Below are 43,277 nucleotides of genomic sequence, written 5' to 3'. Positions count from 1 at the left end.
CATCAAACTGAAACTGAAAGGGCTGGCCCCTGTGCAATACAGGAACCAGCCCTTAAACCTACCAACTCAATGAACCGTCCAACTTTATGGGGTCAGTTCATTTGGCGGGGTTTTTTGTGTTGCAAACGGTGGCGACCTGGCCGAATACGGCCATTGTCCGAGAGATAACCAGCCGGAATCATCCTATGAAGCGTCTCGAACTCGCCATCGAATCGATCATCCTCGCGTCGCGCTGGCTGCTCGTCGTTTTCTATATAGGCCTGGCCCTTGCATTGGCCGTCTATGCGCTGTCCTTCGGCAAGAAGCTTTATGAGTTCATTACCCTGGCGTTCACGCTCGGTGACACCGACACTATCCTCAAGATGCTCGGCCTGATCGATGCCGCGCTGGTTGCCTCGCTGGTGGTGATGGTCATCATCTCGGGCTACGAGAACTTCGTCAGCCGCTTCGACGACCAGGAGGGTGGCGTGCACTGGCTGGGCACCATCGATGTCGGTTCGCTGAAGGTCAAGGTTGCCTCGACCATCGTCGCCATCTCGTCCATCCACCTTTTGCAGGTGTTTTTGAACTCGTCGACCTACACGACCGACCAGTTGATGTGGCTGACCATCATCCACCTCGCCTTCGTCGTCTCGGCCCTCATGCTCGCCTATATCGACCGGCTGATGGGCCTGAGCAAAGGCAAGAAGGATGAGGCGTGACCTGCGCCGGCCGGAAGTTGAATCAGTCCGGCAGGAACGATGCCCTACCGCCTTGTTCGAGCAAGGCTTTGCCATGACTCTGCGGGTGGCGAAGGGCTTGGCTCAACGCCCGCGTCGCGTCAAAACAAAGAGTTCTAGTAAATATTCCTGATCTTGCTGTCCGTGCGGGCGAACACCTCGTCGGGGACAAAAAAATCGCCGGCCAGCAGCCCGGTCGCATCAGGCGCATACACCGAAAAATCGCTGATGCCTTCGGCGCGCAGCACCTCCTCGTCGATGTAGAAATTGCCTGTTGTCTCGCGCGCTGGCCGCATGAAGATGGCATGCGCCGCATCGGCCATGATGTCCGGCGAACGGCTCATCGCCGCAACCGTCGCGCCGCCCAGCAGATTGCGCACCGCCGCCGTGTCTATGGTCGAGATCGGCCACAGCGAATTGACCGAGATACCGTCCTTGGCGAACTCGGCGCTCATGCCCAGCGTGCACATCGACATGCCGAACTTGGCCATCGTGTAGGCGACGTGGTTCCTGAACCACTTGGCCTTCATGTCGAGCGGCGGCGCCAGATTCAGGATGTGAGCATTTTGCGCCAACTTCAGGTGAGGAATGCACATTTTCGAGACCAGGAAGGTACCGCGCGTGTTGATCTGATGCATCAGATCATAGCGCTTCATGTCGGTCTCGAGCGTGCCGGTGAGTTGGATGGCGCTGGCATTGTTGACGCAGATGTCGATACCGCCGAATTTCTCCACGGTCCTGGCGACCGCCTCGGCCACCTGTGCCTCCTCACGGATGTCGCACAGCACAGGCAGCGCATTGCCGCCGGCCTGTTCGATCTCTTCAGCCGCCGTATAGATCGTGCCCGGCAGCTTCGGATGCGGTTCGGCGGTCTTGGCCGCGATCGTCACATTGGCGCCGTCACGCGCGGCGCGCAGCGCGATCGCCAGCCCGATGCCGCGCGACCCGCCGGAGATGAACAGCGTCTTTCCCTTGAGCGACATTTTCCCTCCGCCTGCATTGTCTCGCTGCGCGATCCTTGCCTGTGACGGCCTCGGACATCAAGAGCTTGCTGCGGGAGGCCACGGTGACGTTGCGGAGGCTGTCGTTGGCCAGCACTACAAACCTACTGGATTTATCGACCGCCTAGGTATATATTCTATATGGATAGGTATGATATAGAATGGCGCTATCGATCAAGAATCTGGAAGTCGAGCAACTGGCGCGCGAACTTGCCCGCCGCCGGCGCGTCTCGGTGACGGAGGCCATCCGCCAAAGTCTCGAGCGCGAGGTTGCACGCGAGCGGCTGGTGCCGCGCGACGAAGCCAGCGACCTGTTTCAGCGGTTGATGGCGATCTCCGACAGCGCCGGAAAAATCCCCAAACGCGAAAATGCGATGACCGACGACGAAATCCTTGGATACGACGAGTTCGGAATCCCGACGAAATGATCATCGATTCCTCGGCCCTGGTCGCCATTCTGCGCGCCGAGCCAGGTCACGAACGTTTCGTGCTGGCGATCACGCAGGCCAAGAGACGCCTGCTGGCCGCGCCAACTTTTCTTGAAACGACGATGGTTCTTGCCGGCGGCAAGCAAGATGAAATCCTGGATCGCCTCGACAGCTTCCTACACACCGCCTCGATCGAGACCGTCGCCTTCACCGCCGATCATGCAGCTGTCGCCCGCCAAGCCTTCCTGCGCTACGGCAAGGGTCGGCACCCGGCGGCGCTGAACTTCGGTGACTGCATCGCCTACGCCACGGCGCGGCTCGAGGCCATGCCGCTCCTGTTCAAGGGTGATGATTTCCACCTCACCGATATCGAGGCGGCGGTGTGATCGGGATCAGACCAGCACCAGCCCTTGGCGCATCGCAATGGCAATCGCATCGGTGCGGTTGGCGGCACCGAGCTTGATCAGGATTGCGGCGACATGAAACTTCGCGGTGTGCACCGAAATGTTGAGCCGCCGCGCGATCACCTTGTTTGGAGCGCCCTCGGCCAGCAGCGCCAACACTTCCGCCTCACGCGGCGACAGCGAAGGCCGGGCGGCATGCTCGTCGGAGGCTTCCTCCTCGAACGGCTCGCCATCGCCGGCACGGAAATCCTCATGGCGTCCGCTTCCGCGCTCGCCCGAGACGCGATAGCCGGCCGCGGCCAGCCGCGCCGCCGCGGCGATCAACAAATCGTCCGCGCCAGCGGACATCACGGCCAGCACCTCACCGGCGGGCCACTCGCCGCCAGCGCGTCCGGTCAGCAGCACCCGTGGAATGAGGGCCGGCACGCCATCACCAATGCTGTCGTCAACGATGGCGACGTCGGCTCTTCCACCGCCAGCCACGACCGGCAGCAGGTCATCGCTCGCGGCCAGCGATGCCGCCAGGCGCTCGGCGCGTGACGCATCGCCAAGCGCAATCAGCACCACCAGCCGCCGCGAGACGGCACCGTCATGCATGATCCGGTCGCCGGTGAGCGTGTCCATGGATCCTCTCAGCTCAGCGGCTTTTCGCCGATTGTCAGCGCGACATCGCGCTGTTCGCCGCCGCGCACGACACCGAGCGTCACCGAAGCGCCGGCACTGTCGGGTCCGAGCCTGCGGATCAGGTCCCGCGGGCCGTGCACCGCCTCACCGTTCCACGCCACGATGATATCGCCAAGAGAGAGACCGGCGGCCTTCGCGGGACCATCGTCATCGAGACTCATCACCATCGCGCCGTGCGCGTCGCGGTCGCGTACCGGATGCAGGCCGGCGCCGAGATAGCCGCGCGCGACATGGCCCTTTTCGCGCAAGGTCGCGACCGCCCGCTCGATCGTCTCGTAAGGCATGACCAGCGCCCGGTGGCGCGGTCCGAACAACAGCATGCCGATCAGCGCACCCTTGGCGTCGAGAACCGGGCCGCCCTCGAAACGGCCGCCGGCGCCGACGGCAAGATTGATGCGCCGGTCGATGGTGCCGCCGCGCATCGAGCGCCAGGCCGCGCCGACTTCGCCCACCGAGCCTGAAACAGCCAAAGCGGAACCGTCACTGCTGCCGATGGCAATGGCGATGTTGCCCGGCCGCACCGCATCGGCCTTGGCCAACGGCGCGGCGCTGACGGCCTCCGCCGGCTTCAGCAGGGCAACACCGGTAGAAGGGTCGCGGCCAACCAGCTCGGCCTTCACCGTTTCCCCCGAGGCCAACACCAGTTCGATCTCCTCGCCGGCCTCGACAGCCTCTTCAGCGGTGACGAAATAACCGTCACGCCAGTGGAAGGCGCTTGCCGTGCGGTGATGATGCGTGGCGAAGCCAGCCGTTGCCGGCGCGGCCTTGGCGGCGAGATCGGCGACGGCTTGCGAAAACGCGCTCAGATTGAAATCGCTCATAATGGTCTCCTGGGTTCATCCATGCCCCAGATATCGCTCGACAGCGCGTCCGCGGGTACTCGCCTGACGGCTAGTTGCCGGTTTGACTGGCCATCTGGTCAGGTCGCTGCGGTTCCAGCCGCTCCGCACATATAGTCACGATCAAGCCTGAACACACGGAGCCCTCCCATGGCCCTCGCCGTCGCCAAATTCCAAACCGATGATACGCTGCTCGACGCCTATTCGACGACGGTTGCCGACGCCGTCGACCGCATCGGTCCGGCCGTCTGCCGCATTGAGCGCGTTGGCGGTCAGGGCGGCCATGGCTCCGGCTTCGTCATTGCACCGGACGGGCTGGTCGTCACCAATTTCCACGTCGTCGGCGACGCCAGGACGGTGCGCGTGTCGATGCCGGACGGTGCCTCCCGCGAAGGCCGCGTGCTTGGCCGCGATCCCGACACCGACATCGCGCTGGTGCGCGCCGACGGCAGCTTTGCCGACATCGCACCGCTGGGCGATTCCAAGCGGCTGCGGCGCGGCCAGATCGCCATTGCAATCGGCAACCCGCTCGGTTTCGAATGGACCGTCACCTCCGGCGTCGTCTCCGCGCTCGGCCGCTCGATGCGCGCCTCGACCGGCCGGCTGATCGACGACGTCATCCAGACCGACGCAGCGCTCAATCCCGGCAATTCCGGCGGACCGCTGGTGTCGTCGGCCGGCGAGGTCATCGGCGTCAACACCGCCATGATCCATGGCGCGCAAGGCATCGCCTTCGCGGTTGCCTCCAACACCGCCAATTTCGTCATTTCGGAGATCATCCGCTTCGGCCGCGTGCGCCGCGCCTTCATCGGCGTCTCGGCCGACACCGTCAATCTGCCGCGACGCGCTGCCCTGTTGTCGCAAGTCTCGACCAGCACGGCGGTTCGCCTGCGCAGCGTCGAGAAGGACGGCCCGGCAGCCAAGGCCGGCTTGAAGGAGGGCGACATCATCGCCGCAATAGACGGCCGCCCGGTCACCGGCGTCGACGACCTGGTGCGCGTGCTCGACGCCGAGCGCATCGGCCGCGAGACACAATGCACCGTGGTGCGCCGCACCGGCGTCAGCCAGGTGACGGTGACGCCGGTGGCAAGGGCGGGCTGAGGACGGTCACCGTTCCGCAGCCCCCTCCGCGTACTGCGCCAGAAACGCCTCGCTCGGCGGAATCTGCTTGATGACGTCGATCAGCACGCCATTGGGGTCTTTGGTGATGAAATGGCGCTGGCCGAAGGGCTCGTCGCGCAAGGATTGGAGGATCGGCAGGCCGGCGGCAAGGATCCGCTCATAGACCGCGTCCGGGTCGCGAACCTCGAAATTGATCAGCAGGCCCGATGTGCGGCCCCGCCCCTCCTTCGGGATGGTCTCGTGGTCGCCCTGGACGATGCCGAGATTGACGCGTTTGTTGTCCACCGATTGCAGATGCACATACCAGTCGCTTTCAAACAGCGGCTGGAAGCCAAAATGCTCGACATAGAACGCCGTCGTGCCGGCGACGTCGCCGGTCATCAGCACCGGGTAATAGCTCGTCGTCTTCATCTTTCCTTCTCCGGTCAATTAACATACAGTCTGCATGTAAATTGAATTAACATACAGGCTGCATGTATGCAACGCGATTCCGCGCGCCGTTCCAACCGTGACCGTACCGAGGCGACGCGCGCCGACCTGATTGCCGCGGCGCGAAAGCTGTTTACGGAAAAATCCTATGCCGAGACCGGCACGCCGGAGATCGTCGCCGCCGCCGGCGTGACGCGCGGCGCGCTCTATCATCACTTCGCCGACAAGCAGGCGCTGTTTGCCGCCGTGGTCGACCAGGAGGCGGCAGCGGTCGCCGAGGAGATCGAGCGCGCCTCGGCGCCATCACTCAACGCCCGCGACGCACTGATTGCCGGTTCCGACGCCTATCTCGCCGCCATGCGCGCGCCAGGCCGCACGCGCCTGCTGCTGCTCGACGGCCCGGCCGTGCTTGGCCGCGCCGCCATGGACGCGATCGACAACCGCCATGGCAACCGCTCGCTGCGCGAAGGGCTGGTCGCGGCGATGCGGGCGCAAACGATGACGAGATTGCCGGCCGACGCGCTGACCGCCCTGCTCGGCTCCGCCTTCGACCGTGCCGCCCTGGCCATCGAGGCCGGTGCGTCAGCTCAGGACTACCGCGCCGTGCTCATGGCGCTGATCGATGGCCTGTCTCTTCCTCAGGCACCTCGCCCGGTTCGAACTCGTTGAAGCAGCCGAGCTGGCGCTTGAACTGGTCGATCAGCCAGGCGGCCGCTGGCTTCGGGCTGCGATCGTTGCGGTGCATGGCAAACAGCGGCGAACTCACCTCCCTGAAGGATTCGAGGTCGATTTCGACCAGCCGGCCACTCGCCAGGTCGTCTGCTATCAGCCAGCGCGGCAGCCCGCCCCAGCCCAGCCCCTCGCGCATCAGCATATGCTTGGTGCGCACATCCGTCAGCCGCCAGGTACGGTAGGCGAAGACGCCGAAGTCGCGCCCCTTGGTACGCTCCGACTGGTCGGTGACGACAAGCTGCGTGTGTTCGCGCGCATCCTCGATCGCCACCGGCTTCGGCAGCAGGGCCAGCGGATGGCTGGGCGCGGCGGCCAGCACGATCGACATGAAGCCGATGCGCGCGAGATGCACATCGACATCGCCCAGCAGGCCGCCAATGCCAAGGTCGGCCTGCCCGCTGACGACATGATCGGGGATCAGGCCGAGCGTGCCGATATGCAGGCGCAGCATCACGGTCGGAAACTGCACCTCGAATGCCTTCAGCACCCGCACCAGCACCGGCGACGGCAGCGCCGCATCGACCGACAGCGCGACTTCGGCCTCGAGCCCCTGATGGTGGCCGTCGACGCGCGAGCGGATGCGCTGCAGCACGCCGATCATGCGCCGCGCATCCTCCAGCATCGCCCGGCCGATCTCGGTCAATTGCGGCTCGCGCGTGCCCTCGCGCTCGAACAGTTTCAGTCCCAGTTGCGCCTCGAGATTGGCGATGCCGTAGCTGATCACGGACTGTGCCCGGTTGAGCTTGCGGCCGGCGGCCGAGAAGCTGCCGGCTTCGGCGACTGTCACAAAGATCTGAAGTTGATCGAGCGTCGGGTTGGGCTGCATCGCTATATCGAACTTATAGATGGATCGTATAGAAAATATACCAGTTTATTGAATGGATCGAAAGCCCCATATCTGGTGGGACAAATCATTCCAACCGCTGGAGAGCCCAAAATGTCCATTCTTCTTGTCACCTCAAGCCCGCGGGGCGCCGCCTCGCATTCGACCCGCATCGCTACCGAATTCGCTGAAAAGCTCGTCGCCGCCGATCCGTCGAACACGCTCGTCGTGCGCGACCTCGTCGCCAATCCGCTCCCCCATATCGACGCCGACTACGCCAGCGGCATCTACGTGCCGGCGGAAGCCCGCACTGCGCGCCAGGCTGAAGTCGTCGGCGTCTCCGATGTGGTGCTCGACGAGCTGTTTGCCGCCGACACAGTGATCCTGGCCACAGGCTTCATCAACTTCAACATCTCCTCGACACTGAAGTCCTGGGTCGATCACATCTCTCGTTCCGGCAAGAGCTTTGCCTATGGCGAGAACGGCCCCAAGGGTCTCGTCACCGGCAAGAAGGTCTATATCGTGCTGGCTTCGGGCGGCATCTACTCCGAAGGTGCGGCCGTGCAGTTCGATCACGCCATTCCCTACCTGCGCGGCGTGCTCGGCTTCCTCGGCATGACCGATGTCGATGTCATCCGCATCGAAGGCGTCGGCATGGGTCCTGACGCGGTGACCGCAGCGCTCGCCAAGGCGACCGCCAAGGTCGATGCCGTGGTGGCCGCCAGCCAAGGTGTCGCGGCTGCCGCGTAAAGAGCCGAAATTTGTCCGCATCGAAAGGCAGGCGTGCGCGCCTGCCTTTTTCGTTTCTAGCCAATGAGGTATCTTAGCAGACTAGCGGCGCTGATTCCGATCAGCACAGTCGGCAGCATGGAAAGCCGCGTGGCGGCTACCAGAGTAACAGCCAGCGCCAGAATATCCGCCGGGGACTTCGACACGAAGGCCGGTGCGATGACAGAGATCAGCACGCAACCGGGCGCAGCTTCCATCACAGCCGTGGCACGGGCGCCGAGCATGCGGTTGCGCAGCACGACATAGCCGCCGATGCGCGTCAGATAAGTGACGCCGGCCATCAGCACGATGGTGAAAAAGGTCGTTGCGTCGATCATGCATCACCCGCCATCAGCCAGGCCGCGACCAGCCCCGACATGGCGCCCGCGGCGACATACCAGGCACCGGGAACGAAGAGATAGACCAGTGCTGCCACGACCAGGCTGACCAGCCAGGGCCGCGCCGCCGCGATCCCCGTCCACATGCCGCGCATCAGCACCAGGAAGACAGCCGGGAACGCCATGTCGAAACCATAGGCCCCGACGTCGCCGAGCATCGGACCGAGCAAAGCGCCCAGCGTGGTGAAGGCCACCCAGGCGAGATACATCGCCAGCGCCGCGCCCATATAGTAACGCGGGCTGAAGGCCGGCGTGATGCCGGCAGCGGTGCGCTGTTTGGCATCGGCCAGGCCCAGCGCCCAGCTTTCATCGCACATAAAGAAAAGCGCCGGAAACACCTTGCGGCGTGGCAGGTGGCGCAGGAACGGCGCCAGTGCCGCACCCATCAGCAGGTGACGGCTGTTGACCAGGAAGGTGATGGCGACGATGAGCACGACGTGCGGCGGCGACGTCCACAACTGGATCGCCGCGAATTCCGAGCCGCCGGCGAAGTTCAGCCCTGTCATGGCAGACAGTTCGACCGTGCTTAAGCCTTTCTGCGTGGCCTGGGCGCCAAGCACCAGCGCATAGGGGATGGTGCCGAACAGCACCGGCGCGCAGGACGCCACGCCACGGCGGAATTCGGATCCCGAACCATTGCCCGCCGCCTCGACTGCCTGTGAAATGCTCATGGGTCTCCACTGGCGCGCCTCGCGGCTGCCGCTTCCGGGTTGCGTCTGGACTCTGGTGATGTCGGCCGCAAACATAGCGGCACCGGCTCACAATTTGGTTGCGAAGATTGTTGTGTTTCATCAGAATTTGGCATTTGGCGCTACAAAGCCATAAATAGATGGAATCCAAAGCCATGAAACTTGATGAGATTGACAAGCGGATCCTGCGGGCGCTGCAGCGCGACGGCCGCATGGCCAACAACGATCTGGCCAAAGAGGTCGGGCTGTCGCCATCGCCTTGCCTGCGTCGCGTGAAGCTGCTGGAGGAGGCCGGTGTCATCGACCGCTACGTCGCCGTGCTCAACCCCGCCAGCATCGGCAAGGGCCTGACCTTCTTCACCCGCATCTGGTTGAAAACGCAGGACGAGGACACGATCGAGCATTTCGCCACCGAAGTCGCCAAGCTGCCGCAGGTGATGGAGTGCTACCTGATGCTCGGCGATTGCGACGCCATGGTGCGTGTGGTGGCGGCCGGCATCGACGATTACCGCCGCTTCCAGTCGGAGCATCTGAGCCGCATCAAGGGCGTGCAGAACGTCAAGACCGACGTCCCCAGCCAGACGATCAAATACACGTCGGAACTGCCGATCTGAGCTACTGAAAACGGCGTCACGTCAAACTGGATAAAAAATGCAACCGGATTGTAGGATCGAACCCGGTGCCGGCGTCCTTCGGGTGCAAGCAGCGCGCAGCGCTGCCCTTAGGCATGGGAGATTTGAATGAGCCTTTCCTATCGTTGGGTCATCGTCGCCGCTGGCGCGCTGATGTCCTGCGTCGCCATCGGGACGATGTTTTCGCTGGCGATCTTTCTCGAGCCGATGGCGATCGACACCAACTGGTCGCGCGCCGGCATTTCGAGCGCCATGACGCTCAACTTCCTGGTGATGGGCCTTGGTGGCTTCGCCTGGGGCGCGATATCGGACCGTTTTGGCGCCCGCATCGTCGTGATGATCGGCGCGGTGCTGCTCGGGCTGGCGCTGGTGCTGGCCAGCCGCGCCGGTTCGCTGCTGAGCTTCCAGGTCACCTATGGCGTGCTGGTCGGTCTCGCGGCAAGCGCCTTTTTCGCGCCGATGATCGCGCTGACCACAGGCTGGTTCGACACCAACCGCAGCCTTGCCGTCTCACTTGTCTCGGCCGGCATGGGCGTGGCGCCGATGACGATCTCGCCCCTCGCCCGCTGGCTGATCTCCGCCTATGATTGGCGCACCGCCATGTTCGACATCGGCATTACCGCCTGGCTGCTGCTGTTGCCGGCGGTGCTGCTGGTGCGCCAGCCGCCGAAGCCCGTCTTAGTCGACCCCGGCTCCGCGCCGGTTGCCGAAGGTGCCGGCCTGACGGTCGGCCAGGCGCTGCGCTCGCCGCAATTCATCGTGCTGGGGCTGACCTTCTTTGCCTGCTGCGCGGCGCATTCCGGGCCGATCTTCCACATGGTCAGCTATGCCATGCTGTGCGGCGTCGCCCCCATGGCAGCGGTCTCGATCTACAGTGTCGAAGGCCTGGCAGGCCTCGGCGGCCGGCTCTTCTACGGCGTGCTGGCCGACAGGCTGGGCGTCAAGCCGGTGCTGATCGCGGGCCTGGCGATCCAGGCGATCGTCATTGCCGCCTATCTCTCGATCAGCCGGCTTGAGCAGTTCTACATGCTGGCCGTTATCTTCGGTGCCACCTATGGCGGCGTCATGCCGCTCTATGCGGTGCTGGCGCGCGAATATTTCGGCCAGCGCATCCTCGGCACCGTGTTCGGGGCCGCCACCATGCTGTCCAGCCTCGGCATGGCGCTGGGACCGCTTGCCGGCGGCATGGTGTTCGACGCCTACGCCAACTATTCCTGGCTGTTCATCGGCTCGGCTCTTATCGGGCTCGGCGCGGTCGGCATCGCCATCGCGTTCCCGCCACTGCCGCGCAGGGAGTTGCAGCCGGCTTAGCCCGGGTCGATTTCCCAAACCTTGCTGGCCAGGCGCGCAATCAGCCTGGCCCGTTCGGTTCGCCACGGATCCTGTCCCCTGTTTCATCCGTTCCCCCCCCTTGCGCGGGGCAGTCCACGGACAACATTTGCACCGTGGGATCTCGACTGAGCTCGCGCATCCAGTCCACGCCAGAGAGGACACCCTGATGGCGGAACATCCGAGTGGAAGCGAAAGCAACAGAATTGCCGCAAGCGCTGTTGCCGACGACGATCCGCGTCTTGCATTCATTTATCAGGAGGCGGTGAGAGGTCTCACGCAACAGCAGACCCTTGTGGAGAACATGAGCACCCGCGCCGGCAGCCTTGTCTTTGCCATCGCAAACTCATTGCTCGGCGGTGCGGCCCTTTCCAATGGGCTTGGGCTCTGGGACTGGACCGCGGTGGCCCTGCTGTTCGGCATCGGCGGGTTGATCGTCTTCATGCTTTGGCCCTACCACCAATATACATTCCGCTTCGATCCGGAAGAGCTGCTTGATCAATATGTCGACGGCGACAGGCCGACGACGATGTCGGCCATGCGCCGCGCGCTTGCCCTTCGCATCAAGGCGGACATGGCCGGCAACTGGCGAATTATCCAGCGGCTGCGGGTGGCGCTGCAGATTGCGCTGCTGTTTCTGCTGCTCGACAACCTGGCCTGGCTTTTGGCGATCGCAGGCATTTGAGCCGAAGGCGCGTGGCTCCGCCACGGCCAGGCTTGAATGGCAGGCAACGGTCGATGGATCGAAAAGCTCTCTTGAGCATTTAAGCTTTGGCTAATAGTAGCCCCAGGAGAGAACCAATGAAAAAGACGCTGCTCATTTTGAGCCTGCTCATTCCGCTCTCGGCGTGCTCCCGTACCGAACAAGGCGCCGCCGTCGGCGGCTTGGGTGGCGCGGCCGTAGGCGCCGCGGTGGCCGGAGACCCTGTGGAAGGGGCGGTTGTTGGCGGTGCGGTTGGTGCGATAGCAGGGGCCGTCATCGGCCACGCCAGCGAAGCCGGCCAGTGCAGATATCGCGATCGGTACGGCCGGGTTTACGTCGCGCGGTGCCCGAACGGCTACTGATCTCAACGCGTGATCTCCTTCGATCACGCGTTTGCTGGGGGTTAATCGAATGGCCTATCGGATCAAAAAGCTGCTGGGTTTCTTGTGTGCCGTTATCGGCGTTGCCGCGGTGAATGCCGGGGCTTCGGCCGCGCCGGTTGAAGCAAAGACGATTGCCGATCACTTCTCATCGGTGAAATCCATGTCAGGGGATTTCGTGCAATCAGGCCCGAAAGCGGAAAGAAAACACGGCAGGTTTTTTCTCCAACGCCCAGGCAAGATCCGGTTCAACTATGCAGGCCAATCTGGGGTCAGCGTGATCGCGGATGGCAAATCCCTGGTGGTTTATAACAGGAGACTGAAGACATCGCGGCTTTATGCTCTCTCGAAGACGCCGCTTAAGCTGCTGCTCGACAACAAGGTCGACTTCTCCGGCAGTCGCGTCAAAAGCATCAGAGAAGACGGCGCTCAAGTAACCGTCAAGCTGGCCGACAGATCGGCTTTCGGCAATTCGAACATCTCCATGGTGTTCGACAGAAAATCGCTCGATCTGCGCAGATGGAGCCTCACCGACGAGAAGGGACTTACCACGACGGTGACCATCTCAAATGTGAGGCAAGGCGTTCGCGCTCCCGAGGGCACCTTCGTTATCGATTATGCGGCAAACCGTGAATTCAACACCACAACGAAATAGCCGAAACCGCAGCCATAATCACAGCGCCGGAACCAATAGGATCAGCGGCGGTTTAGTCCATGAAGGGACCGGAACCGCAAAGGACGCGGCACAATGATTGAAATTCACAGCATCGAAGCGGCCAACGCCAGACTGCGCATAAGGAGAGCCGAGCGCTCTCTGAAGCGCGCGAATGACTTGCTGGACGAGGAAGGCGGCGTCGCTCTTAACTTGGCATTGTGCGGCCGGATAAGGGCCGCGAGAAGGCATCTGATCGAGGCCAGGACCCGCCTGATGACGATTGATCCCACCAGGACGAGTTGATCGCCGGCGGTCGTACGTCAACCCGGACCGAGAGGTCCATCGTGGCGCAAAGGCCCGCATGGTTAGGCAGTGACCTGCTGGCGGTGATCTACCCAAAAATCCGGTCGCCCTGCTCGTCGACCAGTTGGATGCCCTTCTTGATCGAGATGTCGACGGCGTCGTCGAGCCCGGCGAAGCGGTCGGCGCGGATGAATTTGTGTTCCTTCACCACGCCGTCGATCTCCTTGGAGACGACGCCGCACGTCTGGTACTGGCCATCCGCCTTGTAGGGCGTGGCGCTGATCAGGAACCCCTTGTGCTCGACCTGCTTGGCCGGCGCTGCGCTCGTTGGCCCAGCCGTTTCGGCTCCGCTGGCGCCACCGCCGAAAAGACGCTTCAGAAAAGACATCGGGCTTCCTCCAACAGCATTCATCCCGCACCATGTAGAGTGACGCGGGATGAATTTCACTATCGGTCCTTGGCCCAGCGGGCAAGGGCTGCGTCCGGTCGGCTGGACGAGCTTACTTGTGCGACAGCGCTTCCAGGGCCTCGGCGGCGGCTTCGAGGATGGCGATCGCCTCGGCCTGCTTGTCGGCCGGGGCGTCGACGAAGTCACCCAGAGCCGCGCGCAGCCGGTGGCGGACTGCGCGGAATTCGTCGCGCGCTTCCGAACGATCCCCGCGGCCACCCCGGCCGCCACGACGCCCGCCCTCTTCGCTCTCGTCGTTCCAGCCGAACCAGTCGCGCGCCTTGGCCATTTTACGGCCGAAGCGCTCGAGATGGTCGAGCACGCCATCGATCATCTCGCGGTTGTCGGCGAGATGCGCCTGGCCAGCTTCGGTGATCGAAAACACCTTCTTGTTGCCGTCGGCGGCGGAGGCGGCATAGCTGGCCTCTTCCAGGAAGGTCAGCGTCGGGTAGACCACGCCGGGGCTCGGGCTGTAGATGCCGCTGGTGCGTTCCTCCAACGCCTTGATGATGTCGTAGCCGTGGCGCGGGGCCTCGGCCAGCAGCGACAGCGTGATCAGCTTGAGGTCGCCGTCGGCCAACATGCGCCCGGCGCGGAACATGTCGCCCGGGCCGCCCCGCCCGCCACCGCGACCGCCGTGCCCGAACGGGCCAAAACCGCCGCCCCCTCTGCTACCAAATTTGCCGCCGAATTTGCCGGCCATGTGCATGAACATGCGCTCGCCGAAATGATTGTTCCCAAAATGTTTGTGCATTGATTGCTCCTTGAGTTGTATCTTACGATATATCTCAATTATGCGAGCCAATCGAGAGAGTCAAGATATATCTTACGATGTATCTGAATGCGGCGCCAGAGGCTTGCTTTCACCGGAACGTACCGCTAGAAGTCCCGCGAGCGCCTCGGCTGCTCCGTAAGCGTCTGACGTCAAGCAACGCATCCAACCCCGGTCTTTCCGGGCAATTTTGCCGGTCACCGGCGAATGGATGCCAAAAGCGACGGACCGGATACTTCAGGGAACTCTCAAAATGACTGCAAGACATCAGCGCAGGAAGCTGCCTGCGCGCTATGCCGCTGTTCTTAGCCCGCTGGTGCTGTCGCTGTTGATGACCTTTATCGTCTCGTTCATCTCGACGTTGAAAAGCCTTGGCTTCCACCCCGAGCTGCCGTCCATCTGGCTGACCGCCTGGGGGCTGTCCTGGCTGGTGGCGTTTCCGACGCTGCTGCTGGTGCTGCCGGTGGTACGCCGCATCGTCGGCGCGCTCTGCGAGCCGGCCAGCCGATAACTCGCACGAAAAAAGGTCCGGAGATGTCCTCCGGACCTTTGCGCTTCTGGTCATTAATCACGAAGCGCTACCAGCGACCCTTGCGCCGGTTCCAGGCATAGAGAAGGTCGGCGAAACGATCATAGGCAAAGCGTGTCAGCGGCAAGACAACCGGATTGCCGAACACCATCGCCAGCCAGCCCTCGCCCGGCGTGACCTTCCACACGGCGATGGCAACGTCGGCGCCGACCAGCAGCCTGCCCGCCACGTCGGTGGCGTGCAGCCGGCGGCGGATATCCTCAAGCGACGCGCCATGCCCGGCAAGCGCTGCCGGTTCAAAATTGATGTCTCGGAACTCGATCCGCCCGGCCTTGACCGCTTCGATCAGCCGCCGCTTCTGCCTGCTTATGCCGGCATCGCAGACCGGGCAGCGCGTGTTGTACCAGACGGTCAGCATTTATCCGTGGCCATGCCTGTGGTGCAGGTCGGGATAATGCGGATGCCGGTGTCGCATTGGGGCATGCCGGTGCCAATGAGAATGCGGCTCGCTTACCGGCCCGTCATGATGGTGCTGGTGGTGCTCGTCATGCACATGGCTGTGCTCGTGCTCCAGTTCCTCATGGTCGTGCTCATGCTCATGGCGCTCCGACAGATGCAGCCACAGGCCAACACCCATCAGAAGTCCGGCGGCCGCAAGCTTGAGCGTCACGGCGTCACCCAGGATGGCGATTGCCAGCAACGCGCCGATAAAGGGAGCGAGCGAGTAATAGGCCCCTGTCCGCGCGGTGCCCAGATGACGCAGCGCCACGATGAACATCACCAGGCTGACCCCGATGCCGAAGAAACCGACTGCCGCGGTCGCTGCAATGACCGACCCCGGGGGAAACAAGGCACCGCCGGCAAGCGCCAACCCGACATTGACGACACCCGCCACCAGCCCCTTGAGCATGGCGATCACCACCGGGTCGGTGGCGGAGATCCTGCGCGTGAAATTGTTGTCGATACCCCAGGCCAGACAAGCCCCCGCCACCAGCAGGGCGCCACGGTTGAAGGCGACGCCCTCACCTTGCCACGACAGAAGAACGGCGCCCGCCAGAATGGCGAACGCGCCGAAAAGCAGGCGCCGGTCGACATTCTCGCGATAGACGAGCCAGGCGATCGCCATCGTTGCCGGCCCTTCCAGGTTGAGCAGCAGCGCCGAACTGGACGCCGTGTTGAGGGTCAAGCCGAACATCAGCAGCACCGGCGCGATGATGCCGCCCATGCCGATCGCCAGCGCCAGCCAGGGAATATCCCCAGCGGTCAGTTGCGCCTCCCAGGCCGCGGCCTGCCTGCCCCGAAGCGGGCGGTACAGAGCCAGCCCGAGACCGGCACCGAGATAGAGCAGCCCGGCCAGCATGAAGGGATTGACGCCATTGAGCAGCAGTTTGCTGAGCGGCGGCGTCGCCCCGAACAGGGCGGCCGAGCCAAGCGCGAGTGGCACGCCGGGCCACAGATGCGAATGGGAATGCGGTTCGGACATGATCTCACCCTATGATGGCAGGTATGTCACTTGCGGCGCATGGCCGCCTTCGGCCCGACGCACTTGTTGTCGCGAAACAGCGCCCACTCCTCGCAAAGGCGCCCATTGGGCAAGCCGCAGAATCCATATTCATTACCGGCCTTATCCTTCCTGATCACCAGGCGCCCGCCGATCTCGCCACAATGGACGGACGCCGGATTGGCCATGCCGACCGGTTTTTGCGCGCCGGCGCCGGCGGAAAACGGCAGCGACGACAAAGCGGCAAAGCTGGCGACCAATATCGAAACCTTCTTCATCGCGATCTCCCCGGCCACATTCTATCACGGCGAAGCACCCCGTCTTGCGGCAAAGCGCCACCAGGCCGGCACCAACCAGCGACTTCGAGAAACCCTGCCGATTCCTTCACCCGAGCGAGGTGATGATCTCGCGGTAGGCTAATTCGGGAAAGGCCTTCAGCGTCCGCGTCCTGACATTGCCCGCTGCCGCCAGCATCAGCGAGAAGCGCGCCAGCACCGCGTCGTCGGGGGCTTCGACCACAGCCACCATATCGTATTCGCCCATGGTCAGGTAGAACCCCTTGAACGATCCGCCCATGTCTCCCAGTTGCCTCCTGGCGGCGTCGAGCCGCTTCGGTGACTCGCGTACGTTCCTGGCACCTTGCTCCGTCCAGTTCATCAGCACGATGTAGCTTGTCATGGCACACCTCCCTCCGGGGCCACGGAGCACGGCGGCTTCGCCGGGGCGGGCATCCGGGTTGTCGCCCAGAAAATGCATCCGACACCGAAATTATCCGCCCGAAGGGCCTCGCCCGCAAGAGTGCGTCCCACAACAAAAAAGGGCGCCATCGGCGCCCTTGAACTCTTTGCATCGGTAAGTCTCAGCTATCCAGGAAGCTGCGCAGCTTGCGCGACCTGCTCGGGTGCTTGAGCTTGCGCAGCGCCTTGGCTTCGATCTGACGAATGCGCTCGCGGGTAACAGAGAACTGCTGGCCGACTTCTTCCAGCGTGTGGTCGGTGTTCATGCCGATACCGAAGCGCATTCTGAGCACACGCTCCTCGCGCGGCGTTAGCGAGGCCAGCACGCGCGTGGTGGTCTCGCGCAGATTGGCCTGGATCGCCGCGTCGATCGGCAGGATCGCCATCTTGTCCTCGATGAAATCGCCCAGATGCGAATCCTCCTCGTCGCCGACCGGCGTTTCGAGCGAGATCGGCTCCTTGGCGATCTTCAAGACCTTGCGCACCTTTTCGAGCGGCATGGCAAGCTTTTCGGCCAGTTCCTCCGGCGTCGGCTCGCGGCCGATCTCGTGCAGCATCTGGCGCGAGGTGCGCACGATCTTGTTGATCGTCTCGATCATATGCACCGGAATGCGGATGGTACGCGCCTGATCGGCGATCGAACGCGTGATCGCCTGCCGGATCCACCATGTCGCGTAGGTCGAGAACTTGTAGCCGCGGCGGTATTCGAACTTATCGACCGCCTTCATCAGGCCGATATTGCCTTCCTGGATCAGGTCGAGGAACTGCAGGCCGCGATTGGTGTACTTCTTGGCGATGGAGATGACGAGGCGCAGGTTGGCCTCGACCATTTCCTTCTTGGCGATCGCCGCTTCGCGCTCGCCCTTCTGCACCTGGTTGACGATCTTGCGGAATTCCAGGATCGAGATCGCCGTTTCGGTGGCGAGGTTCTGGATCTCGGCGCGCAGGTCCTTGATCGCATCCTTCTCGTTCTTGGTGAATTCCTTCCAGCCGCGCGATGTCAGATTGCCGATCGAGCGCGTCCAGTTCGGGTCGAGCTCGGAACCCTGATATTCCTTCAGGAACTCTTCGCGGCGCACGCCGTAGCTTTCGGCCAGCCTGAGCAGCTTGCCTTCGTTCTGCACCAGGCGCTTGTTGATGTCGTAGAGCTGCTCGACCAGCGCCTCGATGCGCGCCGTGTTGAGCGACAGCGACTTCACCGCCTTGATCAACTGGTCCTTGAGCTCCTTCAGCCGGCGGTCCTGGCTGGGCGACAGTGTGCCCGCGGCGGCGAGCCTGTTCTCGACCTGCTGGTCCTGCAGCTTGCGCAGCTTTTTGTAGGTGTCGGCGATAACGTCGAGCGTCTCCATCACCTGCGGGCGGAGTTCCGCTTCCATCGCGGCCAGCGACAGGCTGGCTTCGTCCTCGTCTTCGTCGTCGTCGTCCGTCAGCCCACGCGTATCGGCGCCGACATTGGTGATGTCGTCTTCGTCGTCGCGCGAACGGCGCGGCTTGTCCTCGACCTTGGCTTCCTCGACGCGCTCGACCACCGGCGCCTGCTTGGCCTCGGGGCCGGCATAGGTGGCTTCGAGATCGATGATCTCGCGCAGCAGGATCTTGGATTCGTTGAGTTCGTCGCGCCAGATGATGATGGCCTGGAAAGTCAGCGGGCTTTCGCACAGGCCGGCGATCATCGTCTCGCGGCCGGCCTCGATGCGCTTGGCGATGGCAATTTCGCCCTCGCGCGACAACAGCTCCACCGAGCCCATCTCGCGCAGATACATGCGCACCGGATCGTCGGTGCGATCGGTCGGTTCTTTCTTGGTGGTGGTGGCGGCGACCGCGGTGCCGGTCTGCTCGGCCAGCTCGTTGGCGTCTTCCTCGGCATCGGCCGCGGTGTCGGTGGCCTCGGGCTCCTCGCCCTGCTCGTCGTCCTCGACCACGTTGATGCCCATGTCGGACAGCATCGCCATCGTGTCCTCGATCTGCTCGGAGGTCACTTCCTCCGAGGGCAGCACCGAATTCAGCTCGTCCATGGTGACATAGCCGCGCTTCTTGGCGGCCTTGATCATCTTCTTGACAGCATCATCGGAAAGGTCGAGCAGAGGGCCATCGGTGGCGCCTTCGCGTTCGGTTTCGACCTCTTCCTTTTCCTTTGTCGCCATAGTCTTTATCTTCTCCTAGCGGCCGAACTTCAAAGCCGCGTAAGCTGTCGGACCAGTCAAATCGGATGCGCTCGCTTATGAAACGCGCTTCACCGGGCCAGTAACTGCATCAACTCGTTTCGTTTGGTGTATGTCGTTGCCCAAATCGGGTTTCCCCTTTTGGGCGACATGCATTAAGTCCAGATTAACCCTGATATCTGTGGCAGGCGGGCTGCCTGTCCAGTGACCAGTACCTCACATCGCTTATTTCCCGTCGACGCGGGTTCGGGTTAACGTTTCGAATCGTCCTGATTCCGCCAATCTGCCAGAAGGTCAAGCGCCTCTCGCATGATTCGCATGAAAAAAGCGAATCAATTACCCGACTTAGCCCGTTACGCGCCATTTGGACGCGCAACGACGCTTTCTCAATTCACTCGCTTCCAACTAAGCTCGCCCCGCCCTGCCCGAGGAGACGCCAAACCCTTCGATTAGCGCTTCCGTGGCCTGCACATCCTGGAATTGCGCCTGAATTTCGATCAGATGCCGATAGTTTTCGTCTGTGGGATCGGTGGCGAGCGCCGCTTCCGCCTGTTTCAGCTCCTTATGTAAGGTGCGCGCGCTGCGCTGCAAGTGCAGCGCCTGGCTGAAAGCATCGCGGGCATCTTCAAGGGCGGCGGTCTCCAGCGCCGGCCATTGCCGCATCCGCCGGATCAGCCCGACGGCCCGCTCCCAGATCTCGGCGCAGCCGGCGCGTTCGATCGTCGCAATCACCGCCTGCCGGTCATGGGCCATGTCGTGCGCCATCGCGTCGAGAATCGCTCCATGCAGCCGCCTCAGATCGGAGTTGGCGAGATCGAGGAACTCGATATGAGCGAAATTCTCGTCGATCAGCGCCGGATGGTTGACCAATGCGACGATGATCGTCGCCTCGCGCACCGACATCCCTTCGCCGCCGCGTTTGACCAAAGCCGACTGGCCGAGGCTTTCGGTGATCGCCATGCGGCCGCTGCCGGCCTTGGCGAACTGCCCGCCGGGCGCGGCCGTCTTGCCTTGGCCCTGTTTCCAGTCTTGCCGACTTTGCCTGGTGCCGCGCTGCGAGCCGAAGAAGCTCAGCACACGCTCGCGCATCTCCTGCTGGTAGTGGTAGCGCAGGCTTTCGTCGCGGATGCGGCTGGTCAGTTCGCGCAGCGTCTTCTCGAGCTCGGCCCGCCGCTCCGGCGTATCGAAGACGCCGCCCGCCGTCTCACGCATCCATAAAAGGTCGACCAGCGGCCGCGCCTCGGCCAGAACGCGACGAAACGCATCCGGTCCTTCGGCCTTGACCAGATCATCGGGATCCTTGCCTTCCGGCAGCAGCGCGAAGCGCGCCGAGCGCCCGGCCTGCACAGACGGCAGCGCCATATCGGCGGCCCGCCACGCTGCCTTCAGCCCGGCCTTGTCGCCGTCGAAGCACAGCATCGGCTCCGGCGCCATGCGCCAGAGCAGTTCGAGCTGGTTCTCGGTAAGCGCGGTGCCGAGCGGCGCCACGACGTTCTCGAAGCCGGCCTGCGCCAGTGCGATGACGTCCATATAGCCTTCGACGGCGATGACCGTGCCGCCCTTGGCCAAGGCCTTGCGGGCGCGGGCGAAATTATAGAGCACATTGCCCTTGTGGAAGAGTTCGGTGTCAGGCGAGTTCATGTATTTGGCCAGCGCGTCCGGCTGCAGCGCACGGCCGCCGAACGCGATGATCTTGCCCCGGGAATCCGGAATCGGGAACATGATGCGGTCGCGGAACCAGTCATAGGAAACCGGGATGTCGTCGCCGTGGCGCACCAGTCCACAAGCCTCGATGTCGGCCTTGGGCACGCCCTTGGCGGCGAGATGCTCCTTCAGCGCATTGCGACTGTCGGGCGCAAAACCGAGCCGGAACGATTGCTGCGTCGCCGGCGTCAGTCCGCGGTCGCGCAGATAGGCACGCGCCTTGGCGCCTTCCGGCCCCTGCAGCCGTTCCTGGAAGAAGGCGGTCGCCATCTCCATGACGTCGGTCAGGCTGGCGCGTTCCTTTTCGCGCCGCTCCTCCTGCGCATCGCGAACCGGCATCGGCACGCCGGCCATATCGGCGATCTTTTCGACCGCTTCGGGAAAGCTCATCCCGTCGAGTTCGGTGAGGAACTTGAAATGATCGCCCGAGACCGAGCAACCGAAACAATGGTAGCGGCCCTTTTTGTCCTCGCAGTGGAAGGAGGGGCTCTTCTCGCCGTGGAACGGACAACAGGCCCAATAGTCGCCGCGCGGCGCGTTGGTTTTCTTCCTGTCCCACGCAACGCGCTGGCCGATAACCGATGAAATCGGCACGCGGTCGCGTATCTCGTCGAGGAAGGCGGGTGGAAAGCGCATCGGGGAACTCGTTTCCCGATTATATAATCATACCCGCGAAATCCGACGACCCTTAATGCGGGCCATACCCGGTTTCCACAGGCAAAAGAGGCGGCCGTTGCGGGCCGCCTCTTTCCAATATCCGCCTGGGGACCGCTTAATGCGCGGCAAGCGCGCCGAAAATGACGCCGGAGAGCACACCGACCAACACATAGTCGTTGCCGACGCGGATCCATTCCTGGCCGCGGCCGGGACGATGCAGGCCGTAGCGGCCGTAGTCGCGGATCGGCTGGTGCTGTCTCCAGCCTGAATATTTATGGCCGTTGCGCCAGTTGTTGCGCTTCACGATGACCTTCTTATGGATGGCGCGCTTCTGGATGAAGCGCTTCTTGACATCCCTGTTGGTGGGCTTTTGCCAGTCGACCTGGCTGTAATTCGACTGCGGAGCGTTCGGTGCATTCAGCGGTGCGGCTTGGCCGGTGAGCGACGTAGCGGCCAGCATCGAGAAAGCGAGTGCGGAAAGGACAATGCGTTTCAAAAGAAGTCTCCTTGGTTGTCGATGCCAGAGGAATAGCGGGCCACCGATGAACCGAAGCTGAACGCCTGCATTACAATTGTGTAATGATTTCCTTTATTTACCCAATAGAGCTGAACATAATCGCAAAGGCAGGAGCCGGTCGCGCTGCTAACTCTGCCTATCCGTTGCTTCGAGCCCGCCCCGCAATGCAACCATTTGCGCGTCCGTCCATTTTCCGACACCGCCCGTCGCGCTGCAACGGCCCTTGAAATCGACAAGATTTTATTATCCGGCTAAAATATTCGAGTTATTATAAGTCACCGCCATGAACATGATTCGTACCCTCGTTTTCCCTTCTGATCGCCACGCCAAACAGGACGCGCATCCTGTTTGCATGCGGGGGGCGAAATGAGCGGGTCCGTCGTCCTTCTGCATCTGGCCGGCGCCGTGGCGCTGATGCTGTTTGCCACCCGCATGGTGAAGACCGGCGTTGAACGCGCCTATGGCGACGTGCTGCGCCACCGCCTGCGCGCCACCATGCGCAATCCGATCATGGCGGTGCTGGCCGGCACCGGCCTTGCCATCGCCCTGCAGAGTTCCACAGCCGTCACGCTGCTGGTCGGCTCCTTCGCCGGCTCTGGCATCGTCTCGGGCGCCGCGGGCCAATTGGCAGTGCGCGGCGCCGAGATCGGCTCTGCGCTGGTGGTCAAGCTGCTGACCTTCGACCTCACCTTGCTGGTGCCGCTGTGCCTGATCACCGGCACGGTCATGTTCATGGCCACCGAGCGGCGCGACTGGCGCCAGACCGGCCGCATTCTGGTCGGCATCGGCCTTTTGATCCTGTCGCTGGAGATGATCGGCCAGGCGTCTGAGCCGCTGCGCAACAGCCAGCTCATGCCGGTCATCATCAACTACTTCTCGACCGATTCCATCACCGCCTATCTGCTGGCGGCGCTGATCACCTGGCTGTTCCAGTCGAGCATCGCGGCGGTGCTGTTGATGGCGACGCTGGCAGGCCGCGGCCTGATCACGCCCGAACTCGGCGTCGTTCTCATCCTTGGCGTCAATCTCGGCTCCTCGATCATCGCGCCGATGCTGACCCGCTCGTCGAGCCCCGAGGTGCGCGTCGTGCCGATCGGCAATCTCCTGATGCGCGGTCTTGGCTCGCTGGTCATGCTGATCCTGGTCATGATCTTCAGGCCGCACTTCGCCTTTCTCGGTTCGACGGCGGCCGACCAGATCGTCAATGCCCACATCCTGTTCAATGTGCTGATCCTGCTTGCCGGCCTGCCGCTGGCAGGCTTCGTCTACCGCGCTTCGGAGAAGATCGTCGCACTTGGCACCAAGGTGCCGGCCGCCTCGCTTGACGTCGTCGAGCTGTCCGCGCTCAACGAAAGCGCGCTCGACGTGCCGAGCCAGGCGCTGGCCAATGCCACCCGCGAGGTGGTGCGGGTCTGCGAGACTATCGAGATCATGCTCAAGCGCATCATCGAGCTCTATGAAAGTGCCGATGCCGACAAGATCAAGGCGCTGGCCGCACTCGACGACCGCGTCGACCGCAGGCACGCGGCGATCAAGCTCTACCTCGCCAAGTTGACCAGGAACCCGCTGACCGAGGACGAAGCGCTGCGCTGCCAGGAACTGATCGGCGCCTGCGTCAAGCTGGAGCAGGTCGGCGACATCATCGTGCGCAACATGCTGGTGCATGTGAAGAAGAAAATCGAGCGCGGGTTGGAATTCACCGACGAGGGCTGGGCCGAGCTGTGCGCCTTCCATGGTTCGGTGCTGGCCAATGCGCGGCTTGCCTTCAACGTGCTGGTGTCGCGCGATCCCGAGACCGCGCGCCAGTTGGTGCTGGAAAAAGACCGGCTTCGCGATCGCGAAAAGGAAACCAGCGCCAGCCATTTCGTGCGGCTGCGCGACGGCACCGCCAAGAGCGTCGAGACCAGCTCGATCCACCTCGACACCATCCGCGACCTGAAGCAGATCAACTCGCTGCTGGCCTCGATGGCCTATCCGGTGCTCGAAGAGCGCGGTCTGCTCACTGGGTCGCGGTTGAAGGCGAGCTGAGAAGCAGCCGAGCTCCCCCCTCGTGGGGGAGATTGGCGCTTCACCGCCTCGCTCACTGAAGAAAACCTAAACTCGCGACAAAAATTTCTTCATTGCCCGCAAAGCCCATCCGTGGTTTGAGGCCGTTCCAGCTAAGGCCTTGCCATGTCGCTTCCGCTCATAGCCCTGTTCATTGCCGCTTTTGCCTTCGGCACCACCGAATTCGTCATTGCCGGCGTGCTGCCGCAGGTGGCGCAAGGTCTTGGCGTTTCGGTCCCCTCGGCCGGCTACCTCGTCTCGGGCTATGCAGGCGGCATCGCCATCGGCGGCCCGCTGCTGGCGCTCGCCACCAAGTCGCTGTCACGCAAGAGCCTGCTGCTCGGCCTCGCCATCGCCTTCACCATCGGCCAGGCGGCTTGCGCGCTGGCGCCCGACTTCACCTCGATGCTACTGTTGCGCATTGCCGTGGCGGTCGCGCATGGCGCCTATTTCGGCGTTGCCATGGTCGTCGCCGTCGGTCTCGTGCGCGAGGACCAGCGCGGCATGGCTGTCGCCGTCATCCTGTCCGGCCTCACCGTCTCCAACGTCATCGGCGTGCCGGCGGGCACCGCGATCGGCAACATCTGGGGCTGGCGTGCGACCTTCTGGGTGATGTGCGCGCTGGGCGTGGCGGCAACGCTTGCCATGGCAGCCCTGTTGCCGCGCACCACCGGATCGTCGGTCAGGCCCGCCGGTTTCGCCCGCGAGGTCCGTGTGCTGGCCCGCCAGCAGGTCTGGACCTCGCTGATCCTGATGCTGATGCTGATGATCGGCCAGTTCGGCCTGTTCACCTACATCACCCCGACACTGCTTGAGGTCACAGGGCTCGACGAGAACCTGGTGCCGTGGGTGCTGCTGCTCAACGGCGTCGGCGCCACCCTGGGAGTCTTCCTCGGCGGCAAGCTCTCCGACTGGAAGCTGATGCCGTCATTGATCACCATGCTGGGTTTGCAGGCGGTGACGCTGGCCGTCATCTATGCCGTCAGCCCCTACCCCCTGCCGATGGTTGTCGCGATCGTCGTCTGGGGCGGTCTCAATTTCGCCATCGGCACGCCGATCCAGACCCGCATCCTGGCCTGGACCGCCGACGCCTCGAACCTCGCCTCGTCGCTCATTCCGTCCGGCTTCAATGTCGGCATCGCGCTGGCCGCGTCGCTGGGCGCCGCCATGCTCAACGCCGGCTATGGCTACCGTAGCCTGCCGCTGCTTGGCGCCATCGCCATGCTGGTCGCTATCGCGGTGGCGCTCGCCTCCTATGTCTGGGAAGGGCGCAGCAACGCCACGCCGCCGCTGACGGCCCCAGCGGAGTAGGTCACGATCCGGAAAAGGGGACGCCGGTTTTCCGAAAAGATCGTGATCAACCAAAAACACTTCACCCGCGCCAGCGCAGCAGGCGCATGGCGTTGGCGGTGACCAGCACGGTGGCGCCGGTGTCGGCCAGGATCGCCGGCCACAGGTCGGTGATGCCGGCGATGGTGGTGACCAGGAACACCGCCTTCAGCCCGAGCGCCACGCTGATGTTCTGGCCGATATTGGCCATCACCGCCCGCGACAGTTTTATCATGCGAGCGACGTCCGTGACGCGGCCATGCAGGATCGCCGCATCCGCCGTTTCCAGCGCCACATCGGTGCCGCCGCCCATCGCGATGCCGATGTCGGCGGCAGCCAGCGCCGGCGCGTCGTTGATGCCGTCGCCAACCTTGGCGACCTTCAGCCCCTCGCGCTGCAATTCACCGACGATGCGCTGCTTGTCCTGCGGCAACAGCTCCGCCCGTGCCTCTATGCCGAGGGAAGCGGCGATGGCTTCGGCGGTGCGGCGGTTGTCGCCGGTCAGCATCACCGCGCGGATGCCCTCAGCCTTGAGCGCCGCGATCCCGGCCGCCGCATCCGGCCGCGGCTCGTCGCGCATGGCGATCAGCCCGGCCACCATGCCATCGGCAACAAGCACCGAGACGGTCTTGCCCTGGCCGTTGAGGCTGTCGACGGCAAGGCGCTGTGCTTCGGTCATCACCGCGCGTTCGCCCGCCGCCTGGCCGGAGCCGAGGAAGACGGCAACGCCGCCAACGCTGCCCTCGACACCCTTGCCCGAGATCGCCTTGGCCGCCAGAGCCGGCGGCACCGGTGCCTTGTCGGCCTTGGCCCGGTCCAGGATCGCCATCGCCAACGGATGGCTGGAGCCCTGCTCCAGCGCTGCCGCCAGCGCCAGCACGGTGCGTTCATCCCTTCCATACGCCACAATGTCGGTGACCACGGGCTTGCCTGCCGTCAGCGTGCCGGTCTTGTCGAAGGCGACCGCCGTGATCCGGCGAAAGCCTTCCAGCACCGCGCCGCCCTTCATCAACAGGCCGCGCCTCGCCCCGGCCGCAAGGCCCGCGGCGATTGCCGCCGGCGTCGAGATGACCAGCGCGCAGGGGCAGCCGATCAGCAGGATCGCCAGGCCCTTGTAGATCCATTCGTTCCAGTCGCCACTGGCAAGCAGCGGCGGCAGCAGCGCCACCAGCGCGCCGACCGCCAGCACGGCCGGCGTGTAGTATCGCGAAAAACGGTCAATGAAGCGCTCTGTCGGCGCCTTGGCCTCCTGCGCCTCCTCCACCAGCCGCACAATTCGGGCGATGGTGTTGTCGGAAGCGGCCGCCGTCACCCGCACCTTGAGCACGCCGTCGGTGCTGATCGTGCCGGCAAAGACGGCGTCCGCGACGCCCTTGCGCTTCGGCGTGCTCTCGCCGGTCACCGGCGCCTCGTCGATATCACCAGCCCCCTCGACGATCTCGCCATCGGCGGGGATACGATCGCCCGGCCCCACCACGATAACGTCGCCGACGGCAAGATCTTCGGCGGGAACCTCCGATGTGCCGCCTGCCCGCTCGACAAGTGCTGTCTTCGGCACCAGATCGGCAAGTCCCTGGATGCTCGCCCGCGCGCGGCCGGCGGCGACACCTTCCAGAAGTTCGCCGATCAGGAACAGCACCACAACGGCGGCTGCCTCTTCCGTAGCCCCGATCATCACAGCGCCTATCGCCGCGATGGTCATCAGCATCTCGATCGAAAACGGCGTGCCGGCCAATGCCGCCATCAGCGCACGCCGCGCGATCGGCACCAGGCCGACCAACAGGGCGGCAAGGAAGACCCAGCGCTCGGCCGCAGGAAGAAGATGGCCGATGCCGTAGGCGGCGAGAAGCGCTGCCGCGCAGGCCAGCGTCAGCACGGCACGGCGGGAGCGCCACCACGCCTGCCCCGGCGCCGCATCGCTGTGATCATGATCAGCATGATCATGATCCTTGGCCACTGAAGCACGCCCATCGGCCCCGCCTTCCGCCTTGACGATGCCGTAGCCCAGCCGCGCCACCTGCCGCAGCACCTTGTCGTCGTTGAGCCAACCGCTGTGGCTGACCGTCATGCTGGCGCCGGTCACCGAAACCGAGACATCGGCGACGCCGTCGAGACGACGCACCGCCGTATCGATCTTGGCCGCGCAAGAGGCGCAGTCCATGCCGCCGATCTTGAACCGTGTCTGCCCGATCGTTTCCTGCTTGAGCGGCGTCGTCATCACATTACCTGCCTGTCTTGCCCGCGCGGCGTCGCCGCATGGGTCTTGAATGCTGATGTCAGGCACTATAATTGCTCTAGTCACTAGAGCTTCAAGGGGAAATTTCATGTTTTCGATCGGTGATCTCTCACGTCGCACCGGGGTCAAGGTGCCGACAATCCGCTATTATGAGCAGATGGGCCTTGTCGCCGCACCCGAGCGTTCGGAAGGCAACCAGCGCCGCTATTCCAGGCAGGAGCTGGAGCGGCTGGCCTTCATCCGCCACGCCCGCGACCTCGGCTTCGCCGTTGACGACATCCGCTCCCTGATCGACTTGAGCGGCCACCCCGAGCAGCCCTGCGGCCACGCCGACAAGATCGCCGAGGAGCAACTGATCTCGGTGCGGGAAAAGATTGCCCAGTTGAAGCGACTCGAGGCCGAGCTCGAACGCATCGCCACGTGCTGCAATGGCCAGACGGTCGGCGACTGCTACGTCATCCGCGCGCTGTCGGATCATGCGCTGTGCGCCGATGAGCATGGTTGAGACACATCCTACAGCTCGATCCGGAACCGCAAGCTTTCCGCCCCGCCATAGGCGGCGTCCTCGAAGAAGCGTTCGACGAGCTTGCCGCCATTGGCCAGGATCACCTTGTGCGAGGCCGGATTGCCCGGCTTGGCGGTGATCTCGACGTGAGCCAGGCCGACCGCTCTCGCCTCGTCCAGCATCAGCCGCAGCGCCTCGGTGGCGTAGCCGCGCCGCCGCTTCCACGGCACCACCGAATAGCCGATATGGCCGAGCACATGCGGCGGCAGTTCCGCCGTGCCCTTCTGCCAGCGAAAGCCGATCGAGCCCGACGCCTCGCCATCCCAGATCCAGCGGCGGAAGCCGGGCAGGCGCGGCACTTTTTTGCCGTCGGGCAAGCTGATCGGGCCGCCCTTGGCCTGGGGATCGTCGAGGTCGGCAAGAAAGGCCACGGGATCCTTTTCGATGGCCGCGAGCTGCTCGCGCGTCGCGTCCATCAGCCGCACATTGTCCGGCGACCAGCCACGTTCGAGCGCCGCCTTGTAGGATGGCAGATGTTCAAGCGCGGGTTTGACGATTTCGATCATGGTGCAGCGGTGCAGACGCTACGCCGATAAATAGCAGCATTGCCCGGCAAGGCACGGTCCACCAAGGAGCAGCCTCTTACGACAAGGGCCGCGTTTCCATCGCTGGAAACGCGGCACCCGATCTTATGTCCTTGGGAGGACTGGAGCTCCGGCGCAGGCGCGCGGGAGTACCCTTATGCGAAGTCAGGCGATGTCGAAGCGGTCGGCGTTCATCACCTTGGTCCATGCCGCCACGAAATCCCTGGCGAATTTCTGGCTTGCATCCGCGGAGCCATAGACCTCGGCAAGCGCACGCAACTGGGCGTGCGAGCCGAAGATCAGATCGGCACGGGTGCCGGTCCACCTGACCGCCTTGGTCTTGCGGTCGCGCGCCTCGTACACCTCTTCCGAACCCGGAACAGAGCCGGCGGCCGGATCCCAGACCGTGTTCATGCTGAGCAGATTGACGAAGAAGTCGTTGGTCAAAGTGCCCGGCCTGTCGGTGAACACGCCGTGCTTCGATCCGCCGGTATTGGCGCCGAGCACGCGCAGACCGCCGACCAGCACCGTCAATTCCGGCGCGGTCAACGCCAGCAACTGCGCCCGGTCGACCAGCATGGCCTCGACCGACATCGGCTGCTTGCCCCTGACGTAATTGCGGAAGCCGTCGACCTTTGGCTCGAGCGCGGCAAAGGAATGCACGTCCGTTTGCTCCTGCGAGGCGTCCATGCGGCCTGGCGTGAACGGCACCTTCACCTCATGGCCTCCGTCCTTCGCGGCTTTCTCGACCGCGGCAACGCCGCCGAGAACGATGAGGTCGGCCAGCGAGATCTTTTTCGCGCCGGTCTGTGCCGCGTTGAACTCCTTCTGGATGGCTTCCAGCTTCGCCAGCACCTTCGACAGTTCCGCCGGCTGGTTGACGTCCCAATCCTTCTGCGGCGCCAGTCGGATACGTGCACCGTTGGCGCCACCGCGCTTGTCGGAATTGCGGAACGTCGAGGCCGAAGCCCAGGCGGTCGAAACCAGCTCGGAAACCGACAGGCCCGATGCCAGGATCTTCGCCTTCAGCGAGGCGATGTCCTGCTCGCCGACCAGTTCATGGTCGACCGCCGGGATCGGGTCCTGCCAGATCAGCTCTTCCTTCGGCACGAGCGGGCCGAGATAGCGGGCGACCGGACCCATGTCGCGATGGGTCAGCTTGTACCAGGCGCGGGCGAAGGCGTCGGCGAACTGCTCCGGATGCTCGTGGAAGCGCCGCGACACCTTTTCGTAGGCAGGATCTACCCGCAGCGCGAGATCGGTGGTCAGCATCGCCGGCGCGCGGCGCTTTGACGGATCGTGCGCATCCGGAACGGTGCCGGCCCCGGCGCCACCCCTTGGCGTCCACTGATGGGCGCCGGCCGGGCTCTTGGTCAGTTCCCAGTCGAAGCCGAACAGATTGTCGAAGAAATTGTTGCTCCACTTGGTCGGCGTCGTGGTCCAGGTCACTTCGAGGCCCGAGGTGATGGCGTCGCCGGCAATGCCGGAAGCATGCTTGCTCGACCAGCCGAGGCCTTGCGCCTCGATGCTCGAGCCCTCCGGCTCCGCGCCAACCAACGACGCATCGCCGGCACCGTGCGTCTTGCCGAAGGTGTGACCACCGGCGATCAGCGCCACGGTCTCCTCGTCATTCATGGCCATGCGGGCGAAGGTCTCGCGAATGTCGCGGGCCGAGGCCAGCGGATCCGGCGTGCCGTTCGGGCCTTCCGGATTGACGTAGATCAGCCCCATCTGCACGGCGCCGAGATGGCCGCGAAGTTCACGGTCGCCGGAATAGCGCTTGTCGTCGAGCCACTTGGTTTCCGAACCCCAGTCGACGTCCTGCTCGGGCTCCCAGACGTCAGCGCGGCCGCCGGCGAAGCCGAAGGTCTTGAAACCCATCGATTCCAGCGCGACGTTGCCGGTGAGGATCAGAAGGTCGGCCCAGGAAATCTTGCGGCCATATTTCTGCTTGACCGGCCACAGCAGCCGGCGCGCTTTGTCGAGATTGGCATTGTCCGGCCAGCTGTTGAGCGGAGCGAAACGCTGCTGGCCTGCCCCGGCGCCACCACGGCCATCGCCGATGCGGTAGGTGCCGGCACTGTGCCAGGCCATGCGGATGAACAGCGGCCCGTAATGGCCGAAGTCGGCCGGCCACCAATCCTGTGAATCCGTCATCACCTGGTGCAGGTCCTTGATCACCGCATCGAGGTCGAGCGACTTGAATTCCTCGGCATAGTCGAACTCTTCGCCCATCGGATCCGAAAGGTTCGATTGCTGGTGGAGAACGCCAAGATCGAGTTGGTTGGGCCACCAGTCACGGTTGCTCCTGCTGGAGGATCCGTGTGCAACGGGGCATTTGCCGGCGCTGGGATCATCGGTCTGTGCGTCCATGTTCTTCTCCGATCGTGGCTGTGTTGAGCTGTTCAACTGCTGCGTGAACAGGGACATAGCATTGTCCCTGGAGGCGGTCCGTTTCATGGCTGGCGCGATGACCATATGCCCGATACGCGACCGAATATGTTGGATGTCCTGTTGCTGCCGGCATGCGCCTCACCAGGCGGTCCCGGCTGCTCCTCATCTTCGTTGCGACTCGTATAGCAAAGCCGCTTGATTAATTTAAGTTGGATTTCCTGATTACAGCGATAAGATGACATTATGACAAACCTGACGCTGAAGCAGTTGCGTTATTTCGAGGCGCTGGCGCGGCACAATCATTTCGGCCGCGCCGCCGATGCCTGCGCGATCTCGCAGCCCGCCATCTCGGTGCAGATCCGGGAGTTGGAGGAAACGCTTGGCACGGCGCTTTTCCAAAGAGGCCCACGCCAGGTCCGGCTGACCAATTTCGGCGAGGAATTCGCCTTGCGCGTCCGCGACATCCTGCGCTCGGTGGACGAGCTGACGGATCTGGCCCGCGCCTCGCGCGACCGGCTGGTGGGACGGTTGCGCATCGGCGTGATCCCGACGATCGCACCCTATCTTCTGCCTGCCATCATCGGCAACCTCGCCCGCATGCATGACGGGCTCGATATCCACGTGCGCGAAACGCAGACGCAGAAGCTGATCCAGGAACTGGCCGACGGCCGGCTCGATGCGGCCATCGTTGCCTTGCCGGTGTCGGAACCCTCGCTGACGGAAATCGTGCTGTTTGCCGAGAACTTCGTGCTGGTCCGGCCCGGCGAGGATGAGGGAAAGCCGGCGCCCAACCGCGAAATGCTGCGCGAGATGCGGCTGCTCCTGCTCGAGGAGGGCCATTGTTTTCGCGATCAGGCGCTGTCGTTCTGCAACATGCATTCGGCACGGCCGCGCGAGTTGCTGGACGGCAGCTCGCTGTCGACCCTGGTGCAGATGGTCGGCGCCGGCGTCGGCGTCACCTTGATCCCCGAAATGGCCGTGCCGGTGGAGACGCGCTCCGCGGCAGTCTCTATCGCCCATTTCGCCAATCCCCAACCGTCGCGGACGATCGGCATGATCTGGCGCAAGACAAGCCCGATCGCCAAACAGCTGCTGCTTATATCCGAAGTGGTTCGCCAGGCGGCCGAAGCATTGCGCGCGCAGCACAGTTCGGCATCGGTTGCACAGCCTCTGAATCTGCCGGCAGCGGCCCAATGAAGGCAGACTGACCGGATCGTCAGCTTGCCGCCTGGAACCGGATTTCACCCTTGTTCAGAAAACAGGTCTTGTTGAACAGCGACAGATCCAGAGAGTTCGGTAACCGCACATCGCTGATATCGGGACATGGCTTCTTCGCCGGATCGTATGACCGATCGATCTGCGAGATGAAGACGAGGATCAATCCCTTGTCGCCGGCAAACGACTTCAGCGTGCGAACCTGCGCCATCAGGTCCGGATTTTGCCGCTTCTGGTCGAGCAGTTGCAGATAGTCGATCACCACCAGCGTGCCGCGCGGCACCGAGCCCAATGCCTTGACGATATAGTCGGCGCTGATGGCGTCGGAATTGTCGAACACGAACTGGTCGTTGAACCGCGCCGGATCCGCCCCGATGGCGCGAAACCGGTCGAGCACATCTCGTTGCGTATACTCCAGCGTGAAGAACACGCCGCGATGGCCTGATTTCATGGCTTCGATCGCGAGTTCGAGGCTCATCAGCGTCTTGCCGTGGCCGGGTCGCGCACCGACCAGAACCAGGTCGCCGGGCGCCAGTTGCGCAAACAGTACACCGGCAGGTGCCACCTCGGCTGCCTTGGCTGCAAGCAGACTCCAGCTGGCGAAGCCTTCCTGTGCTGCAACACGATCAAGCGCTTCGTGGAGCGGAATTTTGGCCTCGCGGGACAACAGCCTGGCTTGACGCTTCAGATGGTAAACGGGCGCGGACAGCTTCATTGCAAAACCTCCTGGTGCGAGCAGTTTCCGCAATCCCTCCTTATGCCTGGCGCTCGAACAGTCGGTTCGGTGATGAGAGTGCCCTGCATGAACGATGCTTTCCCGGCGGAGGGAGGAGGCGTGGGCTGCGCCAGAATCAGATGATAGCTCAATCCCTGCGTATCGAAAATCGCAGACATTCAAAGATGCGGGGAGCCCGCTGCAAGCCTCGAGCCAGCATCCCGGCGTAGGAGCATTTGCGCGCGTCGATCTCCTTCATGGCTCTTCGTGCGGACTTGCGGAGGGCACGCGTTAACAAAGGGTGCGCTAAACAAGATGTGTTTCGCCTGATAATGCGAGACCCTTTATGATCGATTCCCGGCGGCAACACCGCAAGGAAACGGCTTTGGCAGGAGTTGATCCGGTGCGGTTGAGATTCGTCCCTCTGGGTATCGTCCCGATCCTCAGCCTCCTCGTCGCCGCCATTGCCTTGACGATGTCGGCTCGATCCTTTGCCGCACCATCTGACGTTCCGGCCTGGCTGCAGGCTCACATCGGCAACAGCGACGGCCAGATCTCACAAATTGTCCTCGAACGAGCCCGCGCGCTTTACCGGAAGAAGGTCGCGCAAGGTGCAGTCAAGAACCCCTGCTACTTCGCCATGGATGCGACGCGCCCCAGCGATCTGGGCGATGGCGTTCTGGGGCGCCGCTATTACGTCATCTGCGAAGCCAGCCAGTCGTTTCGCGCGATTTCGTCGGGTCATGGCAGCGGCCGGAATTTGAAAGGCGTTGTCGATTTTTCGAACAGCAAGCGGTGCGCGAAGAATTTCGGCAATGCGATGGATTCGTCGTTGACGGCCGGCGGCGGCTATATCACCCGCGAGGCAAAAACCTCGTTCAAGGGCTATTACCGCACCGCTGCGAAACAGGACGCGGTTTTCCAGCGCACCTTCATCCAGTTCGACGGCGAAGGCGAGGCCGCGAACGCCAGGCAGCGGGTGATCGGCGGCCATGCCGCCCAGGTGCTGCACGGCCTATGCCTGCGCAAAAACCCGAAAAGTTCGCATGCCGACCATGACGGCTTCGTGCCGTTCGGCAAACTGGTCGACTATGCCGGCGGCCGCAGCAATGGCTGCACCAGCTGGTCGCCGGCGGATGCGCAGCAGATTATCCCGATGGTCAAGGACAATCCGACGACGCTCTATATCTACCCGGAATCGCGCGACATCGCCGCGGTCGCAGCCAACCATTCACAGCCGGGCGCCTACTGGAACGCGTCCTGCCTGAAGGAAATCGGCACACCTAAATTCTGGCCGCGAAAGACCCTCGAGCCGATCATCGCCCAATACAGGAAGGATCACCCGGCACCGCCGCCGCAGCCGCTGCCGATCTGCGAAGCGTCTTGAAGTCCGCATCGCACCGCCGCGCCGCTTTATGTTCGGCGTGCGAACCGCATTGATCGGCAGCCCTGCGACCCACCATCAATGATTCAATCCGATCTCCAGGCCAGCGCGCCGGTAGCTCCGGTGCCCCGCCTCTCCTCCTCGATGTCGCAACTCGAAACAGCTGTGTGCATAAGGCCGGATGGATCAAGACTGGCTGAATGCTCTGGCCGAGGAAAGAATTTCCGGCACCACGTTCAGCCGATTGTGGTGGTTGGAACCAACGGCCTGCTACCCAGTTAGAAGGCCAGCAAGTCTGGTTGCAGCCTTGCCGCCATATGAATCAGAACCCGCCGACGCAGTCTACGGCCTAGCAGGATGCCGTCCTTGCGGCGGCGTTGCCCGGCTGGGAAGCCGGTGTGGCTGTCTCCGCAACCTGGGCTGCACAGCCGCTGACGACATGCAGACACCGTCGCCGACAGCCAAACAATAGGAGGTATGCCGACATGAAAGCAGTCCGCATCCACGCTTTTGGCGGACCTGAGGTCCTTTCGATCGATCAAGTCCCCTCGCCTCAGCCGCTTGACGACGAGGTTGTGCTCAGGGTCCGCGCCGCAAGCGTCAATCCGATCGACCACAAGACCCGCGAAGGGTCGGTGAGCGAAACCCTGCCGATCACGCTCGGACGCGACGTGTCCGGCACGGTGGAAATATGCGGTACGCGGGCGCATACGTTGAAGAAGGGCGACCCGTTATTTGCGATGCTTGGTCATGACCGGGGCGGCAATGCCGAATATGTCGTGGTCAAGGCGACGGAGGCGGCTGCGAAACCGGATCGTCTAAGCCATGTCGAAGCCGCGGCGGTGCCGCTTGCCGGCATCACTGCATGGCAGGGCCTTTTCGACCATGGCGGCCTCAAATCCGGGCAACGGGTTCTCATCCATGGCGGCGCCGGCGGCGTCGGTCATCTGGCGATCCAACTGGCCAAGGCCGCGGGCGCGTTCGTCGCGACAACCGTTTCCGCCGAGGACGTCGTTTTCGTGCGTGAGCTTGGCGCCGATCAGACGGTCGACTACAAGAATCAGCGTTTCGAAGAGGTCGTCGATGCGGTCGACCTGGTGTTCGACCTTGTCGCGGGCGACACGCAGGAGCGCTCCTGGGAGGTGCTCAAACCTGGCGGGACGCTCGTTTCCACTCTTTCCCAACCGTCGCAGGAAAAGGCAAACTTGCGCCGGGCGCGTGGCGTCTCCTATCTGGCCGAACCGAATGCGGCGCATCTTGCCGAGATCGGCCGCCTCATCGAGGCCGGCAAGGTCACCCCCTTCGTGCAAGCCACCTACCCTCTTGGAGAGGTCGCCAAAGCGGAAGAACGGCTGGAAAATGAGCATGTGCGTGGCAAGATCGTGCTTGAGGTTTCCGCCTAGCGAGTTGGTGCTTCTGCAGTCCCTCTCGAACGGGTTATCCGATCCGCGCCTCGCCGTCGCTGTCCGGCAGGTTCGGAAACAGCACCTTCAGCTTGTGCTCCGCGCTTGCCCAACTGCGCGTGTGATGTTGCCAGAGGCACCAATTGCTCACCGCAAAGGCTAGAATGCCAACAGTCACGGCAAGACTGACTGTCGAGCCAATGACAACCTTGAGCATCACGCCGGCAAAGACACCGGCGATGGCACCGTTGACGACATTCACCATTCCTGCGGTTCCGGCGAACGCTTGCCAGGGCCTTGGCTTGAGGCCGACATCGGCCAGCAGAGCCGTTTGGTTGTCATGAGTGGAGTGAACCAGATAGCGCGCCATCGAGGGAGTAAGCTCGGTGTAGTAGTGCCTGATGCGTGCCATGCCGCGGGCGTGGACCATGTCTTCGATGGCCACCTGCACAGCCCTGACGAATGTCACCAGCCCGATGAAGTAGAGGCATGGCAACAGGATCAGGCTGAACAGCATGAAAGGAAGCCCCATCCTTGTCACCTGGGCGACGAAGGCAAGGGCGATCGTGGCGCTGGATACCGACGTCAGGAACAAATTTGCGCGCTGATTCGCCTCCTGAATCGTCGCCGCCCTGGCGGTCCCCAGCACCAAATGCTCCGTGGTCATCATCTGCAGGAGTTGCTGCCGGTTCTCGCCTTCATCGGTTTTTGTCTTCCTTGCAGGCATCGCAAAAAACCTGTTGCGGGACGCGCTCCCCCCACCCAATCAACTCCTCAAAGCCGCCCACCCAAGGAACGAACTGCTTCGGAAGGGGTTCCAGCGCAACCAAGAGCGGTTCCGTGATCCCGGAGCAGAGCCGGATCACAGACCGAGCCAATTTTGTAGACAGATAGCGAAACGATTGTCCCCAAGCATCGTTTCGAAACCAGACATGAATTTGATGAGGAGGCGATGATGAGCGCTACCGGTTTGGATGTTTTTGACAGGACGCTGCAGACGACCAACATTTGGCTCGACGAGATCATGGACGATCATGGTCCGGATCGGCGGATTGCATGGCACATATTGGGCGCGGTCTTACGGACCGTAAGGGACAGGCTGCAGATCGGGCTTGCGGCCAAACTTGGGGCGGAACTGCCGATCCTGGTGCGCGGCGCCTATTACGACCACTACCGGCCCGCAGCCGAGCCGGACAAAACGCGCTCCCTTGAAAACTTCTCGCAGCACATCGGCGAGGAATTGAATCGATCCGCCCCGTCGATCCCGAGGAGGCGGCACGCTCGGTGTTCCGAGTTCTTGCACGGCATATTGATCTGGGCCAGTCGGCCAAGGTGCGCGATGCGCTGCCGAAGGAAATCCAGGCGCTCTGGCCCGAGAGCCTCGGCGTCAAATAGCGGCGGCAACGACTCTGACGGCCTCCGAGCGGCGCGCCGAGGCTGGCGTCCAGCAGGGCGTCAGTCCCGTAAACGGTTGGCGGCATGATCCTGATGCTGCTCTGTCGCGACCTGCCTGGAGTCCAAACCGCGTTCTTTGGAATGCTGTGCCTTGTCGCGATTGGACAGAACCTTGTTTTCTTCGAGCTTGTCCTTTGGCGTTACGGTCATGGCGCCTGTGCCAGAACCCTTTCCCTGCGAACCTGCTCCGATGTGTTTCTTGCTCCCGCGTGCCATGGGCTGCCTCCAATCTATGACAAATGTTCCAGGATCGGTGCTCATCTAGTCGTCAGGACGGTTTTTGTGATGGACGCTTTCCTGATTTTTGCCGCGAAGGATGTTGCGGTCGTCCGGATCGACGAGGTCCGGTGTGTCGGTTCTCATGTCCGATCCCTTGCGCAGCGCTTCGCGTTCCGCCGCTGATCGTTTCAGATCCGCCTCTGAATCGAAATCCTTGCCGGCGTTCTTTGTGTTTTCCCGCTCTTCAATGATGCGAATTTGTTGATCGTGGGTTTTGCGTCCAGTCATCGCTTCCTCCGGCGTGTTCGTGTTGGCGCTCGAAAGTCACCGGCCACCTCTAAGGTCGGGTCCGAGCCTGCCCTCGTGCTGATAATGGCAAGGTGACGGGATCGTTCCGAAAAGCGTTGAAGACGCTTTTCGCCAGATGGGCTCGGTTCGGCTTAGGCGCTCACGTTGACCGAGGCCGCCGCCCCTCTTCTGAACCATGGCCTCCTTCGAACGTTCGGCGACCACCGGACTGGCGCCGGACGCCTTTCCGTCGCGCTCCAGCTCAGCGCAGGAAATCGACCACAGCCTGGATGAACTCTGCCGGATACTCAATGTTCGACAGATGGACCGCGGGCAGCACGACCAGCTTCGCGCCGGGCACCGCCGCGGCAATCATCTCGCCGTGGCTGGCTGCTGTCACCGTGTCGTGCCGACCGGCGATCACCAGCATCGGTCGCGGTATCAGTGCTACGGTCCGGCGAAGATCGGCGTCGCGAACCGCCGCGAACAGGCCCGCCAGGCCTTGCCGGTCGATAGCCAGCAGCATGGTGCGAAACTCTTCGACCACGGGCTCGTTGGCGGCAACCATCGACGCGGGGAACCAGTTGCTCAGGAACGTCTCGGCGGTTTCCGACATGTCCGGTGCCTGCCGCACCGCGGCAATCCGCTCGTCGAAATAGCTTGCCGGCGAGAGATGAGACGAGGTGTTGCTCAGGATCAGCCGGTCGATCCGCTCGGGCGCGTGGATGCCGAGCCACTGCGCGACGAACCCGCCAAGCGACAGGCCAAGGAAATGTACGCGTTGCAGGTCGAGCGCGTCGAGCAGTTCGATGACGTCGCGGCCAAGCCGGTCGAGCGAGTAGGCGCCGACAGGAACGCTCGATCCGCCATGGCCGCGAAAATCGTAGCGCAGGATACGGAAATGCTTCGACAACTCGCCAACCTGCCTGTCCCACATGTGCAGCGTGGTGCCGATGGAATTCGATAGCACCAGCACCGGCTTGCTTGCCTCGCCGTCGAAGCGGTAGGCGATGCGCGTGCCGTCGCCCGTCGTGACGAAATTCAGCTTGTTCATGATGAAAATTCCTTCTGGAACGTTTGAATGAGGCCAAACGTAGCCGAGGGATAATTTTGTTGATATTACAAAGATGGGACAATCTTTGTAATAAAAACCGACATGACCGAATTTACTCTCCACGACCTTCAATGCTTCGATGCGGTGATTCGCACCGGCGGCTTTCAGCCTGCGGCGGCCGTGCTGCATCGCTCGCATCCGGCGGTGTTCGCTGCCGTCGCCAAGCTGGAGCGACAGCTCGACCTTTGCCTCCTGGACCGCAGCGGCTATCGCGTGCGTGCGACCGAGGCAGGGCTGTCGTTCCACCGCCGAGCGCTATCGCTGCTGCGCGAGCTGGATGGTTTGCGCGTCCATGCCGCCCAGTTGGCGATGGGTGAGGAAAGCGAGATCCACGTGGTGATAGGCGACCTGTGCCCGCGCCCGCATGTGCTGGGCATGCTCGGGCGGTTCTTCGCACAGTGCCCCGGCACCCGCCTGCATCTGCATTTCGAAGCGGTCGGCGGCCCATGGGAGCGTCTATTCGATGACGAAGCCGATCTGATCCTGCACTGGGTCGACAAGGGCGATGCGCGGGTGGAATGGGTCGATCTGTGCAAGGTGTCCTTCATTCCCGTGGTGGCGCCGGGCTTTCTGCCCGAGCGTATCGAGCAGCCGATCACCCTGGACCAGATGCAGGCACTCACCCAATGCGTCATGCGCGACAGCGCCCGCCATTCGCCACAACAAAACTATTCGCTGATCGAAGGCGCGCCGCAATGCCTCGTCGCCGACCAGGGCATGAAGAAGGAGATAATCCTGCAGGGCCTTGGCTGGGGCCACCTGCCCCGCTTCCTGATCGAGGAAGAACTGCATGACGGGCGCCTGCAATCCATTGCCGGCCGCCATCTGCCGGGCCGCACCGACGAACTGGTGGTGGCGCGGCGCCGCGACCGGCCGCATGGGCCGATCGCCAACCGGCTGTGGGATCATATCCAGCAGGAAGCGCCGGCATTGCGCCGTGCATTGTAGCCGAGGAGGCCCGGACAGATACCGACCAACCAGTCGCGAAAGGCGCAAGTGTAAATCGGTCGTTAATGACCGGCCGTGCAATGCTAGGACCTCGGGTCCCGTCCAGCGATCACTTCTTGACATACGCTCCAGGCTGGCGGCCGCTCTTCGGAGCCTTGGCGTCCTTTGAACGCTCCGCGATAGCGGGGCCGGCCCCGGACGTCTTTTCGGTTGCGGCGCTCGGCGTGCCTTGCCTTGGCGGGTTTTGTCCGTCCGACTGGCGGGTTCGGTCTTCCACTTCGCCCACCCGGCGGGTGAGCCCGATGCCGCCGGCGGGCTTCTTGTTGGCGGCCGCATCCTGGGAGAATTCATCGGAAGCGTCGGCATCGGTCTTTGCCGGATATTTCGTCGCACCGGTTTCATAGCGGGTTTCGTTCTCAGTCATGACATCTCTCCAATTGCATGACGGATAAACATCTCAACGGTATCCGAGTTCCAACTCCTGGACTTCCGGACGGATCTGGGTTCCGGGAGCGCCCGGTCGGCCACCCAAGCGACGAGATGAGCAGCACCCTACTGCAGCAGACCCTTGACGATGCCGCTCGCCTTGCCGAAATCCATCTGGCCGGCATATTTCTGCTTCAGTGCGGCAATCACCTTGCCCATGTCCTTCTGGCTGGCCGCACTGGTCGCGGCGATCGCCTCGCGCGCCGCAGCCGTCACCGCCGCATCGTCCAACTGCGTCGGCAGGAAGGTGCGGATGATCTCCATCTCGCCGCGCTCCTGCGCGGCGAGTTCCGGCCGTTTGCCGTCGTCGAAGGCTTTGGCCGATTCCTCGCGCTGCTTCACCATCTTGGCCAGGATCTGCAGGATCTCCTCATCGCTGGCCGGCTCCTTGCCCGAACCGCGATTGGCGATGTCGCGGTCGTGAATGGCCGCTTGGATCAGCCGCAATGTCGGCAGCCGGTGCTTGTCCTGCGCCTTCATCGCGCTCTTCAGGGATTCGGCAATTTTGCCGCGCATGGTACATTCTCCTTCGATCGGCGCGGACAATAGCGCCGGGGGCGAGCCAAGGCAAACCCTGATATGCCGGGGCAAGCCACTGATTTTGCTAGGCGAAATAAAACATGGCGGCATTTCGCATGATCATTGACCGCTCTGCCCCCTTCCCCTATGTACTGGGCCTTGCATGAACGGAAATTTGACTGCGTGGAGGCCGCGAAAATCGCCGCTTCGCGCCGTTTGCCGCGCAGATGGCCCGCCGGGCCGGTTGCAGCGGGCAGCCCGATAGGAGTGCCGCCATGGCCGAGATGACCGCCGCCTCGACGCCCGCCTGGACCACTGAAAAGCCGACCGCCCTTCTGGTGCTGGCCGACGGCACCGTCATCGAAGGTCGCGGCCTCGGCGCCACCGGCTCCGCCGTCGCCGAAGTCTGCTTCAACACGGCGCTGACCGGCTACCAGGAAATCCTCACTGACCCTTCCTATGCCGGCCAGATCGTCACCTTCACCTTCCCGCATATCGGCAACATCGGCACCAATGACGAGGACATCGAGGACCTCAATCCGGCCGCCCGCGCCGGCGCCGTTGGCGCCGTGTTCAAGGCCGATGTCACCGACCCGTCCAACTACCGCGCCGGCGCTGGTCTCGACCAATGGCTGAAGAAGCGCGGCATCGTCGCCCTTTCGGGCATCGACACCCGCGCGCTCACCGCGCTGATCCGTGAAAGGGGCATGCCCAACGCCGTCATCGCGCATGCGCCCGATGGCGTGTTCGACCTCGACGATCTGAAGCGCCGCGCCGCCGCATGGTCGGGGCTGATCGGGCTTGACCTCGCCAAGGAAGTCACGTCGGGCCAGTCCTCGGTCTGGCGCGAGACGCCCTGGGTGTGGAACGAAGGCTTTGGCGAGCAGACCGAACCGACAATGCACGTCGTCGCCATCGATTATGGCGTCAAACGCAACATCTTGCGCCTGCTCGCCGGCCTCGGCGCCAAGGTCACGGTGGTGCCGGCCAAGACCGGCGCCGAACAAATCCTTGCCATGCAGCCGGACGGCATTTTTCTCTCCAATGGCCCCGGCGACCCGGAAGCCACCGGTGACTATGCCGTGCCGGTCATCCGGGATCTGTTGAAGACCGACATCCCGGTGTTCGGCATCTGCCTCGGCCACCAGATGCTGGCACTGGCGCTGGGCGGCAAGACCGCCAAGATGCACCAGGGCCATCACGGCGCCAACCATCCGGTCAAGGACCACACCACCGGCAAGGTCGAGATCGTCTCGATGAACCACGGCTTTGCCGTCGATGCCGACTCGCTGCCATCGGGCGTCGAGGAAACCCACGTCTCGCTGTTCGATGGTTCGAACTGCGGCATCACGCTGACCGGCCGGCCGGTGTTCTCGGTCCAGCATCACCCCGAAGCCTCCCCCGGTCCGCAGGATTCGCACTACCTGTTCCGCCGCTTCGTCAATTTGATCCGCGAAAAGCGCGGCGAGGAATTGCTGGCCGAACGGGCCTGATCCTTTGAGGATCGGCTGTTAGCTATAATATCGCTTAACGCAAAGCGATAAATGTGCGATATTATTTGTTGTGAAGACGATCATCCTTTCAGTATCGGCGGCTCGCGATCTCGATAACCTGCCGGCGGATGTCCGCGAGCAGGTTTCCGAAGGTTTGATCACTTACGCCGTCAGCGGTCGTGGAGATGTAAAGCGTCTTGCCGGCCGGAACGGTTATAGACTGCGTATCGGCCGCTACCGCGTCATATTCGACGAAGACCGCACCACGATTCTCGCGATCTACATCGGCAAGCGTGAAACGACGACCTATAGCAGGCCATAGGACAGGACATCATCATGAACGCCCCGCAAATCATCAAGACCTCAACCGGCGAAGAACTGGTCGTCATCCCGAGGGCCGACTACGAGGCATTGCTGCATGCCGCTGAAGAAGCCATGGATGCTGCGGATGTGGCGATCTACGATGAACGGAAGGCCGAGCTCAAAACGGAAAAGCCCCTGCCCGCTGCCGTGACCATGGATATCCTGCGGGGCTCGAGCCGGCTCAAGGCGCTGCGCAATTGGCGCAACCTGACCCAAGCCGATTTGGCGACTGCTATTGGTGTCAGCCAGGGTTTCCTGTCCGACCTCGAATCCAATCGTCGCAAACCATCGCCGCAGACCAGTGCCATGCTGGCAAAGACGCTGGATATCCCCGGCGAATGGATCGAAACCTAGAGCAATCCCGGGAAAAGTGTGAAACGGTTTTCCGTCCGGGAATTGCGTCAAACAAAGACTCTAGAGCGATTCCTATTTTGAGAGAATCGTAGGATTCCCAAAGCCGGATGTTTGTGATTCAAGATGCTGGCTGGATTGGAGGCCAGCATCTGATGACGCGAG

Annotated in this window: 49 protein-coding genes and 1 pseudogene; 24 read left to right on the top strand and 26 right to left on the bottom strand. The window is 63.1% G+C overall.

The features are described from left to right. The first annotated feature begins 185 nt into the window (after positions 1-185). On the top strand, positions 186-701 hold the full coding sequence (locus tag NKK51_RS29870) for a TIGR00645 family protein (RefSeq protein ID WP_023809644.1): 516 nt from the start codon (positions 186-188) through the stop codon (positions 699-701). A gap of 134 nt (positions 702-835) precedes the next feature. Here the strand turns inward: NKK51_RS29870 and NKK51_RS29865 are convergent, their stop codons facing one another. Then, the gene (locus tag NKK51_RS29865; RefSeq protein WP_352555776.1) at positions 836-1,702 is read right to left on the bottom strand and encodes an SDR family oxidoreductase; all 867 of its coding nucleotides are present in this window, start codon (positions 1,700-1,702) and stop codon (positions 836-838) included. Between the two features lie 179 nt (positions 1,703-1,881). Between NKK51_RS29865 and NKK51_RS29860 the strand changes: the two genes are divergently transcribed. Both NKK51_RS29860 and NKK51_RS29855 read left to right on the top strand, forming a co-directional pair. Further along, on the top strand, positions 1,882-2,148 hold the full coding sequence (locus NKK51_RS29860) for a type II toxin-antitoxin system VapB family antitoxin (protein ID WP_023809646.1): 267 nt from the start codon (positions 1,882-1,884) through the stop codon (positions 2,146-2,148). Then, a complete protein-coding gene (locus NKK51_RS29855) occupies positions 2,145-2,534 on the top strand; it encodes a type II toxin-antitoxin system VapC family toxin (RefSeq protein WP_352555774.1) in 390 nt (129 codons plus the stop codon). The genes NKK51_RS29860 and NKK51_RS29855 overlap by 4 nt, the downstream gene beginning before the upstream one ends. Positions 2,535-2,540: 6 nt before the next feature. On the opposite strand, the gene NKK51_RS29850 is transcribed toward NKK51_RS29855, so the two are convergent. Then, positions 2,541-3,176: a helix-turn-helix transcriptional regulator gene (locus NKK51_RS29850; RefSeq protein ID WP_352440467.1), complete on the bottom strand. Its 636-nt coding sequence runs from the start codon at positions 3,174-3,176 to the stop codon at positions 2,541-2,543. Positions 3,177-3,184: 8 nt separating this feature from the next. Continuing rightward, positions 3,185-4,057 (bottom strand): S1C family serine protease, encoded by an 873-nt coding sequence (locus tag NKK51_RS29845; RefSeq protein WP_352555772.1) that lies wholly within the window; start codon positions 4,055-4,057, stop codon positions 3,185-3,187. A 168-nt stretch (positions 4,058-4,225) separates the two neighbouring features. Between NKK51_RS29845 and NKK51_RS29840 the strand changes: the two genes are divergently transcribed. After that, a complete protein-coding gene (locus NKK51_RS29840) occupies positions 4,226-5,176 on the top strand; it encodes a S1C family serine protease (protein ID WP_023809650.1) in 951 nt (316 codons plus the stop codon). Positions 5,177-5,182: 6 nt separating this feature from the next. On the opposite strand, the gene NKK51_RS29835 is transcribed toward NKK51_RS29840, so the two are convergent. Next, positions 5,183-5,608 carry a VOC family protein gene (locus NKK51_RS29835; protein WP_352555770.1) on the bottom strand — a complete coding sequence of 142 codons (426 nt, stop codon included), beginning with the start codon at positions 5,606-5,608 and terminating at the stop codon, positions 5,183-5,185. Positions 5,609-5,674: 66 nt separating this feature from the next. Here NKK51_RS29835 and NKK51_RS29830 point away from each other — a divergent pair, with 66 nt between their 5' ends. Next, positions 5,675-6,295, top strand: coding sequence for a TetR/AcrR family transcriptional regulator (locus NKK51_RS29830; RefSeq protein ID WP_352555768.1), 621 nt, complete (start codon positions 5,675-5,677; stop codon positions 6,293-6,295). Here NKK51_RS29830 and NKK51_RS29825 read toward each other — a convergent pair. Further along, positions 6,234-7,184: a LysR family transcriptional regulator gene (locus tag NKK51_RS29825; RefSeq protein WP_352555767.1), complete on the bottom strand. Its 951-nt coding sequence runs from the start codon at positions 7,182-7,184 to the stop codon at positions 6,234-6,236. The two genes, NKK51_RS29830 and NKK51_RS29825, sit on opposite strands and share 62 nt — an antisense overlap. Before the next feature lie 111 nt (positions 7,185-7,295). Here NKK51_RS29825 and NKK51_RS29820 point away from each other — a divergent pair, with 111 nt between their 5' ends. Continuing rightward, entirely contained in the window at positions 7,296-7,931 is a 636-nt protein-coding gene (locus NKK51_RS29820) for an FMN-dependent NADH-azoreductase (protein ID WP_023809654.1), read from the top strand. Positions 7,932-7,987: 56 nt separating this feature from the next. Here NKK51_RS29820 and NKK51_RS29815 read toward each other — a convergent pair whose 3' ends face one another. Beyond that, on the bottom strand, positions 7,988-8,287 hold the full coding sequence (locus NKK51_RS29815) for an AzlD family protein (protein ID WP_352555765.1): 300 nt from the start codon (positions 8,285-8,287) through the stop codon (positions 7,988-7,990). Continuing rightward, the gene (locus NKK51_RS29810) at positions 8,284-9,018 is read right to left on the bottom strand and encodes an AzlC family ABC transporter permease (protein WP_352555763.1); all 735 of its coding nucleotides are present in this window, start codon (positions 9,016-9,018) and stop codon (positions 8,284-8,286) included. The genes NKK51_RS29815 and NKK51_RS29810 overlap by 4 nt, the downstream gene beginning before the upstream one ends. A 173-nt stretch (positions 9,019-9,191) precedes the next feature. On the opposite strand from NKK51_RS29810, the gene NKK51_RS29805 reads away from it, so the two are divergent. The 6 genes from NKK51_RS29805 to NKK51_RS29780 all read left to right on the top strand — a co-directional run bounded on the left by NKK51_RS29805 (position 9,192) and on the right by NKK51_RS29780 (position 13,038). After that, on the top strand, positions 9,192-9,650 hold the full coding sequence (locus NKK51_RS29805; RefSeq protein ID WP_352555761.1) for an Lrp/AsnC family transcriptional regulator: 459 nt from the start codon (positions 9,192-9,194) through the stop codon (positions 9,648-9,650). 126 nt (positions 9,651-9,776) lie between these two features. Beyond that, positions 9,777-10,979 carry an MFS transporter gene (locus NKK51_RS29800; protein ID WP_352555760.1) on the top strand — a complete coding sequence of 401 codons (1,203 nt, stop codon included), beginning with the start codon at positions 9,777-9,779 and terminating at the stop codon, positions 10,977-10,979. 100 nt (positions 10,980-11,079) lie between these two features. Then, positions 11,080-11,682 (top strand): hypothetical protein, encoded by a 603-nt coding sequence (locus NKK51_RS29795; RefSeq protein WP_352555758.1) that lies wholly within the window; start codon positions 11,080-11,082, stop codon positions 11,680-11,682. 116 nt (positions 11,683-11,798) lie between these two features. Then, complete coding sequence (locus tag NKK51_RS29790) at positions 11,799-12,062, top strand: YMGG-like glycine zipper-containing protein (protein WP_127297410.1); 264 nt, start codon at positions 11,799-11,801, stop codon at positions 12,060-12,062. Positions 12,063-12,111: 49 nt separating this feature from the next. Next, positions 12,112-12,735, top strand: coding sequence for an outer-membrane lipoprotein carrier protein LolA (locus NKK51_RS29785; protein ID WP_128305484.1), 624 nt, complete (start codon positions 12,112-12,114; stop codon positions 12,733-12,735). A 93-nt stretch (positions 12,736-12,828) separates the two neighbouring features. After that, positions 12,829-13,038, top strand: a complete 210-nt coding sequence (locus NKK51_RS29780; protein WP_023809661.1) for a hypothetical protein — start codon at positions 12,829-12,831, stop codon at positions 13,036-13,038. 88 nt (positions 13,039-13,126) lie between these two features. Here NKK51_RS29780 and NKK51_RS29775 read toward each other — a convergent pair whose 3' ends face one another. Next, complete coding sequence (locus NKK51_RS29775; RefSeq protein ID WP_127268097.1) at positions 13,127-13,426, bottom strand: HlyU family transcriptional regulator; 300 nt, start codon at positions 13,424-13,426, stop codon at positions 13,127-13,129. A gap of 112 nt (positions 13,427-13,538) precedes the next feature. Then, positions 13,539-14,240 (bottom strand): PadR family transcriptional regulator, encoded by a 702-nt coding sequence (locus NKK51_RS29770; RefSeq protein ID WP_352555755.1) that lies wholly within the window; start codon positions 14,238-14,240, stop codon positions 13,539-13,541. Positions 14,241-14,511: 271 nt separating this feature from the next. On the opposite strand from NKK51_RS29770, the gene NKK51_RS29765 reads away from it, so the two are divergent. Further along, a complete protein-coding gene (locus NKK51_RS29765; RefSeq protein WP_023809663.1) occupies positions 14,512-14,769 on the top strand; it encodes a DUF2798 domain-containing protein in 258 nt (85 codons plus the stop codon). Positions 14,770-14,836: 67 nt separating this feature from the next. On the opposite strand, the gene NKK51_RS29760 is transcribed toward NKK51_RS29765, so the two are convergent. The 7 genes from NKK51_RS29760 to NKK51_RS29730 form a co-directional block, all read right to left on the bottom strand. Beyond that, complete coding sequence (locus NKK51_RS29760; protein WP_023809664.1) at positions 14,837-15,205, bottom strand: thiol-disulfide oxidoreductase DCC family protein; 369 nt, start codon at positions 15,203-15,205, stop codon at positions 14,837-14,839. Beyond that, positions 15,206-16,270: a DMT family transporter gene (locus tag NKK51_RS29755; RefSeq protein ID WP_352555752.1), complete on the bottom strand. Its 1,065-nt coding sequence runs from the start codon at positions 16,268-16,270 to the stop codon at positions 15,206-15,208. A 26-nt stretch (positions 16,271-16,296) separates the two neighbouring features. Further along, positions 16,297-16,566 carry a putative hemolysin gene (locus NKK51_RS29750; RefSeq protein WP_352555750.1) on the bottom strand — a complete coding sequence of 90 codons (270 nt, stop codon included), beginning with the start codon at positions 16,564-16,566 and terminating at the stop codon, positions 16,297-16,299. A gap of 106 nt (positions 16,567-16,672) precedes the next feature. Beyond that, positions 16,673-16,966, bottom strand: a complete 294-nt coding sequence (locus NKK51_RS29745) for a GYD domain-containing protein (RefSeq protein ID WP_352555748.1) — start codon at positions 16,964-16,966, stop codon at positions 16,673-16,675. A gap of 181 nt (positions 16,967-17,147) precedes the next feature. Then, on the bottom strand, positions 17,148-19,169 hold the full coding sequence (rpoD, locus tag NKK51_RS29740) for an RNA polymerase sigma factor RpoD (RefSeq protein ID WP_023809668.1): 2,022 nt from the start codon (positions 19,167-19,169) through the stop codon (positions 17,148-17,150). A gap of 423 nt (positions 19,170-19,592) precedes the next feature. Further along, positions 19,593-21,527: a DNA primase gene (dnaG, locus tag NKK51_RS29735; protein ID WP_352555747.1), complete on the bottom strand. Its 1,935-nt coding sequence runs from the start codon at positions 21,525-21,527 to the stop codon at positions 19,593-19,595. A 136-nt stretch (positions 21,528-21,663) separates the two neighbouring features. Then, positions 21,664-22,044 (bottom strand): RcnB family protein, encoded by a 381-nt coding sequence (locus NKK51_RS29730; protein WP_352555745.1) that lies wholly within the window; start codon positions 22,042-22,044, stop codon positions 21,664-21,666. Between the two features lie 387 nt (positions 22,045-22,431). On the opposite strand from NKK51_RS29730, the gene NKK51_RS29725 reads away from it, so the two are divergent. Together NKK51_RS29725 and NKK51_RS29720 are read left to right on the top strand one after the other, a co-directional pair. After that, entirely contained in the window at positions 22,432-24,093 is a 1,662-nt protein-coding gene (locus NKK51_RS29725; RefSeq protein ID WP_352555743.1) for a Na/Pi cotransporter family protein, read from the top strand. 144 nt (positions 24,094-24,237) lie between these two features. Beyond that, complete coding sequence (locus tag NKK51_RS29720; RefSeq protein WP_352555741.1) at positions 24,238-25,422, top strand: MFS transporter; 1,185 nt, start codon at positions 24,238-24,240, stop codon at positions 25,420-25,422. Between the two features lie 61 nt (positions 25,423-25,483). Here NKK51_RS29720 and NKK51_RS29715 read toward each other — a convergent pair whose 3' ends face one another. Then, a complete protein-coding gene (locus tag NKK51_RS29715; protein WP_352555739.1) occupies positions 25,484-27,658 on the bottom strand; it encodes a heavy metal translocating P-type ATPase in 2,175 nt (724 codons plus the stop codon). Positions 27,659-27,764: 106 nt separating this feature from the next. Here NKK51_RS29715 and NKK51_RS29710 point away from each other — a divergent pair, with 106 nt between their 5' ends. Beyond that, entirely contained in the window at positions 27,765-28,181 is a 417-nt protein-coding gene (locus tag NKK51_RS29710) for a MerR family transcriptional regulator (RefSeq protein WP_023809674.1), read from the top strand. A gap of 8 nt (positions 28,182-28,189) precedes the next feature. Here the strand turns inward: NKK51_RS29710 and NKK51_RS29705 are convergent, their stop codons facing one another. Continuing rightward, entirely contained in the window at positions 28,190-28,747 is a 558-nt protein-coding gene (locus NKK51_RS29705) for a GNAT family N-acetyltransferase (RefSeq protein ID WP_352555737.1), read from the bottom strand. Positions 28,748-28,930: 183 nt separating this feature from the next. Then, entirely contained in the window at positions 28,931-31,138 is a 2,208-nt protein-coding gene (katG, locus tag NKK51_RS29700; RefSeq protein ID WP_352555735.1) for a catalase/peroxidase HPI, read from the bottom strand. Between the two features lie 264 nt (positions 31,139-31,402). Here katG and NKK51_RS29695 point away from each other — a divergent pair, with 264 nt between their 5' ends. Then, a complete protein-coding gene (locus NKK51_RS29695; RefSeq protein WP_352555733.1) occupies positions 31,403-32,356 on the top strand; it encodes a hydrogen peroxide-inducible genes activator in 954 nt (317 codons plus the stop codon). A 19-nt stretch (positions 32,357-32,375) separates the two neighbouring features. Here the strand turns inward: NKK51_RS29695 and NKK51_RS29690 are convergent, their stop codons facing one another. Continuing rightward, positions 32,376-33,089, bottom strand: a complete 714-nt coding sequence (locus tag NKK51_RS29690; protein ID WP_352555732.1) for a DNA helicase — start codon at positions 33,087-33,089, stop codon at positions 32,376-32,378. A gap of 403 nt (positions 33,090-33,492) precedes the next feature. On the opposite strand from NKK51_RS29690, the gene NKK51_RS29685 reads away from it, so the two are divergent. Both NKK51_RS29685 and NKK51_RS29680 read left to right on the top strand, forming a co-directional pair. After that, positions 33,493-34,476 (top strand): hypothetical protein, encoded by a 984-nt coding sequence (locus NKK51_RS29685; RefSeq protein WP_128305494.1) that lies wholly within the window; start codon positions 33,493-33,495, stop codon positions 34,474-34,476. 482 nt (positions 34,477-34,958) lie between these two features. Continuing rightward, a complete protein-coding gene (locus NKK51_RS29680) occupies positions 34,959-35,876 on the top strand; it encodes an NADP-dependent oxidoreductase (protein WP_352555730.1) in 918 nt (305 codons plus the stop codon). Positions 35,877-35,910: 34 nt separating this feature from the next. On the opposite strand, the gene NKK51_RS29675 is transcribed toward NKK51_RS29680, so the two are convergent. Next, the gene (locus tag NKK51_RS29675) at positions 35,911-36,642 is read right to left on the bottom strand and encodes a hypothetical protein (RefSeq protein WP_352555728.1); all 732 of its coding nucleotides are present in this window, start codon (positions 36,640-36,642) and stop codon (positions 35,911-35,913) included. Positions 36,643-36,828: 186 nt separating this feature from the next. Here NKK51_RS29675 and NKK51_RS29670 point away from each other — a divergent pair. Next, positions 36,829-37,271: pseudogene (locus NKK51_RS29670) on the top strand (DUF2267 domain-containing protein). A 60-nt stretch (positions 37,272-37,331) separates the two neighbouring features. Here the strand turns inward: NKK51_RS29670 and NKK51_RS29665 are convergent. The 3 genes from NKK51_RS29665 to pcaD form a co-directional block, all read right to left on the bottom strand. Beyond that, positions 37,332-37,547 carry a hypothetical protein gene (locus NKK51_RS29665; protein WP_013530133.1) on the bottom strand — a complete coding sequence of 72 codons (216 nt, stop codon included), beginning with the start codon at positions 37,545-37,547 and terminating at the stop codon, positions 37,332-37,334. A 45-nt stretch (positions 37,548-37,592) separates the two neighbouring features. Further along, entirely contained in the window at positions 37,593-37,838 is a 246-nt protein-coding gene (locus NKK51_RS29660) for a hypothetical protein (protein ID WP_023809680.1), read from the bottom strand. Positions 37,839-38,100: 262 nt separating this feature from the next. Continuing rightward, entirely contained in the window at positions 38,101-38,892 is a 792-nt protein-coding gene (gene pcaD / locus NKK51_RS29655; RefSeq protein ID WP_352555726.1) for a 3-oxoadipate enol-lactonase, read from the bottom strand. Between the two features lie 102 nt (positions 38,893-38,994). Between pcaD and NKK51_RS29650 the strand changes: the two genes are divergently transcribed. Beyond that, a complete protein-coding gene (locus NKK51_RS29650) occupies positions 38,995-39,900 on the top strand; it encodes a LysR family transcriptional regulator (RefSeq protein ID WP_352555725.1) in 906 nt (301 codons plus the stop codon). 109 nt (positions 39,901-40,009) lie between these two features. Here the strand turns inward: NKK51_RS29650 and NKK51_RS29645 are convergent, their stop codons facing one another. Continuing rightward, positions 40,010-40,324, bottom strand: a complete 315-nt coding sequence (locus NKK51_RS29645) for a hypothetical protein (RefSeq protein WP_352555724.1) — start codon at positions 40,322-40,324, stop codon at positions 40,010-40,012. A 128-nt stretch (positions 40,325-40,452) separates the two neighbouring features. Continuing rightward, positions 40,453-40,902: a GatB/YqeY domain-containing protein gene (locus tag NKK51_RS29640; protein ID WP_023809684.1), complete on the bottom strand. Its 450-nt coding sequence runs from the start codon at positions 40,900-40,902 to the stop codon at positions 40,453-40,455. A 278-nt stretch (positions 40,903-41,180) separates the two neighbouring features. Between NKK51_RS29640 and carA the strand changes: the two genes are divergently transcribed. From carA to NKK51_RS29625, 3 genes are all read left to right on the top strand, one after another. After that, on the top strand, positions 41,181-42,398 hold the full coding sequence (gene carA, locus NKK51_RS29635; RefSeq protein WP_031212679.1) for a glutamine-hydrolyzing carbamoyl-phosphate synthase small subunit: 1,218 nt from the start codon (positions 41,181-41,183) through the stop codon (positions 42,396-42,398). 70 nt (positions 42,399-42,468) lie between these two features. Then, positions 42,469-42,720, top strand: coding sequence for a type II toxin-antitoxin system RelE family toxin (locus NKK51_RS29630; RefSeq protein ID WP_023809686.1), 252 nt, complete (start codon positions 42,469-42,471; stop codon positions 42,718-42,720). A gap of 14 nt (positions 42,721-42,734) precedes the next feature. Then, entirely contained in the window at positions 42,735-43,115 is a 381-nt protein-coding gene (locus tag NKK51_RS29625) for a helix-turn-helix domain-containing protein (protein ID WP_023809687.1), read from the top strand. Positions 43,116-43,277 lie beyond the last annotated feature (162 nt).

Origin of the sequence: Mesorhizobium sp. M0011, assembly GCF_040324155.1 — a bacterium.
GTDB lineage: Bacteria > Pseudomonadota > Alphaproteobacteria > Rhizobiales > Rhizobiaceae > Mesorhizobium.
The sequence above is the reverse complement of the archived record's forward strand: the minus strand, read 5'-3'. Positions and strand labels throughout refer to the sequence as shown.

What these genes read in the sequence shown, in the direction of transcription:
- NKK51_RS29870 (WP_023809644.1), top strand. Translation starts at nt 186, where the DNA reads ATGAAGCGTCTCGAACTCGCCATCGAATCGATCATCCTCGCGTCGCGC.
- NKK51_RS29865 (WP_352555776.1), bottom strand. Translation starts at nt 1,702, where the DNA reads ATGTCGCTCAAGGGAAAGACGCTGTTCATCTCCGGCGGGTCGCGCGGC.
- NKK51_RS29860 (WP_023809646.1), top strand. Translation starts at nt 1,882, where the DNA reads ATGGCGCTATCGATCAAGAATCTGGAAGTCGAGCAACTGGCGCGCGAA.
- NKK51_RS29855 (WP_352555774.1), top strand. Translation starts at nt 2,145, where the DNA reads ATGATCATCGATTCCTCGGCCCTGGTCGCCATTCTGCGCGCCGAGCCA.
- NKK51_RS29850 (WP_352440467.1), bottom strand. Translation starts at nt 3,176, where the DNA reads ATGGACACGCTCACCGGCGACCGGATCATGCATGACGGTGCCGTCTCG.
- NKK51_RS29845 (WP_352555772.1), bottom strand. Translation starts at nt 4,057, where the DNA reads ATGAGCGATTTCAATCTGAGCGCGTTTTCGCAAGCCGTCGCCGATCTC.
- NKK51_RS29840 (WP_023809650.1), top strand. Translation starts at nt 4,226, where the DNA reads ATGGCCCTCGCCGTCGCCAAATTCCAAACCGATGATACGCTGCTCGAC.
- NKK51_RS29835 (WP_352555770.1), bottom strand. Translation starts at nt 5,608, where the DNA reads ATGAAGACGACGAGCTATTACCCGGTGCTGATGACCGGCGACGTCGCC.
- NKK51_RS29830 (WP_352555768.1), top strand. Translation starts at nt 5,675, where the DNA reads ATGCAACGCGATTCCGCGCGCCGTTCCAACCGTGACCGTACCGAGGCG.
- NKK51_RS29825 (WP_352555767.1), bottom strand. Translation starts at nt 7,184, where the DNA reads ATGCAGCCCAACCCGACGCTCGATCAACTTCAGATCTTTGTGACAGTC.
- NKK51_RS29820 (WP_023809654.1), top strand. Translation starts at nt 7,296, where the DNA reads ATGTCCATTCTTCTTGTCACCTCAAGCCCGCGGGGCGCCGCCTCGCAT.
- NKK51_RS29815 (WP_352555765.1), bottom strand. Translation starts at nt 8,287, where the DNA reads ATGATCGACGCAACGACCTTTTTCACCATCGTGCTGATGGCCGGCGTC.
- NKK51_RS29810 (WP_352555763.1), bottom strand. Translation starts at nt 9,018, where the DNA reads ATGAGCATTTCACAGGCAGTCGAGGCGGCGGGCAATGGTTCGGGATCC.
- NKK51_RS29805 (WP_352555761.1), top strand. Translation starts at nt 9,192, where the DNA reads ATGAAACTTGATGAGATTGACAAGCGGATCCTGCGGGCGCTGCAGCGC.
- NKK51_RS29800 (WP_352555760.1), top strand. Translation starts at nt 9,777, where the DNA reads ATGAGCCTTTCCTATCGTTGGGTCATCGTCGCCGCTGGCGCGCTGATG.
- NKK51_RS29790 (WP_127297410.1), top strand. Translation starts at nt 11,799, where the DNA reads ATGAAAAAGACGCTGCTCATTTTGAGCCTGCTCATTCCGCTCTCGGCG.
- NKK51_RS29785 (WP_128305484.1), top strand. Translation starts at nt 12,112, where the DNA reads ATGGCCTATCGGATCAAAAAGCTGCTGGGTTTCTTGTGTGCCGTTATC.
- NKK51_RS29780 (WP_023809661.1), top strand. Translation starts at nt 12,829, where the DNA reads ATGATTGAAATTCACAGCATCGAAGCGGCCAACGCCAGACTGCGCATA.
- NKK51_RS29775 (WP_127268097.1), bottom strand. Translation starts at nt 13,426, where the DNA reads ATGTCTTTTCTGAAGCGTCTTTTCGGCGGTGGCGCCAGCGGAGCCGAA.
- NKK51_RS29770 (WP_352555755.1), bottom strand. Translation starts at nt 14,240, where the DNA reads ATGCACAAACATTTTGGGAACAATCATTTCGGCGAGCGCATGTTCATG.
- NKK51_RS29765 (WP_023809663.1), top strand. Translation starts at nt 14,512, where the DNA reads ATGACTGCAAGACATCAGCGCAGGAAGCTGCCTGCGCGCTATGCCGCT.
- NKK51_RS29760 (WP_023809664.1), bottom strand. Translation starts at nt 15,205, where the DNA reads ATGCTGACCGTCTGGTACAACACGCGCTGCCCGGTCTGCGATGCCGGC.
- NKK51_RS29755 (WP_352555752.1), bottom strand. Translation starts at nt 16,270, where the DNA reads ATGTCCGAACCGCATTCCCATTCGCATCTGTGGCCCGGCGTGCCACTC.
- NKK51_RS29750 (WP_352555750.1), bottom strand. Translation starts at nt 16,566, where the DNA reads ATGAAGAAGGTTTCGATATTGGTCGCCAGCTTTGCCGCTTTGTCGTCG.
- NKK51_RS29745 (WP_352555748.1), bottom strand. Translation starts at nt 16,966, where the DNA reads ATGACAAGCTACATCGTGCTGATGAACTGGACGGAGCAAGGTGCCAGG.
- rpoD (WP_023809668.1), bottom strand. Translation starts at nt 19,169, where the DNA reads ATGGCGACAAAGGAAAAGGAAGAGGTCGAAACCGAACGCGAAGGCGCC.
- dnaG (WP_352555747.1), bottom strand. Translation starts at nt 21,527, where the DNA reads ATGCGCTTTCCACCCGCCTTCCTCGACGAGATACGCGACCGCGTGCCG.
- NKK51_RS29725 (WP_352555743.1), top strand. Translation starts at nt 22,432, where the DNA reads ATGAGCGGGTCCGTCGTCCTTCTGCATCTGGCCGGCGCCGTGGCGCTG.
- NKK51_RS29720 (WP_352555741.1), top strand. Translation starts at nt 24,238, where the DNA reads ATGTCGCTTCCGCTCATAGCCCTGTTCATTGCCGCTTTTGCCTTCGGC.
- NKK51_RS29715 (WP_352555739.1), bottom strand. Translation starts at nt 27,658, where the DNA reads ATGACGACGCCGCTCAAGCAGGAAACGATCGGGCAGACACGGTTCAAG.
- NKK51_RS29710 (WP_023809674.1), top strand. Translation starts at nt 27,765, where the DNA reads ATGTTTTCGATCGGTGATCTCTCACGTCGCACCGGGGTCAAGGTGCCG.
- NKK51_RS29705 (WP_352555737.1), bottom strand. Translation starts at nt 28,747, where the DNA reads ATGATCGAAATCGTCAAACCCGCGCTTGAACATCTGCCATCCTACAAG.
- katG (WP_352555735.1), bottom strand. Translation starts at nt 31,138, where the DNA reads ATGGACGCACAGACCGATGATCCCAGCGCCGGCAAATGCCCCGTTGCA.
- NKK51_RS29695 (WP_352555733.1), top strand. Translation starts at nt 31,403, where the DNA reads ATGACAAACCTGACGCTGAAGCAGTTGCGTTATTTCGAGGCGCTGGCG.
- NKK51_RS29690 (WP_352555732.1), bottom strand. Translation starts at nt 33,089, where the DNA reads ATGAAGCTGTCCGCGCCCGTTTACCATCTGAAGCGTCAAGCCAGGCTG.
- NKK51_RS29680 (WP_352555730.1), top strand. Translation starts at nt 34,959, where the DNA reads ATGAAAGCAGTCCGCATCCACGCTTTTGGCGGACCTGAGGTCCTTTCG.
- NKK51_RS29665 (WP_013530133.1), bottom strand. Translation starts at nt 37,547, where the DNA reads ATGGCACGCGGGAGCAAGAAACACATCGGAGCAGGTTCGCAGGGAAAG.
- NKK51_RS29660 (WP_023809680.1), bottom strand. Translation starts at nt 37,838, where the DNA reads ATGACTGGACGCAAAACCCACGATCAACAAATTCGCATCATTGAAGAG.
- pcaD (WP_352555726.1), bottom strand. Translation starts at nt 38,892, where the DNA reads ATGAACAAGCTGAATTTCGTCACGACGGGCGACGGCACGCGCATCGCC.
- NKK51_RS29650 (WP_352555725.1), top strand. Translation starts at nt 38,995, where the DNA reads ATGACCGAATTTACTCTCCACGACCTTCAATGCTTCGATGCGGTGATT.
- NKK51_RS29645 (WP_352555724.1), bottom strand. Translation starts at nt 40,324, where the DNA reads ATGACTGAGAACGAAACCCGCTATGAAACCGGTGCGACGAAATATCCG.
- NKK51_RS29640 (WP_023809684.1), bottom strand. Translation starts at nt 40,902, where the DNA reads ATGCGCGGCAAAATTGCCGAATCCCTGAAGAGCGCGATGAAGGCGCAG.
- carA (WP_031212679.1), top strand. Translation starts at nt 41,181, where the DNA reads ATGGCCGAGATGACCGCCGCCTCGACGCCCGCCTGGACCACTGAAAAG.
- NKK51_RS29625 (WP_023809687.1), top strand. Translation starts at nt 42,735, where the DNA reads ATGAACGCCCCGCAAATCATCAAGACCTCAACCGGCGAAGAACTGGTC.